The organism is Chitinimonas sp. (assembly GCF_036568685.1).
GTDB lineage: Bacteria > Pseudomonadota > Gammaproteobacteria > Burkholderiales > Chitinimonadaceae > Chitinimonas.
Map to the genome: position 1 here is coordinate 1 of NZ_DATCSC010000071.1, position 55,939 is coordinate 55,939.

Consider the following 55,939-nt stretch of genomic DNA (forward strand, 5'->3'; position numbering starts at 1 on the left):
GTACGCCTCGGAACTGATCTCGGAAGCTGTGGTGGCGATGGAATTCAGCGCATCGTCGGAAGACATCGCGCGTATCGTCCATGCCCATCCTTCGCTGAGCGAAGCGATGCACGAGGCCGCGCTGGCCTGTGATGGCCGTACGATTCACTCCTGAGGTTAGGCCGAGAGTCATGTTTAGGTCCTTGATATTGCTGGCGTTGTTGGCGCTTTCTGGCTGTGCAAGTCTGGCTTCAGCCATCGCTCAGCGACGTGCAGAGGTAGCCGATAGCTTTGAGCGGCAGGACGTACTGCGTGATTTCTCGGTCTACCTAGCTTCGAGCAATTGTGACCCGAAGAAGAGCGTGGCCGAGATGGTATTGCTCGGGAACAAGGTCGACTACGACCGGGCTAGAGGCATGGTGTGCGACTTCTACAATGAGTTTCTCCCCGGCATGCGTGAGCAGACTGGCGCGAGCAACCTTGTCAGCATCGACTACCAGGCCTATGGTCCGGAGTACTCCTTTGCCGATTTGGAAAAGTCGGGTCTGCCGGCCTATCGGGTGATACTGATTCCTGATGGTCGACCCCGCATCGTCGATAGGAATACCGGGCACGTTGAAAGCTCGGCCTCCTCGGAGCTGAAGGCACAGATCATACGGGTCAAGGATGACAAGCTAGTCTGGTCCCGGAAGTATCAGGTTGTTCCCGATAATCCCTCCTATATGGGGTTTCGAGGAGCCACTTATCAGATCGTCAAACAGGTACAGCTGGATCTCGCTGATCTGAGCGCACCTGTCAGTCAGTGCAAAATGCTGCAGAATTCGGGTGTTAACGTAGAGTTTTGCCAGCGTACCGCACAGATGGTCCACGTAAGCGCTGGCGCTACCGAGAAGGCTGCCATCCCCTATCTGGGTAGCGATGCCTATGAGCTTTATGCTTCCGGGAAAGGAAGTATCAAGGGTAGGTGCGAATCAGTCTCCTTGGCCGAAGGGAAGGGCACAGTCCGTTGTAGTGCCACTCTTGAGAAAGCATCGGTCGGTCAAGTTGAATTCCCATAACCTTTCTAAGTTTAGAGAGAGCGAAATATGAACCTCCACGAATATCAAGCGAAAGAACTGCTGGCCAAGTACGGCCTGCCGGTTCAGAAGGGCATCCTGGCCACTACGCCGGAAGAGACCGCCAACGCTTTCCGCTCCATGGGCGGCAAGTTCGCCGTGGTGAAGGCACAGGTCCACGCAGGCGGCCGCGGCAAGGCCGGTGGTGTGAAGGTCGTCAAGAGCGCTGAAGAAGCCGCTGACGTTGCCAAGTCGCTGCTGGGCAAGCGCCTGGTGACCTACCAGACCGACGCCAAGGGTCAACCGGTTGGTTCGCTGCTGGTTTGCGAAGACATGTACCCGGTTCAGCGCGAGCTGTATCTGGGCGCCGTGGTGGACCGCTCCACCCGCAGCATCGTCTTCATGACTTCCACCGAAGGTGGCGTGGAGATTGAAGAAGTCGCCCACAACACCCCGGAAAAGATCATCAAGACCGTGGTTGATCCGCTGGTCGGCCTGCAACCCTACCAAGCGCGCGAAGCTGGCTTCGCGCTGGGTCTGGACGACAAGCAGATCAAGCAGTTCACCAGCCTGATGATGGGTGCTTACAAGGCCTTCGTCGAAAACGACTTCGCCCTGTTCGAAATCAACCCGCTGGCCATCCGTGGCGACGGCACCCTGGCCTGCGTGGATGCCAAGATCGGCATCGACAGCAACGCCGCCTTCCGCCTGCCGGCCATCGTGGCCCTGCGCGACAAGTCGCAAGAGAACGAGCGTGAGCTCAAGGCTTCCGAGTTCGACCTGAACTACGTGGCCCTGGAAGGCAACATCGGTTGCATGGTGAACGGCGCCGGTCTGGCCATGGCCACCATGGACATCATCAAGCTCAAGGGCGGTCAGCCTGCCAACTTCCTGGACGTGGGCGGTGGCGCTACCAAGGAGCGTGTGATCGAAGCCTTCAAGCTGATCCTGGCCGACGAATCGGTCAAGGGCGTGCTGATCAACATCTTCGGCGGCATCGTCCGTTGCGACATGATCGCTGAGGCCATCATCGCCGCCGTGAAGGAAGTGAACGTTACCGTGCCGGTCGTCGTACGTCTGGAAGGTAACAATGCGGAACTGGGCGCCAAGATTCTGGATGAATCCGGCCTCAAGCTGACCTCGGCCCAAGGCCTGAACGACGCTGCCGAGAAGATCGTTGCCGCTGTTGCAGCGCTCGCCTAATCACCGCACTGAATCAGGAGTTAAACAATGAGCGTTCTAGTCAACAAGAACACCAAGGTGCTGGTGCAGGGCTTCACCGGCAAGAATGGTACCTTCCACGCCGAGCAGGCGCTGAAGGTCGGCACCAAGGTTGTCGGTGGCGTGACCCCCGGCAAAGGCGGCAGCGAGCACCTCGGCCTGCCGGTCTTCAACACCATGCGCGACGCCGTGCGTGAGACCCAGGCTGATGCCTCGGTGATCTACGTGCCGGCTCCTTTCGCCAAGGATTCCATCCTGGAAGCCATCGACGCTGGCGTGAAGCTGGTTGTCTGTATCACCGAAGGTGTGCCCACCATCGACATGCTGTACGTCAAGCGTGCCGTGGACGAAGCCGGCATCCGCCTGATCGGCCCGAACTGTCCCGGCGTCATCACCCCGGGCGAGTGCAAGATCGGCATCATGCCCTGGCACATCCACAACCCCGGCCGCATCGGCATCGTGTCGCGTTCCGGCACCCTGACCTACGAAGCCGTGGCACAAACCACCGCCCTGGGCCTGGGTCAATCCACCTGTATCGGTATTGGTGGCGACCCGATCCCTGGCACCAGCCACATCGACTCGCTCAAGCTGTTCCAGGACGATCCGGATACCGACGCCATCATCATGATCGGTGAAATCGGTGGTTCGGCCGAAGAGGAAGCTGCCGAGTTCGCCAAGTCCTACGTGACCAAGCCGGTGGTGGGTTACATCGCTGGTGTGACCGCCCCCAAGGGCAAGCGTATGGGCCACGCCGGCGCCATCATCTCCGGCGGCAAGGGCACGGCCGAAGAGAAGTTCGCCGCCTTCGAGCGTGCAGGCATCGCCTACACCCGCAGCCCGGCCGAAATCGGCAAGACCATGTACGACCTGCTGAAGAGCAAGGGCATGATCAAGTAATTGATCGTCCGGTACTGAACACAACGCCACCTTCGGGTGGCGTTGTTGTTTTAGCGCCTGGGTGTCCTACCATAAAGCCTTGGGGCCGGTGCGCTGGGCGCCTTGCTCCCTCGCTCCTTCCGCCATAATCCAGGCTGGCATGATCGCTGGCAGGCGGAATGGCTGGTGCGGTTCTGCTAGTTCAGATTATGCTAATGAACATGAACCCGATTCCCATCCTGACCTTCCTCGCCCATGAGGGCCGGCCGTGAGCGCCGAGAAGCGCACCGCCAAGCGGGTGCCGGTCGAATGTCCGGCCCGTATCCGTACGCTGGATCTTGGGCCCAGCTACTACGGCACCTGTACCGATCTCTCCGTCACGGGCCTCACCATACTCAGCAATTTCGTTCCCCGGCATGACGAGGAGCTGGAAGTGACCGTGGTACCGCCGCGCAATGGTGGCATCAAGCCCCAGCCCATGACCGCCCGCGTACGGGTACGTCGCTGCCATGAGCTTGAATCCGGCCAGCAATACGAGATCGGCCTGGAGATTGTCCAGATCCTGGCCTGAGCCGGTTTTCGCGCTATTTAATCGGTCCTGAATACCGCCAGCGTGCAATCGAGCTGGCGTGCCATCTCGCCCAACTGCCGCGCCGCCTCGCCCATGGTTTCTGCCTGCTCGCTGTTGGCACGCATGGTGGTATGCAGGTCGGCCAGTACCTGGCGGATCGCCGCTACTGACTGGCTTACGCTTTCGGCGTCACCGGCCGTTTCCCTGACTACGCCACTGGTTTGCCCCATCAGCTCCGCGGTGCTGGCTATAGCGGCATCCACCGTGTGCGAGGCGGTTACCAGTCCGGCGATCTGTTGGGCCTGGCCGTTGACCTGGCCATGAGTGGACTCGATGGTGGCCAGGATGCGGTTCACCAGCGTATTGCTCTGCGCCAGGGTGTTCTGGGTCTGGCCGGCGAGCTTGCGTACCTCATCCGCCACTACCGCAAAGCCGCGGCCCTGCTCGCCGGCCCGGGCCGCCTCAATGGCGGCATTGAGCGCCAGGAGATTGGTCTGGTCGGAAATATCGGCAATGGTCTGCAGGATGCTGGTGATCTCACGCACATTGTCCGCCAACGTTTTGAAAGCCTCGGTGAACTCGCGGTTGGCCTGCGCACCAGCCTCGATCTGGCCAGCCATGGCCTCAATCTGGCCGCGGGCCTCGCCCAACTGCCGCTCAACATGGCTGATTTCCTGCCTGAGCGCGCCAGCCCGCTCCGCAGAGCGATTGGCCACTTCGGCGATCTCGTCAGCGCCACGGGTCACGGTGCCAAAGCCAGTGGTCGCCTCTGCCGTGGCGGCGGAAATCGTGCCGATCTGACTGATGAATTGTTGTGAGAGTTCGGTATTGCTGCCGGCGGCCTGCTTGGCCTCGCCCAGCGCCCCGCGGAAGCTGGCGATCAGTTCGTTGAGGTTACGGGCTATCCGGCCCAGTTCATCGGCCTGGCTCGCATCCACGCTCATGGTCAGGTTCTTGTCGCGTGCCACCAGATCGATGGTCCGGTTGATGCCTTGCACCCGGCTTACGATCAGGCCAACCAGGGAGTAGGCGATGGCCATCCCAATCGCGAAGCCCAGCGCACCCACCCCCAGGGACTGCAGCAGGGTGCGCCGCAGCTCGCTGCTGATCTGGTCGATGCCTATCTCGGCACCGATCAGAAAGACCTTGCCGTTCTCGGTCTTGAGTGGGATCAGCACGGTACGAAAACGCCCCTCCGCATCGGCGTATTCGGCATAACTGTCGCCATTTTTCGCCAGCGCCTGGCTGGCGGCAGCCACGGCGCCCGCGTAGGGACTGAAGTGTTTGTGGTAGTGCTGTTTTTGCTTGTCTTCCTCGCTGAAGGCTTCCGCAAGGTAGGCGAACTTACCCTCGGCAGGGGAGAGGAAGTACAGCCGAGCCAAGCCCACCTTACGGGCCAACTGGGTCAGACGTACACCAGTGCGGGTGTATTCGGTATCAGAGATGCTGCCAGCGCTGCTGCCGCGCTGTACGTAGCTGTCGCCGATCAGGTCGGGGGCTGCATTGGCGGCAGCCACCAGACGGCCATCTATACCGGCGAAGATGGCTTGTGACTTCAGGTAGTAGGCATAAGCGGTATAGAGCCCGCCGGTTACCAGGTTGGCAACCAGAAACATGGCCAACAGCTTGGTCTTGAGCGACCAGTCCTTGAACTCGAGCATTTCTGTCTCCGGGCAGAAGCAGGTGGCTTGCTGGATTCACTATAAGTGAAGCCGGCGCGCGGCGTATACTGCGGCCTCCTTTGCAGGGAGCGTCATACCGTGGTTTTTCTGCCCGCGATCCAGGCCCCGACCCAAGCCACGCCCGAGGGCTGGCACTTTGTTTTCTTCGACGGCAAATTGCTGGTTGCCGAGTCGGGGGGCGATGTCCCGCCGCTAGAGCGTCAAGCCAGCCACCTCTGGGTTGGGCAGATACAAACCCGTCACTACCTGGGCCAGCTCGATGGCCACGACTGTTGGGCCATGACCGTGGCGGCCCTGCCCCTGGGTTGGCAGGCCATCCCCCTGCGTGCCGCCATGATGAAGTTGCCCGAGCAACTCATGATGCTGGCAGCCCGCGCCGCGCAGATCGTGGAATGGGACCGCGCCCATCGCTATTGCGGTGTTTGCGCCGCGCCGACCGAGTTGCAACTGGCCGAGCGGGCAAGGATCTGCCCGGCCTGTAAGCACACCGTCTACCCCCGTCTCAGTCCCGCCATGATGGTCTTGATCCATCGCGGCAAGGAAGTCCTGCTGGCCCGTGCGCCGCACTTCGCCACCGGCATGTACAGCGCGCTGGCTGGCTTTGTGGAGGCCGGCGAGACGCTGGAGGAATGCGTACACCGCGAGGTGATGGAGGAGGTGGGCGTGCGGGTCGCCAATCTGCGTTACTACGGCAGCCAGAGCTGGCCTTTCCCGCACAGCTTGATGGTGGCGTTTACCGCAGAGTGGGTGTCCGGCGAGATCGTGCCACAGCCCGGCGAGATTGAGCACGCCGCTTGGTTCCCGCTTGATGCACTGCCGGGTATCCCGCCGCGCTTCAGCATTGCCGGCCATCTGATCCGCGACACGATAGACGCACTGCAGGCACAGCCTGCTTGATCAGGCCGCTTCCGGACGGTAACCGCGTTGCAGGAGTTCGGCTTCCAGCCAGGCACAAGCCTGTTGGACTGCAGCCGCTTCACCACTGAGCGAGAATTCGATGTGCAGTCCGGCATGGCGGGCGTTGCCGTAGCTGGGCAGGCAGGAAAAGCCCAAGCCGGGGTAGCTGGCCACCAGGGTTTCCATCAGCGGGATCAAATCCCCTTCCTTTGCACCGGGTACCAACAGGCTCTGCCGGGTCTGCGCCACGCCCTTGCCGGCATAGTGTTGATCCAGCACCCAGCGCGCCATGGGCCAGGCCATATCGGGGAATCCAGGCAGAAAATGATGGCGGCCCAGCGTAAAGCCGGCGATCTGGTTGACCGGGTTGGGGATCAGGCTGCAGCCGTCCGGCAACTGGGCCATCCGTATCCGGTTAGGGTAGGCGGCTTCACCAAAGCGCTGTTCGATCAAGGCGGTGGCTGCCGGGTGTTGCACCAGTGCAAGCCCAGCTGCCGTAGCAGCCGCCTGCCGGCTATGGTCGTCCGGAGTGGCTCCGATGCCACCAAAACTGAACACCTCGCAGCCTGAGGCCATGGTCTCGCGGTAGAGCTGGGCCTGGGCGGCGGCATCGTCGCCGACATAGCGTGCCCAACGCAGCGGCAGGCCGCGCTCGGCCAGCAATTGACTGATAAAGGCCAGGTGTTTGTCGCTACGCCGGCCAGAGAGGATCTCGTCGCCGACGATGACGACACCGAAAGCGGGTACCGTTGCGGCGTCTGCCGTCATCGTCGCGCGTCCGAGCCCAACCTAATCGCCAAGATAGGCGTGCTGGACCTTCTCGTTGGCCAGCAGTGCCTCGGCGGTATCGGCGTAGGTGATCAAGCCACTTTCCATCACATAGCCACGGTTGGCGGTCTTGAGCGCCAGCTTGGCGTTCTGCTCCACCAGCAGCATGGTTACGCCCTCGCTGGCGATCTGGCGGATGATCTCGAAGATCTTCTGCACGATGATGGGGGCGAGGCCCATAGAAGGCTCGTCCAGTAGCAGCAGGCGAGGGCGGGAGAGGATGGCACGGCCCATGGCCACCATCTGCTGCTCACCACCGGACAAGGTGCCTGCCAGCTGCTTGTAGCGCTCCTTGAGGCGTGGGAACAAGGTATAGACCCGCGCCAGATCGTTCTGGATCTCCGCCTTGTCGTTGCGGTAGTAGGCACCCATCAAGAGGTTCTCTTCCACTGTCAGGCGGGGGAAGATCCCGCGGCCTTCCGGCACCATGGCCAAACCGCGGGAGACATAGTGGTAGACGGGGATACGGGCGGTATCGTCGCCATCGAAATGGATGCTGCCAGCGGAAGGCTTGACCATGCCAACCAGGGTCTTGAGTGTAGTGGTCTTGCCGGCACCGTTGGCGCCGATCAAGGCCACCAGTTCGCCCTGCTTGATCTCCAGGTCGATGCCCTTGACCGCCTTGATGCCGCCGTAGGCGACCTGCAGTCCTTTGACTTCCAGAAGTTTCTTGTCGTTGCCCATAGCTCGATTGCTTCCCTTACTCTGGCGAGGCGCCGAGGTAGGCCTCGATCACGCGCGGGTCGTTCTTGACTGCCTCAGGCACGCCTTCGGCGATCTTCTTGCCGTAGTCGAGCACGGCGATCCGGTCACACAGGCCCATCATCAGCTTCACATCGTGCTCGATCAGCAGGATGGTGATGCCATCGGCGCGGATCTTTTCCATCAGCCGCTTCAGGTCGTCGGTTTCCTTGCCGTTCATGCCGGCAGCCGGTTCATCCAGCGCCAGCAGCTGCGGATCGGTCGCCAGCGCGCGGGCAATCTCCAGCCGGCGCTGGTCGCCGTAGGAGAGGTTCTTGGCATGTTCCTCGGCATGCTTGCGGATGCCGACGTAGTCCAGGAGCTCCAGTGCACGTGCCTTGATGGCGGCTTCCTCGGCACGGGTCTTGGGGTCGCGGAACACCGCACCCAAGACGCTTGCACGGGTACGCACGTGGCGGCCCACCATCACGTTCTCCAGCGCCGTCATATTGTGGAACAGGCGGATATTCTGGAAGGTCCGGGCGATGCCACTCTCCACCACCACATTGGGCTTCTTGCGGAAGAGGTCGATGCCCTTGAAGGTGAAACGTCCTTCATCCGGCTGGTAAAGGCCGGTCAACACGTTGAAGAGGGTGGTCTTGCCGGCACCGTTGGGGCCGATCAGACCGTAGATCTCACCCTTGTTGATCGACAAGGCCACGTCGCTCAGGGCATGCAGGCCGCCGAAGCGTTTATGGATGCCGGCAATCTCCAGCAGCAGCTCAGCCATGAGCGGTCTCCTTTGCAGCGCCTTCGGCCGCAGCTTCGTCGGCTTCGTGGAATTCGGCCTTGCGGCGCTTGGACGGCCATAGGCCCTCCGGGCGCACCAGCATGACAAAGATCAGGGCAATGCCGAACAGCAGCATGCGCAGGTTTTCCGGGTTCACCACCCGCTCGCCGATCAGCTTGTCCTGCAGCGGGTTGACCACGTCGCGCAGTACTTCCGGGGTGATGAACAGCAAGACTGCGCCAAGGATCACGCCGGGGATATGGCCCATACCGCCAAGCACCACCATGGCTAGTACCACGATGCTCTCCATCAGCACAAAGCTCTCGGGCGAGACAAAGCCCTGGAAACTGGCAAACATGGCACCGGACACGCCGCCGAAGCTGGCGCCCATGGCAAAGGCCAAGAGCTTAACGTTACGAGTGTTGATGCCCATGGCCTGTGCTGCGATCTCATCCTCGCGGATGGCTACCCAGGCGCGACCGATGCGCGAGCTCTGCAGGCGGATGGACACCAGGATGATCAGGAGCGCCAGGGCCAGGAACAGGTAGTAGTAGAGGTGCACATTGCGGAACTCGACTCCGAACAGCGTGATCGACTGTGAGAACTTGTGGCCGAACAACTTGACCGGCTCGATCAGGTTCACGCCCTGCGGGCCATTGGTGATATTGATCGGACGGTCCAGGTTGTTCATGAACAGCCGCACGATCTCGCCAAAGCCCAAGGTCACGATGGCCAGATAGTCGCCGCGCAGCTTGAGGGTGGGGGAGCCCAGCAGTACGCCGAATACCCCGGCCAGCAGGGCGGCGAGCGGCAGTACGACCAGCAGCGGCATATGCAGCACCCACTCGAAACTGGTACCGCTCAGGAGCGGTACCAGGTGCGGTGAGTTGAGCAACGCGTAGGTATAGGCACCCACGGCGTAGAAGGCGATGTAGCCAAGGTCCAAGAGGCCCGCATAGCCCACCACGATATTGAGACCCAGCGCCAGCATGATGTAGAGCATGGCGAGGTCCAGGTTGCGGACCCAGGTATTGCCGAGCCCGGCACCAATGATGAAGGGCAGCATGGCCAGCACGATGGCGAAGATCGCCATGCCGGCGTAGGCCGCGGTTTTCGATTGTTTGAGGGTTTGCATCAGGACTCTCCCGGGATCAGGCGCGTTCAGCCACGCGTTCGCCCAGCAGGCCGCTGGGGCGGAAGACCAGAACCAGGATCAGCACCATGAAGGCGAAGATGTCCTGGTAGTGGCTGCCGAGGATGCCGCCGGTGATGGGACCCAGATAGCCGGCGCCTACGCTCTCGATGATGCCGAGCAGGATACCGCCGGCCACGGCGCCACCCAGGTTGCCAATGCCGCCGAGCACGGCGGCAGTAAAGGCCTTGAGGCCGATCATGAAGCCCATGGTTGGGTAGGCGAGGCCGTAGTTGGCCCCCACCATGACCCCGGCGACGGCGCCAAGACCAGAACCGATCACAAAAGTCATGGAGATGACGTAGTTGATATTGACGCCCATCAGGCCGGCGACTGCCTGGTTCATGGACACGGCGCGCATGGCGCGACCCAGCTTGGTCTTCTCGACCATGATCAAGAGGCCGGCCATGACCAGCACTGCCAGCACAATGATCACGATCTGCAGGTCGGTGATGATGGCGCCAAACAGATTGTGCGGCTCATGTGGCAGCAAATCGGGGAAGGAGCGGGGGTTGTTTTTCCAGATCAGCACCGCAACCTGTTGTAGCACGATGGAGATACCGATAGCGGTGATCAGCGGTGCCAGCCGTGGCGCCTTGCGCAGCGGCCGATAGGCAACACGTTCGATGGTAAAGCCCAGCAGCATGGTCAATGGCATGGCGATCAGCATGCCGGCTATCACCATCAGCGGTCCTGGCAGATGGACGCCTGCGTTGGTGAGCGCGCCTATCGCGGAGATGGTGATCATGGCACCCATCATGACCACTTCGCCGTGAGCGAAGTTGATGAGCTGCAGAATGCCGTAGACCATGGTGTAGCCCAGTGCGATCAGCGCGTAGATGCTGCCGACGACCAGACCGTTGATGATTTGCTGAATGAAAATATCCACGCCTTACTCCTTGAGAAGCGTGCGGGCAAACTGATCGTCACCTTGCAGGTGCCCGACCCCCTAAGCGCATTCCGTTTTATATTATTCGGTGCGTGGTCAGATTGTGACCGTGTGATGAATGGCGTTGTTATTAGGGAAAACCGGAAGTGAAAAGGCGGCGTTTTTCAACGCCGCCTTTTCTCATACTGCTGTTACTTCTTCTCGTCCTTCTTTTCCTCGGCCGGTGCCGCTGCCGGGGCAGCGCCACCGCCGATGGTGGCAGCGGTTTCCCACTTGCCGCCCTTGATCTGGTACACGGTCACCGAACCGCCGACGATGTCACCCTTCTCGTCGAACTTGATCGGGCCGGTCACGCCGGTGTACTCGATCTTGGCCAGTTCAGGCAGATACTTTGCCGGATCAGCCGAGTTGGCCTTCTTCATCGCGGCAACCATGACGCGGGTGGCATCATAGGTGAACGGTGCGTAGATCTGGATGTCGGCGTTGAACTTGGCCTTGTACTTCTTCTCGAAGTCGGCGTAGCCAGGCATCTTGTCCTTGGGCATGCCAGGCTGCGAGGCATACTGGCCTTCGGCGTTGTCGCCAGCCAGCTTGATGTACTCACCGGTCTGGAAGCCGTCGCCACCGATCACCTTGGCGGCGATGCCCAGCTTCTTCAGCTGCTGGGTCAGCGGGCCTGCCTGAGCGTCCATGCCACCGTAGAAGATCACGTCAGGCTTCTTGCCCTTGATCGTGGTCAGGATGGCCATGAAGTCGGTAGCCTGGTTGGTCGTGAATTCACGGCCCACCACGGCTACGCCCTTGGCCTTGGCGGCCTTCTCGAACTCGTCTGCCAGGCCTTGGCCGTAGGCGGTACGGTCGTCGATGATGGCGACCTTCTTGGCCTTCAGGTTGTCGGCGGCGAATACACCCAGCGCGCTACCTTGCGAGGCATCGTTGGCGATCACGCGGAAGGCGGTCTTGAAGCCCTGGGCGGTGTAGGTGACGGCGGTAGCCGACGGGGAAATCTGCGGGATGCCGGCATCGGAGTACAGCTTGGAGGCCGGGATGGTGGTGCCCGAGTTCAGGTGACCGATCACGCCGGCAACCTTGGCATCCACGAAGCGCTGGGCTACGGTGGTGGCGGTCTTCGGGTCGGCTTGGTCGTCTTCCGAGATCATCTCGAACTTGACCTTCTTGCCGTCGAGTTCGACGCCTTCGGAGTTCAGTTCGTCAATGGCCAGACGAACGCCGTTTTCGTTGTCCTTGCCCAGGTGGGCGATGTTGCCAGTCAGCGGAGCTGCGTGGCCGATCTTCACCACGGTTTCGGTTGCGGCTGCCGGTGCAGCCGCCGGGGCCGCTGCTTCAGGCGCCGGAGTTTCCTTCTTGTCGCCGCAGGCGGCGAGCGCCAGCACGGCGGAGGCGATCAGGCTGTAACGAGCCAAGGTCATGAATGTTCCCCTTTTTGACAAACGCGGTATTCCGATGGAAAAGCCACACGCTACGGTGCGGCCCAACTACGAGCCAAAATGCGTGCGGAATATTGCGCCCGAGTTTTTAAGCTTGTCAACGCAGGAGAGGCCTTGTGGCAAAACCGCGAATACCGCTTGCAACAAGGCTTGCAACGGTGCTGCCCAGGGTAGGGGAGGCCCCCTGGCTATTGGGTCACGCTAGACCGTCAGATCCAGTTGCTGGACGGTCCCGGCTTTGCCGTCTTCTTTTAGATATACACCAGAGCGGCGGATCAGGCCGTGCTCGCGGTTGTGCTGGTCAGTCAGCGAGAAAGTTGTCTCGCCACTACCAAGATAGATTGCACCGATACCGCGTGATTTCAGGTCGACCTGCCGGAAGCCGCCACTGGCGTCCCGAGTCCATATCTTGAGCTTGGCCCAGACGGCATCGTTCTCGTCTATCCAACCATTGCCGTCGTCGTCGAACTGCGCGAGGTCAGCAAAGCCGTCGCCACTCTGGGTGCCAAAGAGCTCAGTGCCGTCGTTGATCTTGCCATCGCCATTGCGGTCCAGGGCCAGAAAGCCACTGCCGGGGGCAAGGAAGGAGATATTTTCCTTGGTGCCGTCGCCGTCGAGATCAAAGCTGATCTTGTCGTTGCCCAGTGAGGCGGAATCGGTATCGAAATTGACCACCAGCGGATCGCGACGCTGGCTGGGCGCACCGGTATCGATGCGGGTCTCGCTGACCTCGTGATATTCACGGTGCAGGTTGAGTTCAGCCTTGAAGTCGATCACCTGGCCGTCACTGGTGGTGATCTTGCCAGCCCCGGCGAATTGGGTTTTCTCGATTTCGCTGTATTCCTCGCGGCGACGGTAGTGGGTTTCGACCTGGGTACGAGGCTGAGCAGCGGCAGTATTGGCTTGTTGCGACTTTGCAACTGTTGCTGATTTGCCACGGGTCCAGGAGGCAGCGCCGGGCGGGATGATGTCGTCGACGTCCACGTCCCGACCCGTGAGCTGCTTGATCATCTGCTTGATCACTCGCCACATCGGGTCATCCTCAAGCTGACGCCGAAGGTCGTAAGGTGGGCTGTCGGCCTGTTGTGCCGCCATGGCCTGAGCCGACAAGGTGACTTGCTCCCCGATCTCCTGTGGGCTGCCTGGTCGGGCAATGACGGTTTGTTCCTCCTGCACGCTGTACTCACGCGCAAGCGCATGCTGGCCAGCAAGCTGGACCTGCGAGTGCTGGATTCTCATTATGTTCTCCCGGCCGCCTGTCACGGCCTTTTGTACCCCGCATATCGGCGCGGGCCGGTAGAACTTGATGGTGGTTCGGGCGGGGCTTAACTGCCGTTCGTCAGAAAGTCTCCGCGCTCGGCCAGCGAGACCGTGCCGCGGCGGGTGGCGATGAAATGATCGAGCAGGCGGATATCCAGCAGCGCAAGACTTCGGCGCAGTTGCTCGGTCAAGGCAACGTCGGCCTGGCTGGGTTCGGGGTGGCCGGAGGGGTGGTTATGGGCCACGATGATGGCAGCTGCATTGAGCTCCAGCGCCCGCTTGGCAATCTCGCGTGGGTGCACCGCCGCCTGGTCCAGGGTGCCGTGGAACAGCACCTCAGAGGCGATCAAGCCGTGCTGACTGTCGAGGAACAGGGCGGCAAAGCATTCGCGGGTTTCTCCACCCAGCCAGAGCTGCAGGTAATCCTTGACCAACTGGGGCTTGCTAAATGCCTGCGGCAACCGCAATTCCTCTTTGAGTGCCCGTCGGCTCATCTCCAGGATGGCCTGCAGCTGCGCATATTTGGCCTCACCCATTCCGTTCACGCTGGTCAGCGTGCTTTGGTTGGCTTGAAAGAGACCATTTAGCGAGCCGAAGTGAGCAAGTAGCTCGCGTGCAAGGTCGACCGCGCTCTTACCCGGTAAGCCGGTACGCAGAAAGATCGCCAGCAACTCGGCGTCCGATAGCGCGGTGGCCCCTTGCAATAGCAGCTTCTCGCGGGGTCTCTCGTCGGCGGGCCAGTCGGTGATGGGCATCGGATTAGGGTGGAGTAGGGCGATGCTTTACACTTTCGGGGTGCGCAGACTCATTTGCAAAGGAATTTTGATGTGCGAGGCCAAACCATGAGCCGACCCAGGCGCGTGTTGTTGGGAGTAACCGGCGGCGTGGCCGCCTACAAGGCTGCCGAGCTGACCCGACTGTTCGTCAAGGCGGGGCATGACGTGCAGGTTGTGATGACCGAGGCGGCGACCCGCTTTGTGGCGCCGGCGACCTTCCAGGCCTTGTCCGGCCGACCTGTCTTTACCGACCTCTGGGATAACCGGGTCGACAACCATATGGCCCATATCGATCTTGGCCGCGAGGCGGACGTGATCCTGGTGGCCCCGGCCTCGGCCGACTTTCTGTTCAAGCTGGCGCACGGTGCGACCGACGACCTCTTGTCCACGCTCTGCAGCGCGCGCGACTGCCCGCTGCTGGTTGCGCCGGCCATGAACCGGCAGATGTGGGAGAACCCACCCAATCTGCGCAATGTGACGCAGCTGCGGCAGGATGGGGTGACCATCCTGGGGCCGGATGAAGGCGATCAGGCCTGCGGTGAAGTCGGCTCTGGCCGCATGCTGGAACCCGAGGCGCTGTTCGAGCATATCGATGCGTTGTTCCAGCCCAAGCTGCTCAAGGGCCAAAAGGTGCTGATCACTGCTGGCCCGACCTTTGAGCGTATCGACGCCGTTCGCGGCATTACCAATTCCAGTTCGGGCAAGATGGGCTTTGCCATTGCCAAGGCGGCGGCCGATGCTGGTGCGGCGGTGACTCTGGTGGCCGGCCCAACCTCGCTGGCTACACCGCTTGGTGTGCGTAGAGTGGATGTGGAGAGCAGCAAGGAGATGCTGACGGCGGTCAATGCCGAGGTACCCAAGATCGACATCTTTATCAGTGTCGCTGCCGTAGCCGACTACTATGTGCTCAATCCCTCCGAGCAGAAGATCAAGAAGGATGCCCACATCCTGACACTGGAGCTGGCGCCCAATCCCGACATTCTGGCCAATGTGGCGGGACTGGCCGATCCACCCTTCTGCGTCGGTTTTGCGGCAGAGAGCGAGAACCTGCTCGAATACGGCGAGCAGAAACGTCGCCGCAAGAAGCTGCCGCTCCTGGTGGCCAACCAGGTCCAGTCCGCCATCGGTGCGGACGACAACGAGGTCTTCCTGCTGGACGACCATGGCCAGCACAAATTACCGCGTGCACCCAAGCAGGAAATCGCCCGCGCCATCATTCAACATCTAGCCAAGCTTTATCGCGAGTACCACAAGAAATGACCCGAAACATCGACATACGCCTCCTTGACGAGCGCCTGAAGGCCAACCCACCGGCCTATGCCACCAGTGGTTCGGCCGGTCTTGATCTGCGTGCCTGCCTGGAGCAGCCGATCAGCCTGGCACCGGGTGCCACCACCTTGGTGCCGACCGGCATGGCCATCCACCTTGATGACCCGCAGCTCGCTGCCATGATCTTGCCGCGTTCGGGCCTGGGTCATAAACACGGCATCGTGCTGGGCAACCTTGTGGGCCTGATCGATTCGGACTATCAGGGCCAGATCTATGTCTCGGTCTGGAATCGCGGCAGTGACGTCTTCGTCATCCAGCCACTGGAGCGCATCGCCCAGTTGGTGGTAGTGCCGGTGGTACAGGTCGGCTTCAACATCGTGGACTCCTTCGAGCAGAGCGAGCGCGGCGAGGGCGGCTTCGGCAGTACTGGCAAGCACTGAGCGCCGAGGGCAAAACCAACAAAAAAGCCACCGTGAGGTGGCTTTTTTGTTGAGACGGGGAAGGCGGGCTCAGACGCCGAGCTCTTCTACCCAGGCTAGCGACGAGACATGGGCCCGGTTCAGCATCTCCGGGGTCAGTGCAAGGTTGTCGCACAGGCGTGGCACCTCGGCCATGTCCGGGTCTTCGCAGGCCTCGGCCAGCTCCAGGAAGGGGCCGTATATGCCGCTGCGCTCCAGCAGTGCTTCCGAAACCGGGTCCGGTAACAGCAGGGTTTCCAGGATCTTGTCCATGGGCATGTCGAGCATGACGTCCAGGAGCGAGAACACGCCTACGATAAACAGGTTGTCGCGGTCGGTCCCGTCCAGCATGTGACTGCCCAGCAGTTCGACCAGGCGACCACGGGTGACTGCTGTCTTCATCAGCGCGGGCGGGGTGCCGGCGTCGGAGCTGGCGGTGACCAGAAGCAGGGTCAGCCAACGGTACAGCTTCTGGTAACCCAGGATGGTGACCGCATGACGGAAGGAATGGATCTCGCAGGAGAGGCCAAAACCGGCGGAGTTGATATAGCGCAGCAGCTTGAAGGAGAGTGCGACGTCGCGCTTGAGTGCATTCTCGATCTCGGAGATCTCGGCGTTGTTCCGCAGCATGTTCAGGAGGCTGAGGATGTTGGCGTAGGCCGGGTTGATCACCTTGGCCGACAGCGTCTCCGGGTGGGCGAAGTAATAGCCCTGGAAGCAATCCATGCCGACGTCGAGGCAGAACTTGAACTCGTCCTTGGTTTCGACCTTCTCGGCCACCTGCAGCACCGGGAACTTGCGCAGCTCCTTGGACAGGGTCTTGACGTTGTCGAGGCCCAGCTGCTGGATGTCGAGCTTGACGTAGTTGGCGAACTCCAGGAACGGCGCGGTCTGCGGGGTGTAGGTAAAGTCGTCCAGCGCGATGCCAAAGCCTTGCGCGCGCAATTCCTTGGCGCGGGCCAGGAGTTCCGGCGTGGCGTTGACCGATTCAACGATTTCCAGCACGACACGTTGCGGGTGCAGCAGTTCGAGGAAGTTGCTCTCCAGCATGGAGGTCGCAACGTTCACAAAGGCCAGCTTGTTGCCGACCAGCCAATCCGCGCCCATGTTGGACAGGGTGTTGACCAGGATATTGGTGCCGGCCTGCATATCGCTGGAGAAGTCTGCAGACAGGGAGGATTGGTCGAGCCGGAACAGCAGCTCGTAGCCAATGATCTGTTGCTGGCGGTTCAGGATAGGCTGGCGGCCGATAAAGGCGTTGTTCTGCATAGTGACTCGCGGTGTGCGGAAGCAGTCAGTGGGGCGTAAAAACGGCGGTCTTCATTATGCAGACCGCCGTCATAGTTGGCAATTTGACCTCAAGCCTTATTGGTCAGCATTTCGAGAAATTGCGTGGTCTTGATCGCGGATTGTTCGGACTGATTGTCTTCCAGCAGATCTTCCATATCCAGTACCAGTACCACCGAACCGTCGCCGGACAGCGTTGCACCTGCCACGCCACGTGGCCGGATATTCTGCAGTGGCTTGATCACCACATCGTCGCGGCCGATAAAGCTGTCGATGGCGAGGATAAAACTGTGCTCGCCAGTCTGCATCAGTACGCCGAACTGCGGTGTCTGCGTTTCGGCCCAGCCCAGCAGGCGAGCGAGCGAGCGCACCGACAGAATTTCGTCACGCACGACGATGGTGGCACGGCCGGATACCTCTTGCACCTGCTCCGGACGGATGGGGATGATCTCCCGCACCATGGCCAGCGGCACACCGAAGGGCTGGTCACAGACCTTGACCACCAGCACCGGCAGGATCGCCAGGGTCAGCGGCAGCGAGATCGCGAAGCGGGTACCTTCGCCAATGACCGAATGGATGTCGATACGGCCGTTGAGCTTCTGGATATTGGTCTTGACCACGTCCATGCCTACGCCACGACCGGACACGCTGGAAATCTGGTCCTTGGTCGAGAAACCGGGCAGGAACACCAGTTGCAAGGCCTGCTTGTCGTCCAGGCTGTTGGCTGTCTCGAGGTCGATCAGGCCCTTCTCTACCGCCTTGCGGCGCAGGAAGTCAGGACGCATGCCCTTACCATCATCGATGATCTCGATCAGGATATGGTCACCCACCTGGGTCGCCGAGAGCTGGACTATGCTCTTGGCCGGCTTGCCGGCGGCAATGCGGTCCTCGATGGTCTCTACGCCATGGTCGACGGCGTTGCGCACCAAGTGCACCAGCGGGTCGTTGAGGTCCTCGAGCATGGTCTTGTCGAGCTCGGTCTCCTCGCCACTGATCACCAGCTCCACGTCCTTGCCCAGTTGGCGGGCCAGGTCGCGCGCCAGGCGCGGGTACTTTTGGAACAGGCGGCCAATAGGCTGCATACGGGTCTTCATGACCGCGTTTTGCAGATCACTGACCAGGAGGTCGAGCTGGCCGATAGCCTCGTCGAGCGCCTTCAGGGTCACGCCGTCGGTCTTGCCGTTCAGGATGTCGGTCCTGAGTGTGGTCAGACGGTTCTTGGTCAGGCCAATTTCGCCCGAGAGGTTGAGCACCTGATCCAGCCGGTTGGTATCGATCCGGATGGTGGTTTCCTGTGCGGCCAGTTGCTGGGCCGCAGGCTGCGGCTTATTGGCAGTGGGCGCTACCGGTGCGGGCTTCAGTGCTGCGGCGGGTGCGGCAGCCTGCGCGGCGGCCAGTGGCGCAACGGCGGTGCTGGTCGGTGCCGGAGCGGGGGCAGGCGCGGGCGCTGCTGCCGGAGCCGGGCTGGAAGCCACGGCCGGGGCCTTGCCGGTTACAGCCTGGTAGAGCGCGTTCCAATCCGGCTCATTGCCATGGGCGGGTGCGGCACTCGGCGCTGCGGCGGGGGCCGGTGCATGCGCTGCGGCGGGAGCTGGTGCGGGCGCCGGGGCGGCGCTGCCACCCACTGCACGGCCTTCCAGCGCGTCGTCGAGCAAGGTCAAGAGGGTGGCATCCGCCGGAGCCGGGGTACGGCCCTGGGAGAGTGCTCCGAACATGTCGCGTACCACGCCGGTGGCGGCCAAGATGGCATCCATCAACTCGGGCGTCAGCTTGAGTTCGCTATTGCGCAGCTTGTCAAACAGGTTCTCGGTGCGGTGGCACAGATTGACCAGGGCATCGACATTCAGGAAGCCAGCGCCACCCTTGATGGTGTGAAATCCGCGGAAAATGACGTTCAGCAGATTCTTGTCTTCCGGCCGCTTTTCCAGCTCGACCAGTTTGTTGTCCACGTCGGAGAGCAGCTCCGAGGCTTCCGTGAGGAAGTCCTGGAGCAAGTCTTCCATGCCGGCAAAATCACTCATGGCATCGTCCTATCTAAGGCTGACCGGATCAGAAGCCCAGGCTGGCAAGCAGATCATCCACTTGCTCCTGGTTGGTGACCACGTCAGTACGGCCTTCGGCGTTGTAGACCGGGCCATTCAAGAGGCTGTCGTCCAGATCCGCGGCAGGCTTGTGCGCGGGGCTGCCCGCGGGCGAGAACTGCACCAGGAATTCGAACAGACTGCCTTCCATCTCCTTGGCCATCTCGACGATCTTCTTGATCACCTGCCCGGTCAGGTCCTGGAAGTCCTGCGCCATCATGATCTCCAGCAACTGGGAGTTGGTGGCGCGGGCGTTGTTGGCGCTGGTCTTCAGGTGTTCGCGGGTACGGGCGGCGAGCTGCTTGAATTCCTCGACCGACAGCTGGTTGGCGAACAGCTTGTCCCACTCGGCCGCCAGGGCTTCGGAATCGCTCTCGATCTTGTCCTGCAGCGGCTGGGCCACATCCACGGCGTTCAGCGTGCGGTTGGCGGCCTGCTCGGTCAGGGTGGCCACATAGGACAGCCGGTCACGGGCGTCGGGAATGGCTGCGGCGGCCTTTTCCAGCGACTTGTCGTAACCCATTTCGCGCAGCGCGTCGTGCACCTTGCGGGTCAATTGGCCAATGCTGGCGAACATCGAGCGGGCTGGCTCGTCCATATTCATGGCGGCTGCCGTCACTGCTGCAGCAGGTTCGGCAGACGGGGCGGATGCGGCTCCAGAGGCCGGTGCGGGAGTCGGGGCAGGCGTCTCGGCAGGGCCGCTATTGGCAGCCACAATGCTGTCGAACAGCGCCTGCAGTTCGTCGGAGTCGCCGCTGTTGATGGCTTTATCGCTCACGTTGAACTCCTGCCTTGTTATTTATTGAGGGTTTGGAAGATCTTGCCGAGCTTTTCATCCAGCGTCGCCGCAGTGAAAGGCTTGACGATATAGCCGCTGGCGCCGGCTTGGGCGGCCTCGACGATGTTCTCCTTCTTGGCCTCGGCGGTGATCATCAAAAAGGGCAGGTGCTTGAGCGTCGGATCTCCACGCACGGCCTTGAGCAGTTCGATCCCGGTCATGTTGGGCATGTTCCAGTCGGACACGATGAAGTCGAAGGTAGTCGACTTCAGCTTGTGCAGGGCGACTTGCCCGTCCTCGGCTTCTTCCACATTGCTGAAGCCAAGCTCTTTGAGCAGGTTGCGCACGATGCGGCGCATCGTGGAGAAGTCGTCAACCACCAGGAATCGTATGTTCTTGTCCGTCATGTCTTGCTCCGAGAGTCCCTGTTAGCGGGCTTGCGGTGAACCGCATTAACTGTTTTGGGTTGATGGGGTAGTCAGTTTTGCAGGAACGGCGAAATGGTCTCAGCCAATACGAAAGGATCGAATTTGGCCACGTAGGCGTCAACACCCACGCTGCTGCCCATGGCCCGGTTGGCGTTGGACGAGAGCGAGGAGTGCATGACCACCGGGATGTTCTGGAAGCGGGAGTCGGACTTGATGTGCTTGGTCAGCACATAGCCGTCCATCTCCGGCATCTCGGCATCGACCAGGATCAGCTTGAGGTGCGAACTCAAGGGCTCGCTGTCGTGCTGGTAGCGGGTGGCGATGTTCTGCAGCTTGTCCCACGCCTCGGCACCGTTGTTGGCCTGCTGGTACTTCACGCCCAGTTTGTCGAGCACGCTGACAATCTCCTTGCGGGCGACCATGGAGTCGTCGACGAAGAACATGAACTTCTCCTGGTCCACGCCCACGGCCGGGATGTCCGGAACGAAGCTCTCGCCGATCACGCTCGCCAGGATGGCCTCGACGTCAAGGATGGAGACCAGCTTGCCATCCTCGAGCTCGGTAATGGCGGTGATCAAGGCTTGATTGCCGGCCAGCATAGTCTCCGGTGCACGTACCTTGTTCCAATCGACGCGGATGATGCGGTCTACCGAGCGCACCAGAAAGCCCTGCGTGTGCTTGGAGAACTCAGTGACGATCATCGTCTCTTCGCTGTTGGCGTCGATGTCATTGGGGCAGACGAACTTGGCCAGCGAAATCACCGGAATGATGTTGCCACGCAGGGAGATCACCCCCTCTACGCCTACCGGCATATTGGGGGTCTTGGTGATCTTGGGGGTCTGGGAGACTTCCCTGACCTTGAAGACGTTGATGCCAAAGGTTTCCCGTGTTCCTAGCGAGAACAGCAGGATCTCCATCTTGTTGGAGCCCGCCAGCTTGGTTCGGGCGTCAACACTGTCGAGCAGCGTGGAATTGGCGTTGGACATGGCTTTCCCTTGATCGCGGATCGATGGTGACGGTCTATTTATTGAGCCGCGTTACGCAACATGGTGGTGATGGCCTCGGTCAGCTTGTGAGGCTCGAACTTTGCAACATAAGCATCGACCCCGACAGACTGACCGAGCTTCTGGTTGGACATGCCCGACAGCGAGGAATGCATCAGGATGGGGATGCCGCCGAAGCGGGGGTCGCTCTTGATGACCTTGGTCAGCATATAGCCATCCATTTCCGGCATCTCCACGTCAGTCAGGATCATGTGCACGAATTCCTTCACCGGCTTGCCCACCGCTTCGGCTTGGCTGGCGATACGCTGTAGCTCGTCCCAGGCGCGCTTGCCGTTGATTGCTTCGACATAGTTGAGCTGCAGAGCATCCAGCGTGCGCTGGATCTGTTTGCGGGCGACGGCGGAGTCATCAGCATAGAAGACGGTCTTGCCGACGAGATCGCTCACCGGTTGGATGGCCTTGAACTCGTGGGAGTCGTCAATCTGGTTGGTCTCGGCCAGTACCTTCTCGACATCCAGCATCATCACCAGCTTGCCGGTATCCAGTTCAGTGACCGCAGTCACAAGGCCGCGCAGGTTGTTGTTCAGCATTTCGGGCGGAACGCGCATCTGCGACCAGTCCAGGCGCAAAATGGTATCGACCGCTTCGACCAGGAAGCCCTGGGTATGGCCGTTGTATTCCGACACAATCATGATCTCGGGCTTGCTCTCGGTCTGTACGCCCACATAGCTTGCCAGGTCGATGACCGGGATCAGGTTGCCGCGCAGGCTGACCATGCCCTCCACTGCGGGCGGCATCTCCGGCGCCTGGGTGATCTCGGGCGTACGCATTACTTCCCGCACCTTGAAGACGTTGATGCCGAAGTTCTCCCTGCGGCCGGTACGTTGGTCCATACCCAGCGTGAAAAGCAGGATTTCGAGCTTGTTGGTGCCCGCGAGTTTGGTACGCGCGTCGATTTTCTTGAGCAAGTCGGACACGGTTGCGGCTCCGTGGATGTTTTTAGAAAGTTCGGATGGTTGCCGGGTCTATATGTGGGTTGGCCTTCGGGCAATTATAAGCCAACTCGAATATTCTACCTTAGGCTGAAAATCTCATGCACATCCTTCTGCGCATCGCGCACCCTTTCGGGTTCAGTTCCGTTATCGGTTCCCGCCGGTAAGATAGCAAGCGGGAAGCGCCTTTGCGCGCCATTCAAAGCGATTTTTTATACTCTACACCCAGAGCCCTGAAAAGGAAGTCAATCCGTGGATGCGAAAAACCCGTTGGCGGGCAAACCAACGGACAAGATAGATCGGGCTGAGCTCGAGCAGGCCTTCTCCTTGTTTACCGAGGCGTCGCGGCAACTGGTGGAGTCCTATCAGGAGCTGGAGCAACAGGTTGGCTCGCTCACCCAGGAACTGGCGGTGGCCAATGGCGCCCTGCGGCAGCAGTTCGAAGAAAAGGCGGCGCTTTCCAACCGGCTAGAGACGCTGCTGGCGGCCTTGCCGGGTGGCGTGGTCGAGCTCGATGGCGATGACATTGTGCTAACCAGCAACCCGGCTGCAGTCAATATATTTGGTCGTGAGTTGATTGGGCTCAATTGGTGCGACGCGATTGAACGTGGTTTGTTGCCAACAGCAGTGGCCAATGAATGGACGCTGGAGGGAGGCGACGGGCAGGAGCAGCGGGTCAGCATCGTGACCAGCCGCTTGCCCACGGGCGAGCGCATCCTGCTGATCCATGACGTGAGCGAGAGCTGGCGCTTGCGTAAGCAACTGGAGCAGCACAAGCGCCTGGCCGCCATGGGTGAGATGGCAGCCGGATTGGCACACCAGTTGCGCACACCGCTGGCGACCGCCTTGCTCTATACCGCCAACCTGGCCAAGCCACAGCTTGGAGAGAACGAACGGGTGAAGTTCGGTCAGAAATCATTGACCCGGCTGCGTCACCTGGAGACTCTGATCCAGAACATGCTGCAATTTGTGCGGGGGCAGCAGGCCGAACTGGAGCAGGTCGATTGGGTACAGGTCGCCGAGGATGCGTTGCAGACGGTGCAGCCGCAGGACGTGGACCAGTCGCGCCATTGGGAGGTCGTGCTGCCCGATGGCGAGGCCATGGTGGAAGCCAACCGCAAGGAGTTGACCGGAGCTCTGATCAATCTCTTGGAAAATGCCTTGCAGGCCACGGCCGCGGGCGACGAGATCCGCCTGGAGCTGGCGCGCGAAGCGGGGCAGTGGCGGATGTCCATCCGAGATCAGGGCTGTGGCATGCCTGAATCGGTCCGCGAACGCTTGTTCGAGCCGTTCTTTACCACCCGTAAGGAAGGAACCGGGCTGGGGCTTGCCATCGTCCGTAATCTGGTGACGGCTTACGGTGGCACCATCGATGTGGTTTCCAGCCCCGGGGAAGGGGCGAACTTCACGATCCTGTTGCCAGCCGCCGATTAGCTCCCTATGGTGGAAGGGCATCCGGCCTTGCGGTCGGAGGTAGGGATGCCACTATCTACATTATTCTTCGTACTGTTGAGATTGCTGCTTAATCATGAGTGCTATTGTCGAAGTTGCCGGCCAGACAGGTCGTTTGTTGCTTGCTGGACAGTTTGATTTCAGCGCCCATCGTGAATTTCGCCAAGCTTGCGACGAGATACTCGCCAGCACGGCGGTTCGGGAGGTGCTGGTCGATTTTCAGCAGGTGGATTATCTAGATAGCTCGGCCCTGGGCATGCTGCTGCTTCTCAAGGAGAAGGCTGCATCTTCGGGGCGGGAGTTGGCTTTGGTCAATTGCCGGGATACCGTCCGGCAGGTGTTGGAAATCGCCTGTTTCGGCAAGATATTCACCATACGCTAACTCAGGCCTCGGCTCATGAAAGTCCTGCTTGCCGATGACGCCGAAGTGGTCCGGATGTTGATCGGCCGCTTCGTCGAGTCGCTGGGGCATGAGTTGATATTGGCCGCCGATGGCATTGAGGCTGTCGAGTATTGTCTGGCTGAACGGCCGGACATGGTGCTCATGGACATGATGATGCCGCGCCTCAACGGCCCGGAGGCGGGCCGGCAGATCAAGGCGGCCATGGGAGCACACTGGATCCCCATTGTGCTGATCACAGCGGTAGAAGAGGTCAATAAGCTCGCCGATGCCATGGAGGTTGGCGCAGATGACTATCTGCTCAAGCCGATCAACTTCCGCATTCTTGAGGCCAAGATCAAGGCCATCGAGCGCACGGTCGAACTGAATCGACAGGTGCGCGAGCAGGCCTTCAAGCTGGCCAACTACTACGACCGTGCCGAAGAAGAAAAGCAGGTCGCCCGTCACCTGATGGAGCAGTTGGTCAACCGCGAACGCTTGTCCGATACCCAACTGCATACCTGGATCGCACCGGCGGAAAGCCTGTCCGGCGATCTGATCGCTGCCGCCCGTACGCCCGGTCAGGTTCTGCATCTGGTCCTGGCCGATGGCATAGGCCACGGCCTGACTGCGGCACTCAACGTGTTGCCGCTGACCCAGCCTTTCTATGCTATGACCGAGCGGGGCTTCAGCCTGCCCGACATCCTGATCGAAATGCACCGCAAGGTGCGTCAGGTCTTGCCGGCAGGCCGTTTTGTCGCGCTGGCCTTTGTGGCGGTGGATTTTGCCAAGCGTACGCTGGAAGTCTGGAATGGCGGTATCCCCGAGCTGCGCCTCTACGGCGAATCTGGTGCCTTGCTCAAACGCTGGCCTTCGCGCCATCTGCCATTGGGCATCGTCTCGCAGGATGAACTGGAGCTGGATCTGGAGCGCTATCGCTTCGACGGTCGCGCCAATCTGGTGCTGTGTTCTGATGGGCTCCTGGAGGCGCGCAATGCGGAAGGCGAGCCCTTCGGCGCGGCCCGGCTGGGGCTTGCCTGTGCTGGTTACCCGGCCGGCGAGGCGCTGGCTCGGTCAATCGACGCATTGCAGGATTTTCTGGGCGATGCCGCTTGCCACGATGACGTCTCGCTGGCCATAGTCGATCTGGATCCTGATGCTGCCTTGCCATTGCCGGCGGGGGAGGGGATAGGGAAGTTGCCGGAGATGCTGGGCGAGGTGCGCTGGCGCTACGAACTCTCGCTCGGGGCGGCTGAACTCAAGCACCTGCATACCGTGCCGCTGATCATGGGCTTTATCAGTCAGATTCGCCCGCTGGCGCAGGCGCATGCCGACGTCTTCCTGATCCTGACCGAACTGTTTCTCAACGCACTCGACCATGGCCTGCTGGCCATGTCCTCTGATCTCAAATCCGGCCTCGACGGCATGGAGTACTATCTCCAGGAGCGCGCCCGCCGGCTGGCTGAGCTGAAGCAGGGGCGTATCGATATCGAACTCACCGGTCATGATCTGGGCGAACGTTCCTTGCTGCGTATTCGCGTCTCGGACAGCGGTCCGGGTTTTGATCATCGCTGGTTGCAGGAGCCGGATTCCACCCGGCCCAGCGGCCGTGGCATCGCGCTGGTGGCGGCCTTGTCGGCCTCGCTGCGCTTCTTTGGCAATGGCAATGTGGTGGAGGCCTGTTATCTTACCCGCCCTTCGCACTAGGTCTGGATGAGCGTTGTGGCCAAACCTCCCCGAGCTGTTCCTCTTGAGCCCATGGATATCCCGCCGAGCCTCAGTGCCGATGCGGTGCTGCCGATATCCGATCGGCCAGCGCGCGGTCCGGCCGAGCGGCTGATCATCGTCGGCGCCTCTACCGGCGGTACCGAGGCGCTCAAGCACCTGCTGTTGCCGCTGCCGGCCACGACCCCGGCCGTTCTGATCGCCCAACATATGCCCGAGATGTTCACTGGTCCCTTTGCCGCGCGGCTCGATACGCTGTGCAAGATGCAGGTCAAAGAGGCGGAGCAGGGTGAGCCGGTCAAGGCGGGCTGCGTCTACATCGCGCCCGGACACTCGCATCTGCTGCTTGGGCTGTCCGGTGGGCGCTATGTCTGTGAGCTGTCCCGTGCCGAACCGGTCAACCGGCACCGGCCCTCGGTGGACGTGCTATTCCGCTCGGCGGCCAACAATGCCGGCCGCAACGCGATCGGCGTCATTCTGACCGGCATGGGGCGCGACGGTGCCGTGGGCATGCTGGAGATGAAGCGGGCCGGTGCATACAATTTTGCCCAGGACGAAGCCAGTTGCGTGGTGTTTGGCATGCCCAAGGAGGCCATTGCGCTGGGCGGGGTGGATGATGTCGCCCCGCTGGATGAACTGCCTGGCCGCATCCTGGCGTACCTGCGCGGTACGCTCCCCAAAGCGGGCGACGGCGTGTAAGCTCGCCGCCCAATCGATACTGAATGACAAGAAGCCTGCCATGCCCGCACTCCCCATACTGATTGTTGAAGACGACAACGACCTGCGAGAGGCCCTGATCGATACCCTGGAGCTGGCGGGCTATCAGGTGTTGAGTGCGGAGGACGGTGAATCGGGCCTGGTGGTCCTGGCTGAGCGCAAGGTCGGCATGGTGCTGTCGGACGTGCAGATGCAACCCATGGATGGCGAGACTTTGCTGCGTCGGGTCAAGCTCGAGTATCCCCATATACCGGTCGTGCTGATGACCGCCTATGGCGTGATTGAAAAGGCGGTTGCCGCCCTCCATGCCGGTGCGGCTCACTACCTGCCCAAGCCTTTCGAGCCGGACGATCTCCTGGCGACCGTGGCCAAGTACATGTTGCCGGCTGTGGATGATGACGCGGTGATCGCGGAGGATCCCGGCATGCTGCGCTTGCTCGACATGGCGCAGCGGGTGGCCAATTCCGAGGCGGCAGTAATGATCACCGGCGAGAGCGGCACCGGCAAGGAAGTGCTGGCCCGTTATATACACCGTCATTCACCACGTGCTGCCGGTCCCTTTGTGGCGATCAATTGCGCGGCCATCCCCGAGCAACTGCTGGAGTCGACCCTGTTCGGCCACGAGAAGGGTGCCTTTACCGGCGCCGGCAACCAGCACATCGGTAAATTCGAGCAAGCCGACGGTGGTACGCTGCTGCTGGATGAAATCTCCGAGATGCCGTTGGAACTGCAGGCCAAGCTCTTGCGTGTACTGCAGGAGCGGGAGGTGGAGCGGGTGGGAGGCAAGAAGCCGATCAATATCGACATCCGCGTACTGTCGACTTCCAACCGTGATATGCCACTCGAAGTCACCGAAGGGCGCTTTCGCGAAGACCTCTACTATCGCCTCAATGTATTCCCGCTGATGCTGCCGGCACTGCGGGAACGGCCGGACGATGTCGTGCCCCTGGCACGGGCCATGCTTTCTAGACATGCTAGCTCCAGCAAACGCCGGGTGCCTGCCATCAGCAAAACGGCGGCCCAGGCACTGACCCAGCACCGCTGGGAGGGGAATATTCGCGAACTGGAAAACGTGATGCAGCGGGCGCTGATCCTGGCGCCAGGTGATGAAATCGAGCCCGAGCATCTGTTTTTGCCGGCAGTGCGCCGGCAGGATTTGCCGCAGGCGGCAAAAATTGCCGTCGCCGAGCCTGCCGCCTTGCCGCAGGTGGCGCCCGTGGCGCCGCAGCCGGTCGTGACCGATATTCGCATGTTGGAGCGGCAGCACATCCTGGAAACGCTCAAGCAGGCGGGCGGGGTGCGCAAGCTGGCCGCAGAGCGGCTGGGTATGAGTGAGCGTACGCTGCGCTACAAGCTGCAGCAGTATCGCGAGGAAGGTTGGCAGGAAGAGTAGTCGGTCGATGCGGCGGGTGGCGCGCATAAGTGCGGCGCAGCGCGGGTGAAATTCGCCCTGCAGCGCGCATGCCTTGTGTGGCGCGCTTGTCGGGAGAATTGGCCGCTTGGTAACAAAATGGCTGTTGGCCTGTAGATTGCTTGCTATTGTGCAAGCGAGCCACATACAATTTCACGCAATTCGAGGTGCATCATGAGCGTGCAAGGGATAGACAATCTGCTGGGTGAGTTGAAGGCCATGTCCGCCAAGGCGGCAGGCCAGACTTCGCCTGCTGCAGACGCCCTGCCGGAAGGTGCCGATTTCGCATCGGTATTGAAGTCGTCGCTCGACCAGGTCAACCAGATGCAACTCGATTCGCAGGCCAAGCAAACGGCGTTCGAAGCGGGCGATCCGAATGCCAACCTGCAAGACGTGATGGTCTCGCTGCAGAAGGCGAGCCTGTCTTTTCAGACTATGGTGCAGGTTCGTAACAAGCTGGTCTCCGCATACCAGGAAGTTATGAACATGCAGGTGTGATATCGCCTGATATATGGATGATGCGGTCGTAGCCGTCGACAATCGAGACACGCAACCGGGTGAGCGTCCCAATCTCATCCAGCGCTTCAATCAGCTTCCCAATCCCCGCAAGATTCTCATCATTGCCATTGCCGCTGCCGTGATCGCCGCAGCGGCAATTGCGTTTTTGTGGGCGCGTGATCCTGGCTACAAGATCCTGTTCGCCAATATTTCGGACAAGGATGGTGGCCAGATCGTCCAGTCGCTGCAGCAGCTCAACATTCCCTACAAGCTGGAGCCGGGTGGTGTGATCTCGGTACCGGCCGAGTTCGTGCATAGCGCCCGCTTGCAACTGGCCTCGCAAGGCCTGCCCAAGGGCGGCACGGTAGGTTTCGAGCTGCTCGACAACCAGAAATTCGGGATCAGCCAGTTCGGTGAGCAGGTGAACTACCAGCGCGCCGTTGAAGGCGAGCTGGCCCGCTCCATCGAGTCGCTGTCGGCCGTGGCCTCGGCGCGCGTGCACCTGGCCATGCCCAAGCAAACGGTTTTCCTGCGCGAACAGCAAAAGCCGACCGCCTCGGTACTCTTGACCCTGCATCCGGGGCGTACGCTGGACGGTTCCCAGATCGCGGGCATCATCCACCTTGTCTCCAGCAGCATTCCCGACCTGCCGGTCAAGAACGTGACCGTGGTAGACCAAGACGGCAATCTGCTTTCCAACATGCCCGATCTGCTGAACGGTGGTAACGGCTCGCTCAACCAGCGGCAGCTGGCCCTGGTGCACCAGCAGGAGCAACTGCTGTCCGAGCGCATCCAGAAGATACTTGAGCCCATCGTTGGCAACGACAACGTCAAGGCCGAGGTCACGGTGCAGATGGACTTCTCCGAGGTCGAGCAGGCCATCGAGAGCTTCAAGCCCAATTCGCCCCCCAATGCATCGGCCATCCGCAGCGAACAGACCGCCGAAGGCTCCGGTGGCGGCAGCAACCAGCCCTCGGGCGTGCCGGGTGCGCTGTCCAACCAGCCGCCAGGCGCTGCCAGTGCGCCGGTCACCTTGCCCAACCCGCCTGGAGTGACGGTCAATACCGGTACCGGCGGTACCAGCCATAAGGAAATGACCCGCAATTACGAGGTCGACAAGACGGTCGAACACGTCAAGCAGCAGGTCGGCGTGCTCAAGCGGGTCAATGCTGCCGTGGTGGTCAACTTCAAGCGTGTCCAGCAGAAGGATGGCGGCGTGAAGTCGGTGCCGCTCACCCAGGCCGAGATCAACCAGGTCACCAACCTTGTGCAGGAAGCGATTGGCTACAACAAGGATCGCGGCGACTCGGTCAAAGTGGTCAACGCCGCCTTTGCCGACCGCGTGCTGGATGTGGCAGGCAAGTCCTTCTTCGAGAAGTTGACCGAATACCTGATCGCCCACACTGCCGATATCATCAAGGTCATCCTGATCGCTCTGGTGCTTGCCTACCTGATGTTTGGTGTGGTCCGTCCCATCCTGCGCGATGTGATTCGACCCAAGCAGGACAAGAATGCCATGGGTGGCGAGGAGGGTGGCGTGGCCCTGACTGCCGAGGAGTTGGCACAGTCCGAGGTGGAGGCCGAGGTGGTGGCCGAGGCCGAGGCCAGTGCCCAGCTGGCCGCCTTCAGCGAACTCTTGCAGCGGGCCAAGGAAATGGCCAAGGAAGATCCGCGCATGGTGGCGACCATCATCCGCGAATGGCTGAACGCCGATCCCGCCGACCAGAAGACGACCTGACGTCACGGGGCTGCAAGGCCCTGTCTCGTTTAGCCTCACATAACGTGGCGGGCGGTCAGGGCAAGCCCTGTCCGTACTGCCTGAGCTGAAATGCGGGCTGCAAGCCCTATCGCCAGGAGCCGTCATGGCAACCAATGATGAAGCCATCCGCCGTAGCGCCATCTTGCTGATGAGCCTCGGTGAGGAGGCCGCTGTCGAGGTGTTCAAGTACCTCGGTCCCAAGGAAGTGCAGAAAATCGGCCTTGCCATGGCCAGTATGGACAATGTCACCCGCGAGCAAGTGGAGGAGGTCGTCGGCGACTTCCTCGGTTCGACCATGAACCGCGCCAACTTCGGCGCCGCCGATGAATACATCCGCTCCGTGCTGACCAAGGCGCTCGGTTCGGACAAGGCGGCCAACCTGCTGGACCGCATCCTGCAAGGTGGCGACAACACGGGCATTGAATCCCTCAAGTGGATGGATTCGGTCGCCGTGGCCGAACTGATCAAGAACGAACACCCGCAAATCATTGCCACCATCCTGGTCCACCTCGAACCCGACCAGGTTTCCGAAGTGCTCAACCAGTTTGTTGAGCGGCTGCGCAATGACGTGTTGCTGCGTATTGCCACCCTGGAAGGCGTACAGCCGACCGCACTGCGTGAGCTTAACGATGTGCTCACCCAGCTCCTGTCCGGGGCCGACCGGGTCAAGAAGTCGGCCATGGGTGGCGAGGGCATGGCGGCGGAAATCCTCAATTTCATGGGTGGCGTGGTCGAGGCTTCGGCCATCAATGCCATCCGCGAATACGACCCGGAGCTGGCGCAGCGTATCCAGGACAAGATGTTCACCTTCGAGAACCTGGTGGATATCGACGATCGCGGCATCCAGTTGCTGCTGCGCGAAATCTCTTCCGATTCGCTGATTACCGCCATGAAGGGCACCAGCGAGGTGCTGCGCAACAAGATCTTCAAGAACATGTCGCAACGGGCGGCAGAAATGCTGCGCGACGATTTCGAAGCCAAGGGCGCGGTCAAGGTGTCCGAGGTCGAGGCCGAGCAGCGCGAGATTCTCAAGGTCGTTCGCCGCTTGGCGGACGAGGGTCAGATCGCCGTTGCCAAGGGCGGTGGCGAGGGCTTTGTGGAATAGGGCCTGTAGATGAAAGCCTGGGGTAGCAAGAAGATCATCCGCCGCGAAGATGTGCCGGAATTGACGCCATGGCAGGTCGATCAGTTCAGTGGTGCCTCCATTCAGCGCCCTCACGCGCTGGTGCCGGAAGCGCAAGTGGTCCCGTCAGAGCCTGAGCCGATGGCTGAGGTCGAGCCGATCGAGTCTGCCGTCGAAGAGCCGGCCGCAGAGCTGGTACCTATGGTGGCGGCCGACGAGCTGGAGCGCATCCGCAGCGAGGCGCATGAGGCTGCCTACCGGGCGGGTTACGAAGAGGGCATGCGGCAGGGGCGTGACGATGGCGAGGCCGCAGGCCGCGAGGCGGGTCAGGCTGCAGGTTTCGAAGCGGGGCAGCAGGCTGGCCGGCAAACCGGTATGGACGAAGTCGAGCGCTTCCGTGGGCTGGCAGACCAGCTTGCCGCCGCGGTAGCCGGTTATGAAGCGCGTTTGGCCGAACCGATCCGCGATATAGCCGTCGCGGTCGCGCGGCAAGTATTGCGTAGTAGCTTGAGTGTGGAGCCCGAGCGCGTGCTGTCGGTGATCCGCGAGGCGATCAATAGCCTGCCCGAACTGCATGGCCCCTTGCGGGTCGAGCTGCACCCTGACGATCTGGCACTGGTGAAAAGCTTGCTGGCCGAGGAGGGGGCGGCGGTGCAATGGCGTTTCGAGCCGGTGACCGATATCGAGCGCGGTGGCTGCCGTATTGCCCATGCCACAGTCGAGCTGGATCTGACCCTGCCCACCCGTTGGCGACGCGTGGTTGCGGCCTTGGGTAGCCATGAGCCCTGGCAGGCTGCCGACGATGAACAAGCCTGATCAACACGACACCCTGGCCCGCTGGCAGCACTACGCGGCCGACTGTGTTGCTACCGTCGAGGGAACCAAGCCCTGGTTGCCGCGCGGCAAGCTGACCCGCGTGGCGGGGCTGGTGCTTGAGGCCGTGGGTATCAAGCTGCCGGTTGGCTCCAGCTGCCACATCATTATCCCCACTGGGCACAGCGTCGAGGCAGAAGTGGTCGGCTTCAACGGCGACCGCCTGTTCCTGATGCCGGTGGCGGAGGTCTATGGTCTTGAGCCTGGTGCCTGGGTTGTGGCCTACGAAGATGTCGAGGGCAGGGTGCCGCATCTGGGTGGCAGCTATACACCGCGCCGACGTGTCGAGGATCGTGGCCGCCAGGCTGCCGTGGGGCCGCATCTGCTCGGGCGTGTACTCGATGGTCTGGGGCGTCCTCTGGACAAGCTCGGCCCCCTGCAAGCCGAGACCCATGTACCGCTCTTCTCCCGCCCCTACAATCCGTTGGACCGGGTACCGGTGCATGATGTGCTGGATGTGGGGGTACGCGCGATCAATGCCATGCTGACCGTGGGGCGCGGCCAGCGCTTGGGTCTGTTTGCCGGCTCCGGCGTCGGCAAGAGCGTGCTGCTGGGCATGATGGCTCGCTACACCACGGCAGATATCGTGGTAGTGGGGCTGATTGGCGAACGGGGACGCGAGGTCAAGGACTTCATCGAGAATATTCTGGGTGAGGAGGGTTTGCGGCGCTCCGTGGTAGTCGCAGCGCCTGCCGATACGCCGCCACTCCTGCGCATGCATGGTGCCGCCTACGCGACTGCCATCGCCGAGTATTTCCGAGATCAAGGGCTGAACGTGCTTTTGATCATGGATTCGCTGACCCGCTACGCCATGGCGCAGCGCGAGATTGCCCTGGCGATCGGCGAGCCGCCGGCCACCAAGGGCTACCCGCCGTCGGTCTTTGCCAAGCTGCCGGCCCTGGTCGAGCGCGCCGGCAATGGCCACTCGGGCAGCGGTTCCATCACCGCCTTCTATACTGTATTGAGCGAGGGGGATGACCAGCAGGATCCCATCGCCGATAACGCGCGCGCCATCCTGGATGGGCACATTGTGCTCAGCCGGCAGTTGGCGGACGCGGGCCACTACCCGGCCATCGATATCGAACAGTCCATCAGCCGGGTAATGACCGACATCATCCAGCCAGAGGAGTACAACCTGGTGCGTCGGTTCAAGCAGCTCTATTCCCGTTACCAGCGCAGTCGCGACCTGATCAACGTCGGTGCCTATGTGCGCGGTTCCGACCCGGTGCTGGACGAGGCGATCGCCCTGATGCCTGCGATGGAAGCCTTCCTGCAGCAAGGCATTTACGAGCGCGAAGAGTACGCCGGTGCCCGTGCGCGGCTGGCGGCGCTGTTCCCGCGCTGAATTCCTTTGCATCGCTAGCCGGTACCCGTCATGGCCAAGGCCTTCCAGTTCGCTTTCCTGCTGCAGCTTGCCGAAGACAAACGGGAGGAAGCGGCGCGGGCGATCAGTGCCGCGGTGCTGCGCCTGGAGCAGTCCAAGCAGCAACTGCTACAGATCGAGCAGTACCGACTGGAATATCGCGCCCGTCTGGCCGATACCGCCAGTCGCGGTATGCGCATCCATCAGTGGAACGATTTCCATCTTTTCCTGGCCAAACTCGATAGCGCGGTAGATCAGCAGGTGCTGGACCGAGAGCGCTGCGAAGCGCAGGTGGAGGCTAGCAAGCAGGCTTGGCTGGTGTGCGAGAAAGAGGTCAAGGCCTATGAGATGCTGCAGGCTCGCCACAACGAGCGAGAGAATCAGAAGGAAGCCAAGCGCGAGCAGAAGCTATCCGACGAATGGGCCTCGGTTTCGCAGCGTAGGCGAGAAAATCCGGATAACTGAACCTTTGCTGGCATTGTCCTTGCTACTTTAGTGGCAAAGCCGCTATGGGCTGGCCAGTACAAGGACCGTTGCAATGCCATCCACCAATACCGCCAATAATTCGCTACAGGCCCTGCTGCAGAGCACCACCAAGGCGCCGGCTGCCGGGCGTGGTGACGATGCGAGCGGGCAACTGTTCGAGGCTTCGCTCAGCCAGCGTCTGCAGGTTCACCAGAGTGAGCAGATGGCGCGTGCGGCTGAACCAGCCAAGCAGGAAGTGAGCCCTGCCAAGCCCGCTCAGGCCAATCAAAGCAAGCCTGCCGATGAGCCTGCCAACAAGGCGGAGCAAGCCAAGCCGGCAGAACAGGACAAGGCGCCCGAGCATACCAAGGAAGCCAGCAAGGATGCCGCGGCCGAGGGTAAGTCGGTCAAGGACAAACCCGCCGACAAGGATGCCGAGGGGCAGGACGACGCCCAGCCGATGGATGCTGCTCAACAGGCGGCAGCGGCCATGGCAGCGCTGCTGGCGCAACTGCAGTCGACCCAGCCTGCCGATGTCCCGCCGCCAGCCGAAGCCGCCGCCGCCGCCGCCGCATTGGGTGATGCGCTGCAGTCCGATGGCAAGACCTTCACACTGCCCGAGCTGGCGGCGAAACTTGCCAGCGGCCGGCAAGCGCTGCCGGGTGATGCCGTGGCGGACCTGAAGCAGCTGGCGACCGATGCGGCGGCCGACCCCTTGGCAGGACAGGGCAAGATCGAGCTTGGCAAGGAGCTGCTGGCGACCAGCCAGGCTGCGACCGATAACTTTGCTCAGCTGCTTGACCAGCGCATCCAGAGTGGCGCGGCAGCCGCAGCGGGTCAGCAACTGATGAGCCCGATTGCCCGCACCGATGTCGGGCGAGGGCAGTCGCTGGAAAACGCGAGACCCACCTTCTCGCTTCAGCACCCGGTTGGTGGCGAGGGCTGGGACAAGGCGCTGGGCAACAAAGTGATCATGATGGTGAGCAATCAGAACCAGGAGGTGGAGATGCACCTGAATCCACCCCATCTGGGCCCCATGGAGGTCAAACTGTCGCTGAACCAGGATCAGGCCACGCTGACCTTCGTTGCGGCACAGCAGCCGGTGCGTGATGCCCTGCAGGCCTCGTTGCCCAAACTCAGCGAGATGCTGGCCGAGAGCGGCATCCAGCTGGCGCAGGCCAACGTGCAGTCGCAATCCAGCTCGGGCGGTCAGGAGCGTGACTCCGGCTCGGGCCGACAAGCTGGGCGAGGTAGGGTGGACGGCGTCGAAGAGACGCAGAGCTCGCCCGCTGCCTGGCGTGCCCGAGTGCCGGTGGCGCTGCCCGGAAATGTGAACCTGTTTGTCTAAGGAGACTTGAAAACGGTCCGGAGCGGTTCCTAGGATGCGTGAAACCCGCGCCAATGCTTGTTCCTGTGGCGGGTTTGCTTTATAACTCGGCTGAGCACGCAAGGCTTGTATGCGTGGCTTTCATAACTACCGATATGCAATCCAAAAGGACACCTTCCCATGGCAGAAGCCAAGAAGCCGGCGCCGGCAGCGGAAGCGAGCGATAGCTCGCCCAAAGGCAAGAAGAATACGATCCTGTATATCGTCATCGGCCTCCTGATCCTGGTGATCCTGGCGGGTGGCGCGTTCGGTACCTGGTTGTTTCTGACCATTTCGGCCAACCAGAACTTCGGCGAGCCGGCAGCGACCGCAGAGCAGGCCGCTGACGATCACGGCAGCGATGAAGGCAAGAAGGAAAAGAAGAAGAAGGACAAGAAGAAATCCGAACACGGCGAAGCACCCGTGTTCACCAAGCTGGATACCTTCACCGTCAACCTTGCGACTGGGGCGGTGCTGCAGACGGAAATCCATGTGCAGGTGGCGGACGAGAAGCAGTCGGAAGTGATCAAGAGTTATCTGCCGAGATTGAGCAGCCAGGTGAATCTGCTGCTGAGCTCGAAGAAGCAGGAAGAGATCTCGACCCTGGATGGCAAGGTCAAGCTGATGGAAGAGATCAAGCAGACCCTTAACAAGGTACTGGGCGCAAAGGATGACGAGGACGGCGTGATGAGCGTTGAATTCAAGACCTTCATCGTCCAGTAGGAATAGCAACACGTGCAGGATTGGGGTGCCTAGATGGCTGACGATATTCTCTCCCAGGAAGAGGTGGATGCCCTTCTACGGGGGGTCACCGGTGAAGACGAAGACGCGGACGAAGGTCTCGATACCTCGGCCATCCGTGCCTACGACATTGGCCGGCAGGAGCGTATCGTCCGCGGCCGTATGCCTACGCTCGAGGTTATCAACGAGCGTTTCGCCCGCAATTTGCGCATCGGCCTGTTCAACTTCATGCGCCGCTCGGCCGAGATCTCGGTTGGGCCGGTGCGGGTGCAGAAGTACAGCGAATTCATTCGCAACCTGGTCGTGCCGACCAACCTCAACCTGATCCATATGAAGCCGCTGCGCGGCACTGGGCTGTTCATCTTCGATCCGGACCTCGTGTTCCTGGTGGTCGACAATATGTTTGGCTCGGATGGCCGCTACCATGTGCGCGTCGAAGGCCGTGACTTCACGCCGACCGAGCAGCGCATCATCCAGCGTTTGCTGGAAGTGGTGATGGACGAGTATCGCAAGTCCTGGGAGCCGGTGTTCAAGACCGAATTCACCTATGTGCGCTCGGAAATGAATACCCAGTTTGCCAACATCGCCACGCCTACCGAGGTGGTGGTGGCCTTTACCTTCAAGATCGAGCTCGGCTCGGGCGGTGGCGACTTCCATGTCTGCTTCCCCTACTCGATGATCGAGCCACTGCGGGATATGCTCTATAGCTCCATGCAGGCCGACCGCATGGAATCGGACAATCGCTGGGTCAAGTTGCTCTCGCGCGAAGTGCAGAATTCCGAAGTCGAGCTGATCGCCAACCTCGGCACCGCCAAGATTACCCTGGGCGAGATTCTCGACCTCAAGGTAGGCGATGTGGTCGGTATCGACATCCCCGAGAACATCGTGGCGGAAGTCGATGGTGTGCCGCTGCTGGAAGGACGCTACGGCACCCTGCACGGCCAATATGCACTCAAGGTGGAAAAGGTGCTGACGACGGCCGAGAATCTGATGCTGGACGACGAGCCGCAAGAGGATACAGAACATGAGCAATGAAACCGAAGAGCAAGGCCTGGATGACTGGGCCGCGGCGCTAGCCGAGCAGCAGAGTGCCGAAGCGGCCGCTGAGGAAGCTGCCGCTGCACAGGTGGCATCCACGCCGAGTCAGTCCAACGTCTCGGCCGCGGACATCTTCCAAAGCTTCGACAAGCAGCCCGAGCGTCCTTCCGGTCCGTCCGGCATCGACATGATCATGGACATTCCGGTGGCCATGACCGTGGAGTTGGGCCGTACCAAGATCGCCATCCGCAGCTTGCTGCAGCTGGCCCAGGGTTCCGTTGTGGAGCTCGACGGCCTGGCTGGTGAGCCTATGGACGTGCTGGTCAACGGCACGCTGATCGCCCAGGGCGAAGTGGTGGTGGTGAACGACAAGTTCGGTATCCGCCTCACCGACATCATTACCCCGGCTGAGCGTATACGTCGCCTGCACAAATGACCGCCACGCATCCATGCGAATGACCCTGATCCCCGCCGCCGCCATAATCGCGGCGGCTTCTGTTTGTGTACTGGCTGCCGGCGAGGCCGACAAGGTCCCGGCTCTACCATCCACCGCCACTCCCTCACTGCTCGGCTTTGTCCAGGTCATCCTGGCCTTGATGCTGGTCATTGCGGCCATCCTGGGCACCGCCTGGCTCATGCGCCGGCTGGCGCCGGGGCCACTGGGCGGACCGGCCAGGCTGCGCGTGGTAGGCGGCGCCATGGTCGGCCCCAAGGAGCGGGTGGTGGTGATCGAAGTACGGGATACCTGGCTCGTGCTCGGTGTCACCGCCAGCAGCGTCAGCACGCTGCACAGCCTGCCGCGGCCGGAGGATGCCGAGGCAGCACCGGCAACCGGCCTGCCGTTCGCCGAGCGTCTGGCCGGCATCATCAAGGCCAAGAGTGGTAGCGGGGGCCAGGCATGAGGTGGCGCACGCTGATCTTGCCGGCTGCGCTGCTCCTGGCCTTGCCGGTCATGGCGGCCGATGCCGGCCTGCCGCTGCTGACCAGCCAGCCTAGCGGTGGCGGGGGTCAGAGCTATACCCTGACCCTGCAGACCCTGCTCTTTCTGACGGCCCTGACCTTTTTACCGGCCGTGCTGCTGATGATGACGGCCTTCACGCGTATCGTGATCGTGCTGTCCATGCTCCGCCAGGCCCTGGGTACGCAGCAGTCGCCGCCGAACCAGGTCATCGTCGGGCTGTCGCTGTTCCTCACCGTATTCGTTATGTCGCCGGTGCTCGATAAGATCTGGACCGAGGCTTACCAGCCTTACAGTCAGGAGCAGATTGGCTTTAACGAAGCCCTGGAGCGGGCGAGTAAACCGCTCAAGCAGTTCATGATCAAGCAGACCCGGCAGAAGGACCTGGCCCTGTTCGTTGAACTATCGCAAAGCGCCAAACCCAATGGCCCCGAGGACATCAGCCTCAAGGTGTTGGTGCCGGCCTTCGTGACCAGCGAGCTCAAGACCGCTTTCCAGATCGCCTTTCTGGTCTTCATTCCCTTCCTGATCATCGACATGGTGGTTGCCAGTGTGCTGATGGCGATGGGTATGATGATGGTGAGCCCGGTAACCATTGCCCTGCCTTTCAAGATCATCCTCTTCGTGCTGGTCGATGGTTGGACGCTATTGATCGGCTCGCTGGTGCAGAGCTTTTATACCTAGGGGGTAGACCATGTCTCCGGAAACGGTGATTACCGTCATACAACGCGCCTTCGAGGTCATGATCCTGGTCGGTGGACCCATGCTGATCGCCGGTTTGATCGTCGGCCTCATCATCAGCGTTTTCCAGGCCGCGACCCAGATCAACGAAGCCACGCTGTCTTTCATTCCCAAGCTTCTGGTGACCTTTCTGGTCGCCGTGCTGGCTGGCCCCTGGATGCTGTCCATTCTGATGGACTACACGGTGCGCCTCTACCAGGCGATTCCGACGATGATAGGCTGACGGCACGCGCTCCATGTTCACCGTCACCGATGCCCAGATCCAGGCATGGTTGGGCCTTTTGCTCTGGCCGCTGTTCCGCATCCTGGCCATCTTCGCAACCGACCCGTTCTATTCCAGCCGTGGCATACCGGCGCGGGTGAGGGTGGGGCTGGGGGTGTTGCTGGCCATCCTGATCGCACCCGCCTTGCCGCCTATGCCAACAGTGTCTCCGGTCTCGCCCTTGGGCATCCTGATCCTGGGCCAGCAGATTCTGATCGGCACGGCCATCGGCCTCACCATGCGGTTGGTATTCACCTCGGTCGAGATGGCCGGCCATCTGGCCGGCCTGCAGATGGGCCTGGGCTTTGCGAGCTTCTATGACCCCCAGCACGGCGCCAATACTGCCGTGGTAGCGCAGATCACCAGTCTTTTGACCCTGCTGATATTCCTGGCGCTCAACGGTCACCTGCTGGTGATCGAGACCATGGCGCGCAGCTTCGTGTTACTGCCCATCTCGGCCGACCCGATCAAGGGCATAGGCTTTCGCATGCTGGTGGAGTCTGCCGGGCAGATCTTTACCCTGGCCTTGTTGATGTCCTTGCCGGTCATGGCTGCCCTGCTGATCACCAACCTCTCGATCGGCGTCATGTCGCGCGCCTCGCCCCAGTTCAATGTGTTCGGTGTTGGCTTTCCACTCACCCTAGGTGTTGGTGTGGCAGCGCTTTACTTCTCGCTGCCGCAGTTTGTACCGCATATCCAGCGTCTGATGGACCAGGCCACCCGGCTGGCCTACAAATTGGCCACGGTCTTTGCCGGTACCTGAGCCACCTCGGCATAAGGCATGAAAAAAGCCACCTGAGGGTGGCTTGGTAGTATCGAAACCAATCTCCGTCCATCGTACTAACGAGCGGAGCTAGGCTCCCCGCCTGCGGGCGGGCAGAGGGGGTAATAGGGGAGAGCTGCCGCCTCAGATTTCTTGTGTTCACCCGCGTCTAGCGTAGTGCATTAAGGCAATCAGACTGCGTCGGCGCCGGTTTCGCCGGTCCGGATGCGGACGACCTGCTCCACTGCGGTCACGAAGATCTTGCCATCGCCGATCTTGCCGGTACGAGCGGCCTTCACCACAGCGTCGAGCGCCGGCTCGACTTTCTCTTCGGTGATCACCACCTCGATCTTGACCTTGGGCAGGAAGTCCACCACGTATTCAGCGCCACGGTAGAGCTCGGTATGGCCCTTTTGGCGGCCAAAGCCCTTTACTTCGGTCACGGTCAGGCCGGTCACGCCGACTTCGGCCAAAGCCTCGCGCACTTCATCGAGCTTGAACGGCTTGATGATGGCTTCGATCTTTTTCATACCCATCTCTGTTTTCCTCCTTCTCAAATCCGGCAAGAAGCGACAAAGGGCCTTGCGGCCCTTTGCTTGATACTGAAGCGGTAAGGCTAAGCCTTACTCGACCTTGGCCTTGGCACGCAGGTCAGCGATCACCTTGTTCAGTTCCTGGCCTTGCATCTGTTGCTGGATGCCAGCCTTCACTTCGTCGAAAGCCGGGCCTTGCGGCTGACGCACGTCGTCCAGCTTGATGATGTGGAAGCCGTATTGGGTCTTGACCGGAGCCGGGGTCACTTGGCCCTTGCTCAGCTTGGCCAGCGCATCACCGAATTCCTTGACGAAGTTGGTCGGTACAGCCCAGCCCAGGTCGCCGCCATTGGCCTTGCTGCCCGGATCCTTGGATTTTTCCTTGGCCAGGTCTTCAAACTTCTTGCCCTTCTTGAGAGCGGCGATCACGTCGTTGGCTTCCTTCTCGGTCTCGACCAGAATGTGGCGGGACTTGTACTCCTTCGACGGCATCTGAGCCTTCAGCTTGTCGTACTCGGCGCGCAGGGTCTCGTCAGAAACCACGTTGGTCTTCTGGAAGTTCTGCACGAAGGCCTTGAGCAGCACGTTCTGCTGAGCCATGGTGGCTTCGATCTGGACGTCGGCGTCCTTGCTCAGACCCTTCTTGGCTGCTTCCTGAGCCACCACTTCGTTGGTGATCAGGTCTTCGCGAATCTTCGCGCGCAGCTCAGGGCTGTCCTTGGCGCCACGCTCGGCCAGTTGCTTCAGGATATAGTCCATTTGCGCCTGGGGGATGGCCACGCCATTGACAACGGCCACCGGCTTGTCGGCTGCGAAGGCTGCACCGGCCAGCAGGGCGGCGATCAGAGCAGGGGCGAAAATCTTGGTTTGCATCGAATACGTCCTTCTTAGTCTTGAGAGGGGGTAATAATCGCCAGGCCGCTTGGGCTAGGCATTTTCGCCAGGGGTGCGGGCGTCGATCGCCAGCGCGTGGATATCGCGCCGCATCATCTCGCCCAGTGCTTCATAAACCAATCGGTGGCGTGCCACCGGCGTCAGTCCGCTGAACCGCTCGGACACGATCTTCAGCAGATAGTGCCCACCGCCAGAGGCCGCACCCGCGTGGCCCGCATGCTTGCTGCTGTCGTCACGCAGATCCAGCAACACAGGGTCCAAGCTGGCAAGTTTCTCACGGATTTTATCCATCGTGTTCACGCGGGCAACACCTTCTTGAAGGGGCGCACTTCAACACGGGCATACACGCCAGCCAGCTTGTAGGGGTCCGCCTCGGCCCATTCGGTGGCGGCACCCAGGCTGTCGAACTCGGCCACGATCAGGCTGCCCGAAAAACCGGCGGGGCCAGGGTCAGGGCTGTCAATGGCGGGGAAGGGGCCAGCCAGCAGCAAGCGGCCTTCTGCCTGCAGCGCATGGAGGCGGGCCAGATGGGCCGGGCGGCTCTCCAGGCGCTTGGCGAGGGAGTCTGGCGTGTCGATGCCAGTGATGGCGTAGTACATGGAGTCAACTTTCCTGGCTGTCGGCCGGCGTCTTGGGCATGTGGCGATTAAGCCACAGTCCCTGCGCGATGGCGAAGATGAAGGTGAGGCCCAGCACGCCGAACAGCTTGAATTTGACCCAGAAACTCTCGGAAAAATTGAAGGCGACGAACAGGTTGAGGCCAGCCATCAAGAGGAAGAAGGCCACCCAGCCCCACATCAGCTTGTCCCAGACCGGGCCTGGCAGGTGGAGTTCCTTGCCAAGCAAGAGTTCCATCGGCGGTTTCTTGAGGCCATAGCGTGATACCACCAGGCTGGCCGCCAGGGCGATGTAGAGCGCGGTGGGCTTCCAGAAGATGAAGGTACTGCTGTGGAAGAACAGCGTGGCGCCACCAAGGATCAGAATCAAGGCAAGGCCTATCCACTGCATCATCTCGACCTTCTTGCCCCGCAGCTTCAGCCAGGCGATCTGGCCGATGGAGACAACGATGGCGAGCGCCGTGGCGAATTCGATCGGCTTGTTGAGGCCGTACTCGGGAAAGGCGAGACCGGAAGAGTAGCCAGCAAAGAAGACAATGACTGGCAGCAGGTCGAACAGGAATTTCATGGGCCGCGATTATGCCGGGGGGATGCACGCCGGGCAATCGCTCTTCGACGAGCGGGGTAAAGGCACGGTGTAAAGGTCTCAAGCCGCCTCGGCCGCCTGCATCTGCCAACGTCCCCGCGCATCGTGCCAAACCTCGAGTGGCCAGCCATAGGCCTGGCTCAGGCGCTCGGCCTGCAGTACTGCCTTGGCCGGGCCTTGGGCCAGCAGGCGACCACCTTGCAGCAGCAATACCTCCTGTGACCACTGGGCTGCCAGCGCCAGATCGTGCAGTACCGTGACGACGGTGCGCCCGCGGGCTGCTTCCGCCCGTAAACGGCCAAATAGCAAGGCTTGATACTTGAGGTCGAGGTGATTGGTGGGCTCGTCCAGGAGCCAGATCGGCGCGTCCTGGGCGATCAGCCGTGCCAGCCCGGCTCGCTGCCGCTCACCGCCAGATAATCGTCGCCAGGGCCGGCTCGCCAGTCCGCTGAGGTCAAAAGCGGCCATGGCCGCTCCCACCCGCGCCTGGTCTTCCAGGCTGGGCTGGCCAAAGTGCCCAAGGTAGGGCCTGCGCCCCAGCATCACGTATTCTGCCAGGCTGAGTGGCAGGTCCTCGGCCGAGAACTGCCCCAGCCAGCCTATCGCTTGAGCGCGCTGCAGGCGCGCCAGTTGAAGGATGGGGGCGCCATCCAACAGTATCTGACCTTCGCTGGCGGACAAGAGGCCGCCCAGTAACCTTAACAGCGTGCTCTTGCCGGCGCCGTTCGGGCCGATGATGCTGGTCAGACTGGCGGTGGGGAGATGGCCGCTGATGCGGTTCAGCAAACTACGGCCCCGATGCTGAAAGCTGACCGACTGCATCTGCAGGGTAGGCGTACTCATGCGCTATCTCCCATTTTCCGGCGGAACAGCCAGACAAAGAACATGGGTCCGACAAAGCCGGCCAGAAGGCCGACCGGCACGTTGACCGGATAGGCAATACCACGGGCCAGGGTATCCATCAGCAGCAGAAAGGCCGCGCCGCCCGTTGCCGACAGGGCAATCAAGCGCCGACGCCCGCCACCGGCCAGCAGGGCGCAGGCGTTGGGCACCATCATGCCGACAAAGCCGATGATGCCGGCCACCGATACCGCTGCGCCAATCGCCATGGCAGCGCCAACGGCGGTCAGCAAGCGAGCGCGCTCCACGTGCACGCCCAGTCCCTGTGCCGCTTCGTCACCCAGCAGCAGGCAATCGAGATCCCGGCCCAGGCCCAGCAGCAAGGCGATGCCCGCAATGCCTACCGGTGCAGCCCAGGCCAGTGGGGCGCCGGTCGTACTGCCCAACTGGCCTGATAGCCAGGTCATGGCGCTACGCAATGCCAGATCATCGGAGAGGAAGAGCAGCATGCCGGTCATCGCGGCGCCAAAGCTGCCCAGCATCAGGCCCATCAGCAAGAGCCCGGTGCTGCCGCCGCCCACCAGCCTTACCAGGGCCAGCAGCAGCCAGGTGGCGAGCAGGCTGCCGCCAAAGGCTGCCAGCGGCAAGGGCAGGGCGCGCCAACCAAAAGCCATGATGCAGACCACGGCCAGCGCAGCACCGCTGGAGGTGCCGATCAAGGTCGGATCGGCCATGGGGTTGCGGAATAACGCCTGCAAGGCGGCGCCGGCTGCAGCCAGTGCCGCACCTACCAGGAGGGCGGACAGTATGCGTGGCAGCCGCAGGCTACGGACCAAGGGGTCGGCGAGGTCTGGCCACTGCCAGCCATCGCCCTGGAAGCCCAGCGCAAACACCAGGAGGCTTGCCGTAGCCAGGCCCAAGACCAGCCAGGCGGGCCAACCACCAAGGCGAGGCAGGCTAGGTGTTTGCTGCAGCCAGAAAGCACGTACGGTCGGCATGGTCAGTGATGCTCCCTGTTCGCCATGCAATCAACCCAGCGTACGCAATTTACGGACCGCTGCCGGGCTGCCCAGATTGACGCTGAAGTATTCATGCACCGGTACTTCGTACACGCGACCATTACGGCCAGCCGGTGTGGCGGCGATGTCGGCACGGCGGGTGAATTCGGCCAGTCCGCCATAGACGGCGCGGTTGTGCTCGGCGATCAGGATGATGTCCGGTGCCAGCTTGCTCAGGGCTTCGGCATCCAGCGGCTTGTAGCCATCTATGCCGGCCGCGGCATTGATGCCACCGGCGGCCCGGATCAGCCAATCCGCCGGCGTATCGCGGCCGGCGACCGTCTTGCCTTCGTAGGTCACCAGCACCCTCTTGCCCCACGGCTGGGCAGGCCGCATGGCGTTCTGCCAGTCGTAGGCCAGTTTGCCGGCCTGGGCGTCGGTGCCAATCAGCTTGCCCACGCTGCGGATCGCCTCGGCGTAGTCCGAGCCATCGGTCTTGGCGCTGACCTTGACGGCCTTGAGGCCAAGTCCGTTCAACTGGCTCCAGATGCCTTCTGGCATGGCCAACTGGCTGCCGATCACCAAGGTGGGCTTGAGCCGCAGGATAGGCTCAGCGGAAAGTGAGCGGGACGAACCGATCTCGACCGCTTGGGCGAGCTCGGGTTGCTTGGCCACCCGCTCGCGCCCGACTACCTCACTGCCGTGACCCAGCGCCACGACGATCTCGGCGACGTCGGCGGTCAATACCACGATGCGCTCGGCGGCCTGGCTGGCGGCGGCCAGCAGGCAGGTCGCCAGCAAGACGAGGGATTTCTGCAATGCCAAGGGCCTACGCAGCATCGAGTTGCTCCTCGCGGTCCGGCAGGCTGTGTGCCAGTGTGGCCCAGCCGGCGAGCTCAGGTTTGCCCGGCTTGCGCTCGCCAAAGAACTGCACGATCAGCTTGCCTTCGACGTCGTAGCACTCCAGCGAGGTCACCTCGCCGTCGCGGGTCGGCTTGCGCACAACAAAAGCCCGTCCGAACAGGTCCATACGCAGGTGCAGGTTGAAGCCCGGGTCCAGCACATTGAGCCAGGGGCCCATGGGAACAATCTTCTTGACCGGCCCGGTATGGATCTGCAAACAGCCCTGGTTGCCGGCAAAGACCATGATGGGTAGTTGCGATTCGGCCGCTGCCTTGAGCAGCAGGGCGATGGCGTCGAGCGATACTTCACGCACATAGCCCTGCGGCGCCAGGCGCAGGGCCTGGGTACGGCTGACCTCGTACTTGCGCAGCAAGGGGTAGAAGTCGTGGGTGTCGGCCAGGTTCAGCCAGCCTTGTTGGAAGGCTTTTGCATCGACCGCGGCGTCGGGCTGTTCGGTGGCCGGTTCGCGTGCACGATCCGGTTCCACCACGGCGTGACTGCTGGCGTAGCGGCTGACCAGCTCGTCGTAGGCGGCGGCGTTTGAGGCTTCGGTCAGGAAGACCTTGTGCACCGCGTCGCCATGCCGGTCGAAGAACTGGATGGATGGTCTTTCTCCCCTCAGGGCAAAGCCGTAGCGCCAGCTATGCAGGAAGAAGCGCAGATCAATCTCGGGGTTCAGTGCCAGACCCATCTCGCCATGGATGCTGACGTTGGCGTAGAGCCCGGTCTTTTCATGGACGGCGGCTTCATTGCGGGTCAGCGTCATCACCGTACCCAGTGCCTCCAGCTCGCCCAGGATATCGGCCCAGCGCGGGAATAGCGTGATGGAGAGCGGATCGGCTGCCACCAGCTCGGCTTCGGAAACGCCAAGCCGCGCGGCGGCGTCCCGGGCGCGGATCTTGGGTTCGCTGGCACGCAGATGTTGGTATTGCTGCCAAAGGGTCGATGCATTCATTTTTGAATCTCCTGATGACGATACTCATCGGTGGTACTTGGATCGCGTTGGGGGCGCCGGCTTCCCGGACGGCGCCCCCGCTGCGCGGCCCCTACGGCGGGCCTCTCCTCTTGCTCGGGGGGTTAGAAGTGATAGTCGAGATTGATCGCGGCAGTGCGGCCGGCCTGGGTGTAGCGGTCCAGCACCGTGGCGCTGGCCAACTGGCCCTTCACGTCGGTCCACAGCCAGTACTTGCGGTCAGCCAGGTTGTAGACGCCCACCAGCAGGTCGGCATCGCGGCCGATGGTGCGCGAGATCGACAGATCGACCACGCCATAGCCGGGCGTACGGAACATCGTGCTGCTGCTGACGCGTTCCTTCTTGCTGGCGCCACGGACCTGCAGTGCGCCGTGCCAGGCGTCGAGGTCATACTCGGCAGCAAGGCTGCCATTCAGCGGGTCTACGCTGTCGAGTGGTGTGTTGTCGCTGAGCTTGTCGCCCTTGGCATAGGCCAGGCTGCCGCGCAGGCGGAGGTCCTTGAGGGGCCTCCACAGCGCCTTCAGTTCCAAACCCTGGATGCGTACCCTGGCCACGTTCTGGGCCTGGAATTCCATTGCCACGCCGTTGCCGTTGGTATCGACCGGCGACACCAGCACATTGTCGATAAAGTCGTGGTAGCGGTTGCGGTAGGCGGTGGCCGCGAACTCGAAGCTCGCGCTGCGGTAGCGGGTGCCGATCTCCAGGCTGCTGCTGGTTTCGGACTTGAGGTTGGGATTGGGCAGCACCTCATAGCCTTGCGCCGCATTGGTGAACACCAGCATGGCATCGTCGAAGTTCGGTGCTCGGAAGCCTGTACCCGCCTGCATGAAGCCGGTCCAGCCTTCGGCCAGCGGTAGGCTGAGGGCCAGGCGTGGCGAGACCGAGGAGTCGCTGTACTTGTTGACCGGGTATTTGAACGGGTTGGCCGCGTTGAACAGCGCATCCGGCTTGGGCGTCAGCGTGTAGCGGTCGTAGCGCAACGAGGGGGTCAGGGTGATGCCGGAGCCCAGGGCGATCTCGTCCTGCACAAATACGCCGGTACGCTCGCTGTCGTTGTCGGGGAAGGTTTTCTGCGGGAAGACTTCGCCACCGACCACATTGCTGACGGTGCCGTTGGCATTGAACTGCTGCCGCATACGTGGCCGGCTGGTCTCGGTCTTGCTGTATTCGGCACCCCAGACCAGGGTGTGCAGCAGATCGCCCTGGTCAAAGCGATGTGTCAGTTGCGCACTGGCGCCCCAGGCATCCTGTTCGAAGCCGGAGTCATTGGTACGCAGCACGCCGCCGGCTCGCGATTCCAGCGTGTATTCACGGCTCTCGCCATGCTGCCGGTAGAGGCTGACCTTGGCCCCCACCAGACCGGTGCCGCTACCGGTGTAGTCGTAGTTGAGGCTGGTGCGGTTGCGACGCGATTTGTCTGTGGCAGTTTGCGACAGCACGGTGCTGGTACGACTGCTCAGGAAGTTGCCATCCTGGCTGCGGTTGAATACGTCCTGGGTCAGGCCGATCTCCTGGCCGGGGGCGACCATCCAGCCCAGCTTGGCCAATACGGCGCTGCTGTCCCAGGCTAGCGGGTTGGCCGTGGTACGGGCACTGCTCGCGCTGTCGTTGCTGCCGTGGGTCTCGAGGTTCTCGCCGCGCCGGGCGGTATAGCTCAAGAGGCCGCTCAGATCACCACTGCGCAAGCCCCAGGCGGCGCCCAGCTTCTTGCTGTTGTCGGCACCATAGTAGCCAGCCCGTAGCCGGCCGCCACTGCTGGCGCCCGCTTGCAGCAGGTCCTGCACGTCCAGGGTTCGGTATTCCACCACGCCAGCGATGGCATCGGCGCCATAGAGACCGGAATAGGGGCCTTTGACCACTTCCACCGCGCTCAGCGTATCGAGTTCCACCATATCTCGGCCAGAGATCGCGGCACCGCCGCCGGCATACAGCGAGGGCAGGGTCACACCGTCGATCTGCATCAGCACCCGGTTACCCTCGATGCCGCGGATATTGACTCCGGCATTGCCGCGTCGGGCTGGATCACGATTGACGTTGACGCCCGGCTCGTCGGCGAACAGGGTCTGGATATCGCGTACCCGGCCGGCATTGCTGCCTTCCGGCGACAGCACGGCGGTGTTGGGGGCGACCGTGTCGGCGTCCTTGGCCAGGCGGGTGGCGGTGATTGAAACGGTCGGGAGCGTATCGGCTGCCGCGGCAGCCAGCGGTACCGCTGCGGCGGCGGGCGGCGTGTCGGCGTAGGCAGCGGTAAGCGGCAGGGCGGCCAGCAGGGCCGCGAGCGGGGTAAGGCGTAGGTTGGTGTAGCCGGTCATGGGCAGTCAGAATCCAAAAAAGTCGCCCCGCCTGCTGGCTGGTCGGTACCGGTTGGCGCGAGGCCAGGCGGCGGGAGCGGGAATTTGGCTGGCTGACCGGCAGGCCGGTTGGCTGGCTACATCGTCATGGAGAGGGTGGTGCGTAAACGGTGGTGGCGCTATCTCGCGGCTATTTGGTCAGGATCAGCTTGCCATTGCGGGTGACCCGCAGGCGATAGATCTCTCCGCGGTGGCGGATGGCGATCTCGCTGTGCTTGCCCATCAGCGTGCTGGCCTCAACCACGGCAGGGAGGTTGGCCGGCGCTGCCTGAGGGGGTGTTGGGCTGGTTTGCATGTTCATTTGAAAATGATAATCGTTATCATTAAAATTTTACAAGTACCGCGCCAAAAAAATCCACGTCCGGGATTGAGTGACGTTAACGTCAATCAAATTAACAACAGCAAGGGCCGGTGTTATCGTGTCTGCCAAAACCCTCAGAAGGAGACACCGTCGTGAGTGCACTGCTGCAACTGGAACGTATCGGCCACACCGCCGTCATCACCATCGCCAATCCGCCCGCCAATACCTGGACCGAGGAAAGCCTGCCCGCGCTCAAGGACCTGGTGGCCGAGCTCAATGCCGACCGCGAGATCTATGCTCTGGTACTGACCGGCAGCGGACCGAAGTTCTTCAGCGCCGGTGCGGATCTGAATGTCTTTGCCGGCGGTGACAAGGCCCGTGCGCGGCAGATGATCACCTACTTTGGCCGGGCTTTCGAAGCCCTGGCGCAGTTCCGCGGTGTCAGCATTGCCGCCATCAATGGCTACGCCATGGGTGGTGGGCTGGAGGCCGCTCTGGCCTGCGATATCCGCATTGCCGAAGAACATGCGGTGATGGCGCTGCCCGAGGCCAGCGTGGGTCTCTTGCCCGGCGGCCTGGGCTCGCAGCACCTGCCTTGGCTGGTTGGCGAGGGCTGGGCCAAGCGCATGATCCTGTGTGGCGAGCGGGTGGATGCCCAGACCGCGCTGCGCATTGGCCTGGTCGAAGAGATCGTGCCCAGCGGTGGCGCGCGCCAGAAGGCGCTGGAGCTGGCCGAGAAGGTGGCCAAGCAGAGCCCCTCCTCGGTCAGCGCCTGCAAGCAGCTGATCCAGGCGGCCCGCAAGCAACCCATGTGGAGTGCCTTGCCCATGGAGCGGGAGATGTTTGTCGATCTGTTCGATACTGAAGACCAGAAGGAGGGCGTCAACGCCTTCCTGGAGAAGCGTACGCCGGTCTGGAAGAACCGCTGAACGTCCTGGCGCCGTCCTGTTCTTGCCCGCCGGCGTCAGCCGGTGGGATTGTCATCCGAGGTTGAAGTCCTGTGTCAGATAGCGTCCTGTTTGAACTCCATCCTACCGCTCAGGGCCACCAGATCGCGGTGGCCACGCTCAACGCTGAGAAATCGCTCAATGCGTTGACTCTGCCCATGATCCGCCGACTGGCGCCACAACTGCAGGCCTGGGCAGACGATCCCGCTGTGGTCTGCGTGCTGCTGCAGGGGGCTGGCGAGAAGGCATTCTGTGCCGGTGGTGACGTGGTGACCCTGCACCAAGCCATTCGCGCCGGCGACTTTGCCAGTACCGATGCCTTCTTTCGCGAGGAATACGCACTCGACTACGCCATCCATACCTACCCCAAACCGGTGTTGCTGTGGGGGCACGGCATCGTCATGGGGGGCGGCCTGGGTCTCCTGGTCGGCGCCAGTCACCGGGTGGTGACTGAGCGCTCGCGCATCGCCATGCCTGAGATCACCATCGGCCTCTACCCCGACGTTGGCGGTTCCTGGTTCCTGAGCCGGCTGCCTGGTCGGCTGGGCATCTATCTGGGCCTGACCGGCGCCTCCTTCAATGCGGCCGACGCGCTCTTTACCGGTCTGGCAGATTACGTCCTGCCCAACAGTGCCCGTTCCGGGCTACTGGCGGCGCTGGCCGGCTTGGCTTGGCAAGGGGATGGGGAGGCGGACAAACGTGTGCTTTCGGCTCATCTCCGCGAGCAGAGTCGCACCACTGCGCCGGAGCTGGCGCCCTCGGCCATCCGTGCGCATTACGACGCCATCCAGTCGCTGACCGACTACGACACCATCGCCGAGATGGTCGCCGCCATCACCGCCTATCGCGGTGCCGACGACTGGCTGCGGGCGGGAGCGCAGAAGCTGGCGGCCGGTTCGCCTACCTCCATGCGCTTGGTGGTGGAGGCGCAGCGGCGTGCCAAGCATCTGTCGCTCAAGGAGGTGTTCGCCATGGAGCTCACGCTCTCCGGCCAGTGCTGTCGCCATCCGGATTTCGCCGAGGGCGTGCGCGCCTTGCTGGTGGACAAGGATGGTGCGCCCAACTGGTCACCGGCGACCCTCGCAGAGGTCAACGATGCCTACCTGGCGGAGTTTTTCCGGCCTCTTGCCTGAGGTCGTTAGGGGGCACAAACAAAAGGCCGGCAATGCCGGCCTTTTGCACGCGCTTGTAAGCGCCTCAACCCTTGCTCATCAACTCGCGTAGAACGAAGGGCAGGATGCCGCCGTGCTTGTAGTAGTCGACCTCGATCGGTGTGTCGATCCGACACAGCAGGGTGACTTCCTCGCGGCTGCCATTGGCGCGGGTGATCACCAGCTTGAGGTCCTGCTGCGGCCGCAGGTTGTCGGTCACGCCAACAATATCGAATACCTCGTCACCACGCACGCCCAGCTTCTCATGGCTGTCCTCACCCTTGAATTGCAGTGGCAGCACGCCCATGCCCACCAGGTTGGAGCGGTGGATGCGCTCGAAGCTGCGCGCCACCACTGCCTTGACGCCCAGTAGCTGGGTGCCCTTGGCCGCCCAGTCGCGGCTGGAGCCGGTGCCGTATTCCTCACCGGCGAATACCATGGTCGGTGTGCCGCGCTGGATATAGGCCTGGGCAGCGTCGTAGACCGTGGTCTGCACGCCGTCGAGCAGGGTAAAACCGCCTTCGATGCGGCTGCCGTCCGCCTTGGGTGGCAGCATCAGATTCTTCACCCGCACATTGGCAAAGGTTCCGCGGATCATGATGTCGTGGTTGCCGCGGCGGCTGCCGTAGCTGTTGAAGTCGGCCTTCTGTACACCATGGGCCAGCAGGTATTTGCCTGCCGGAGTGGTGTCCTTGAAGGAGCCGGCCGGGCTGATATGGTCGGTAGTGACCGAGTCGCCCAGGATCAAGAGCGAGCGTGCGCCGTGGATATCGCCGATCTTGCCCGGCTGCATGCTGAAATCTTCAAAGAAGGGTGGCCGGGCGATATAGGTCGAGGTCGGCCAGGTATAGACCTGCCCCTTGGGCGCCGGGATGCCGTTCCATAGGTCATGGTCGCGGGTGAAGTCGCCATACAGGCGACGGAACACTTCGGGGTTCATGGCGTAGTGCATCAGGCCATGGATCTCATCGCTGCTCGGCCAGATATCGCGCAGATAGACCGGCGTACCGCTCGCATCCTTGCCCAGCGGCTGGGTTTCGAGGTCGATATTGACGTTGCCGGCCAGCGCAAAGGCCACCACCAGCGGCGGGCTGGCCAGGAAGTTGGCCTTGATATTGGGATGGATGCGGGCCTCGAAGTTGCGGTTGCCGCTCAGCACCGCCGCCGCGATCAGGTCGTTCTCGACGATGGCTTCGTTGAACTCGGCCGCCAGATCGCCGGCATTGCCGATACAGGTGGTGCAACCGTAGGCCGCGATATTGAATCCCAACTGGTCCAGGTAGGGCTGCAGGCCGGTTTCCTTGAGGTATTCGGTCACCACGCGCGAGCCGGGGCCAAAGCTGGTCTTGACCCGCGGGTGGACCTTGAGCCCCCTCTCGACCGCCTTCTTGGCCAACAGGCCAGCCGCCAGCAGTACGCCCGGGTTGGAGGTATTGGTACAACTGGTGATGGCGGCAATCAGTACATCGCCATGACCGAGGTCGATGCCGTCCTTGCGGCTGGTCACCCGCTCATGCAGCTGTTCCGCCGGCTTGTTGAAGCCGTTTTCGGCAATGGGCTTGCTGAAGAGGTTGCTGAAGGTGCTGCCCATGCGTGGCAGTTCGATGCGGTCCTGCGGTCGCTTGGGGCCGGCCAGGCTGGGGACGATGGTGGCGAGGTCCAGCGACAAGGTCTTGCTATAGGCGATGTCACCGGCACTCGGCATGCCAAAGAGGCCCTGCGCCTTGAAGTAGGCTTCAAAGGCTTCGACCTCTTCCGGCTTGCGGCCGGTACCCTTGAGGTAGGCCACGGTCTTGTCGTCGACCGGGAAGAAGCCCATGGTGGCGCCATACTCTGGCGCCATATTGCCGATGGTGGCACGGTCCACTACCGACAGGCTGGCGGCGCCGGGGCCGAAGAATTCGACGAACTTGCCGACCACCTTTTCCTTGCGCAGCATCTCGGTCACGGTCAGCACCAGATCGGTGGCGGTGATGCCGTCGCGCAGCGCGCCCTTGAGCTCCACGCCGACCACGTCCGGGGTCAGGAAATAGACCGGCTGGCCCAGCATGCCGGCTTCCGCCTCGATGCCGCCCACGCCCCAGCCAACCACGCCCACGCCGTTGATCATGGTGGTATGGCTGTCGGTGCCGACCAGGGTGTCGGGGAAGGCCACGCCATCACGGATCTGCACGCCGCGGAACAGGTATTCCAGGTTCACCTGGTGGACGATACCGATGCCGGGCGGGACGACCTTGAAGGTATCGAAGGCCTGCATCCCCCACTTCATGAACTGGTAGCGCTCGCCATTGCGTTGGAACTCCAACTCCATGTTCTGCCGCAGGGCATTGGGCGTGCCGTAATGGTCGATCATGACCGAGTGGTCCACCACCAGGTCCACTGGCACCAGCGGCTCGATGGTCTTGGGGTTCTTGCCGAGTTTGTCGGCCACGTTGCGCATGGCGGCAAGGTCGGCCAGGAGCGGTACACCGGTGAAGTCCTGCAACACCACGCGAGCCACCACGAAGGGGATTTCGTCTACCCGTGCAGCGGTCGCCCCCCAGTTGGCCAGTTGCCGCACATGCTCCTCGGCTACCTTCTTGCCATCGCAATTGCGCAGCACTGATTCCAGTACCAGCCGGATCGAGACCGGCAGCTTGGAGATCGGGCCCACGCCAGCGGCTTCCAGCGCCGGCAGGCTGTAGTACTGCAGGGCGCGGCCTGAGGGCAGGTTCAGCGTCTTGAGGGTGTCGTGCAGATTGTGCGGCATGGTCTTCTCTCCTGATCGGGACAGGTTATTCGCTGCTCAGATGGCTGCTTAGGATAAGGGCGTGATTCAATCAATCTAGCTGCTTGGGAGCGGCCTTGCCGGGACAAAGTTCACCCTGCCGGCCGCCGCCGGGTAGCCTTGCAACATAGTCCTGCTGCGGGCGGCGGGCAATGCCCCATTCGAGGGATGCGACATCCTGCCAGGGCTTTATTTCAATGCCGCGGCGCGGCCTTCCAGCCAGCGGCAGAAGGCGGCGATGGCCGGGTCATCCATCAGCGCCCGCGGCGTGATCCAGCAATAGCCGCGCACCGGCACGCTGGGGGCCGGCAGTGGTGCCACCAGGGTACCGTCGGCGATCGCTGCCTGCATCATGGGCAGTGGGCCAAGCACCACGCCCAAACCATCCATGGCGGCCTGCAGCGCCAGGTAGAAATGGTCGAACTGCTGGGTGGCGGCCGGTTTGAGCTCGGGCACGCCGGCCAGCGTCAACCAGCGTTGCCAGGCGGTGGGGCGGGTATCGGCATAGAGCAGGGTGTGCCGGGTCAGGTCTGCCGGGCTGGTTATACCGGCCCGTTCCAAGAGTGCGGGGCTGCACAGCGGCAGCTCATGCTCATCAAGGAAAGGCTTGCTGATATAACCCGGCCAGTCACCCGGGCCGCGCCGTATGGCGAGGTCGAATGGCGTATCCAGCCGGCTCACATCGCGGTCGCTGGTCACCAGCCGCAGTTCCACGTCAGGGTGAGCGCGCTGGAAGTCGGTCAGCTGCGGCAGCAGCCAGTGCATGGCCAGCGTCGGAGTGGAGTTGATCACCAGCCGCCGCTGCCGGTCCGGCTGCAGGAGCTGGGCGGTGGCATTGGCAATGATGTCAAAGCCATCCTGCACCTGCACCAGGTAGCGCCAGCCCACCTCGGTCAGCTTGACCCGGCCACCGCTACGCTCGAATAGCCGCACACCCAGCCATTCTTCCAGCTGCTTAATCTGTTTGCTCACAGCACCGTGGGTCACGAAGAGTTCGTTGGCAGCCGCCGAAAAGCTTTCCAGCCGGGCGGCGACCTCGAATGCACGGAGCGCGTTCAAAGGGGGCAGGTTTTGACTCATGCTGTGATAATAACTCACAGCGCCTGTCGCGATTACTCGTTTGTGCGCAGCAGGCCTTACGCGTAACCTCCGCGTCACTTACTTAACAAGCCGCTTCCCGTCGCTCTGCCGCAAATCGGCTGGAGTGCAAGGAAACGGTTGATAATCAGCAAGTTGCAAGACTTGCCCGGCATCCCGGCCGGATGCGGCCCGCCCGCAGCCCATCGCAACCGCAACTGTTTAAAGGTCATCGCCATGCTAGAAGCCTACCGCCAGCACGTCGCCGAACGCGCCGCCCTGGGTATCCCTCCGCTGCCGCTCAACGCGCAACAAGTGGCCGACCTGGTCGAACTCCTGAAGAACCCGCCCAAGGGCGAGGAACAGACCCTGGTTGACCTGATCACCTACCGCGTACCGCCCGGTGTGGATGACGCCGCCAAGGTGAAGGCCTCCTTCCTGGCCGCCGTGGCCGAAGGCACCGTGACCTCGCCGCTGGTGGACCGCGCCCTGGCAACCAAGCTGCTGGGCACCATGCTGGGTGGCTACAACGTCAAGCCGCTGGTGGACCTGCTGGGCGACGCCCAGGTCGGCACCATCGCCGCCGACGCGCTGAAGAAGACCCTCCTGGTGTTCGACTACTTCCACGACGTCAAGGCCCTGGCCGATGGTGGCAACGCCAATGCCAAGGCCGTGCTGCAAAGCTGGGCCGACGCCGAGTGGTTCAAGAGCCGCCCGGAAGTGGCCGAGAAGATCACCGTGACCGTGTTCAAGGTCACCGGCGAAACCAATACCGACGATCTGTCGCCGGCGCCGGATGCCTGGTCGCGCCCCGACATTCCGCTGCATTATCTGGCCATGCTGAAGAACGCCCGTCCCGGCATCACCCCGGAAGAAGACGGCAAGCGCGGTCCGATGCAGTTCATCGAAGACCTGAAGAAGAAGG

Annotated in this window: 57 protein-coding genes and 1 pseudogene (1 of these 58 cut by a window edge); 30 read left to right on the forward strand and 28 right to left on the reverse strand. The window is 62.0% G+C overall.

What is annotated here, in order from left to right; genetic code table 11:
- From VIM95_RS10695 to VIM95_RS10715, 5 genes and pseudogenes are all read left to right on the forward strand, one after another.
- A pseudogene (locus VIM95_RS10695) lies at positions 1-154 on the forward strand (dihydrolipoyl dehydrogenase); the annotation flags it as partial.
- Between the two features lie 16 nt (positions 155-170).
- Entirely contained in the window at positions 171-1,037 is an 867-nt protein-coding gene (locus VIM95_RS10700) for a hypothetical protein (protein ID WP_331985449.1), read from the forward strand.
- A 27-nt stretch (positions 1,038-1,064) separates the two neighbouring features.
- A complete protein-coding gene (gene sucC, locus VIM95_RS10705; protein WP_331985451.1) occupies positions 1,065-2,237 on the forward strand; it encodes an ADP-forming succinate--CoA ligase subunit beta in 1,173 nt (390 codons plus the stop codon).
- Positions 2,238-2,264: 27 nt separating this feature from the next.
- Positions 2,265-3,152, forward strand: coding sequence for a succinate--CoA ligase subunit alpha (sucD, locus tag VIM95_RS10710; protein ID WP_331985453.1), 888 nt, complete (start codon positions 2,265-2,267; stop codon positions 3,150-3,152).
- Positions 3,153-3,399: 247 nt separating this feature from the next.
- The gene (locus VIM95_RS10715; protein WP_331985455.1) at positions 3,400-3,702 is read left to right on the forward strand and encodes a PilZ domain-containing protein; all 303 of its coding nucleotides are present in this window, start codon (positions 3,400-3,402) and stop codon (positions 3,700-3,702) included.
- Positions 3,703-3,719: 17 nt separating this feature from the next.
- On the opposite strand, the gene VIM95_RS10720 is transcribed toward VIM95_RS10715, so the two are convergent.
- A complete protein-coding gene (locus VIM95_RS10720) occupies positions 3,720-5,363 on the reverse strand; it encodes a methyl-accepting chemotaxis protein (RefSeq protein ID WP_331985457.1) in 1,644 nt (547 codons plus the stop codon).
- A gap of 99 nt (positions 5,364-5,462) precedes the next feature.
- On the opposite strand from VIM95_RS10720, the gene nudC reads away from it, so the two are divergent.
- Positions 5,463-6,281 (forward strand): NAD(+) diphosphatase, encoded by an 819-nt coding sequence (gene nudC, locus VIM95_RS10725; RefSeq protein ID WP_331985459.1) that lies wholly within the window; start codon positions 5,463-5,465, stop codon positions 6,279-6,281.
- Here nudC and VIM95_RS10730 read toward each other — a convergent pair whose 3' ends face one another.
- The 8 genes from VIM95_RS10730 to radC form a co-directional block, all read right to left on the reverse strand.
- The gene (locus VIM95_RS10730) at positions 6,282-7,049 is read right to left on the reverse strand and encodes a competence/damage-inducible protein A (RefSeq protein ID WP_331985461.1); all 768 of its coding nucleotides are present in this window, start codon (positions 7,047-7,049) and stop codon (positions 6,282-6,284) included.
- 21 nt (positions 7,050-7,070) lie between these two features.
- Positions 7,071-7,793 carry an ABC transporter ATP-binding protein gene (locus VIM95_RS10735; protein WP_331985463.1) on the reverse strand — a complete coding sequence of 241 codons (723 nt, stop codon included), beginning with the start codon at positions 7,791-7,793 and terminating at the stop codon, positions 7,071-7,073.
- A 16-nt stretch (positions 7,794-7,809) separates the two neighbouring features.
- Positions 7,810-8,580: an ABC transporter ATP-binding protein gene (locus VIM95_RS10740; RefSeq protein ID WP_331985465.1), complete on the reverse strand. Its 771-nt coding sequence runs from the start codon at positions 8,578-8,580 to the stop codon at positions 7,810-7,812.
- A complete protein-coding gene (locus VIM95_RS10745) occupies positions 8,573-9,715 on the reverse strand; it encodes an ABC transporter permease subunit (protein WP_331985467.1) in 1,143 nt (380 codons plus the stop codon). Before VIM95_RS10745 ends, VIM95_RS10740 begins: the two co-directional genes overlap by 8 nt.
- Before the next feature lie 16 nt (positions 9,716-9,731).
- Positions 9,732-10,661: a branched-chain amino acid ABC transporter permease gene (locus VIM95_RS10750; protein WP_331985469.1), complete on the reverse strand. Its 930-nt coding sequence runs from the start codon at positions 10,659-10,661 to the stop codon at positions 9,732-9,734.
- A gap of 191 nt (positions 10,662-10,852) precedes the next feature.
- On the reverse strand, positions 10,853-12,091 hold the full coding sequence (locus tag VIM95_RS10755) for a branched-chain amino acid ABC transporter substrate-binding protein (RefSeq protein WP_331985471.1): 1,239 nt from the start codon (positions 12,089-12,091) through the stop codon (positions 10,853-10,855).
- Positions 12,092-12,310: 219 nt separating this feature from the next.
- The gene (locus VIM95_RS10760) at positions 12,311-13,348 is read right to left on the reverse strand and encodes a hypothetical protein (protein ID WP_331985473.1); all 1,038 of its coding nucleotides are present in this window, start codon (positions 13,346-13,348) and stop codon (positions 12,311-12,313) included.
- Positions 13,349-13,434: 86 nt separating this feature from the next.
- The gene (radC, locus tag VIM95_RS10765; RefSeq protein WP_331985475.1) at positions 13,435-14,124 is read right to left on the reverse strand and encodes a RadC family protein; all 690 of its coding nucleotides are present in this window, start codon (positions 14,122-14,124) and stop codon (positions 13,435-13,437) included.
- A gap of 87 nt (positions 14,125-14,211) precedes the next feature.
- Here radC and coaBC point away from each other — a divergent pair, with 87 nt between their 5' ends.
- On the forward strand, positions 14,212-15,405 hold the full coding sequence (coaBC, locus tag VIM95_RS10770) for a bifunctional phosphopantothenoylcysteine decarboxylase/phosphopantothenate--cysteine ligase CoaBC (RefSeq protein WP_331985477.1): 1,194 nt from the start codon (positions 14,212-14,214) through the stop codon (positions 15,403-15,405).
- Positions 15,402-15,854 (forward strand): dUTP diphosphatase, encoded by a 453-nt coding sequence (dut, locus tag VIM95_RS10775; protein WP_331985479.1) that lies wholly within the window; start codon positions 15,402-15,404, stop codon positions 15,852-15,854. Before coaBC ends, dut begins: the two co-directional genes overlap by 4 nt.
- 69 nt (positions 15,855-15,923) lie before the next feature.
- Here dut and VIM95_RS10780 read toward each other — a convergent pair whose 3' ends face one another.
- From VIM95_RS10780 to VIM95_RS10805, 6 genes are all read right to left on the reverse strand, one after another.
- Positions 15,924-17,141, reverse strand: coding sequence for an EAL and HDOD domain-containing protein (locus VIM95_RS10780; protein WP_331985481.1), 1,218 nt, complete (start codon positions 17,139-17,141; stop codon positions 15,924-15,926).
- 89 nt (positions 17,142-17,230) lie between these two features.
- Positions 17,231-19,180, reverse strand: a complete 1,950-nt coding sequence (locus VIM95_RS10785; protein ID WP_331985483.1) for a chemotaxis protein CheA — start codon at positions 19,178-19,180, stop codon at positions 17,231-17,233.
- 28 nt (positions 19,181-19,208) lie between these two features.
- Entirely contained in the window at positions 19,209-20,018 is an 810-nt protein-coding gene (gene cheZ / locus VIM95_RS10790) for a protein phosphatase CheZ (protein WP_331985485.1), read from the reverse strand.
- 17 nt (positions 20,019-20,035) lie between these two features.
- The gene (gene cheY / locus VIM95_RS10795; protein WP_331985487.1) at positions 20,036-20,425 is read right to left on the reverse strand and encodes a chemotaxis response regulator CheY; all 390 of its coding nucleotides are present in this window, start codon (positions 20,423-20,425) and stop codon (positions 20,036-20,038) included.
- A 71-nt stretch (positions 20,426-20,496) separates the two neighbouring features.
- Positions 20,497-21,432, reverse strand: a complete 936-nt coding sequence (locus VIM95_RS10800) for a chemotaxis protein (RefSeq protein ID WP_331985489.1) — start codon at positions 21,430-21,432, stop codon at positions 20,497-20,499.
- 38 nt (positions 21,433-21,470) lie between these two features.
- On the reverse strand, positions 21,471-22,427 hold the full coding sequence (locus tag VIM95_RS10805; RefSeq protein WP_331985491.1) for a chemotaxis protein: 957 nt from the start codon (positions 22,425-22,427) through the stop codon (positions 21,471-21,473).
- A gap of 267 nt (positions 22,428-22,694) precedes the next feature.
- On the opposite strand from VIM95_RS10805, the gene VIM95_RS10810 reads away from it, so the two are divergent.
- From VIM95_RS10810 to fliR, 19 genes are all read left to right on the forward strand, one after another.
- Positions 22,695-23,876, forward strand: coding sequence for a sensor histidine kinase (locus VIM95_RS10810; protein ID WP_331985493.1), 1,182 nt, complete (start codon positions 22,695-22,697; stop codon positions 23,874-23,876).
- 94 nt (positions 23,877-23,970) lie between these two features.
- Positions 23,971-24,276, forward strand: coding sequence for an STAS domain-containing protein (locus VIM95_RS10815; protein WP_331985495.1), 306 nt, complete (start codon positions 23,971-23,973; stop codon positions 24,274-24,276).
- Between the two features lie 15 nt (positions 24,277-24,291).
- Positions 24,292-25,980: a fused response regulator/phosphatase gene (locus VIM95_RS10820; RefSeq protein WP_331985497.1), complete on the forward strand. Its 1,689-nt coding sequence runs from the start codon at positions 24,292-24,294 to the stop codon at positions 25,978-25,980.
- A 51-nt stretch (positions 25,981-26,031) separates the two neighbouring features.
- Positions 26,032-26,697, forward strand: coding sequence for a chemotaxis protein CheB (locus VIM95_RS10825; RefSeq protein ID WP_331985499.1), 666 nt, complete (start codon positions 26,032-26,034; stop codon positions 26,695-26,697).
- Positions 26,698-26,737: 40 nt separating this feature from the next.
- The gene (locus VIM95_RS10830) at positions 26,738-28,108 is read left to right on the forward strand and encodes a sigma-54 dependent transcriptional regulator (RefSeq protein WP_331985501.1); all 1,371 of its coding nucleotides are present in this window, start codon (positions 26,738-26,740) and stop codon (positions 28,106-28,108) included.
- A 192-nt stretch (positions 28,109-28,300) separates the two neighbouring features.
- Complete coding sequence (gene fliE, locus VIM95_RS10835; RefSeq protein WP_331985503.1) at positions 28,301-28,624, forward strand: flagellar hook-basal body complex protein FliE; 324 nt, start codon at positions 28,301-28,303, stop codon at positions 28,622-28,624.
- 13 nt (positions 28,625-28,637) lie between these two features.
- Positions 28,638-30,362 carry a flagellar basal-body MS-ring/collar protein FliF gene (gene fliF / locus VIM95_RS10840; RefSeq protein ID WP_331985505.1) on the forward strand — a complete coding sequence of 575 codons (1,725 nt, stop codon included), beginning with the start codon at positions 28,638-28,640 and terminating at the stop codon, positions 30,360-30,362.
- A 124-nt stretch (positions 30,363-30,486) separates the two neighbouring features.
- Positions 30,487-31,488 (forward strand): flagellar motor switch protein FliG, encoded by a 1,002-nt coding sequence (fliG, locus tag VIM95_RS10845; RefSeq protein ID WP_331985507.1) that lies wholly within the window; start codon positions 30,487-30,489, stop codon positions 31,486-31,488.
- 9 nt (positions 31,489-31,497) lie between these two features.
- Positions 31,498-32,322, forward strand: coding sequence for a flagellar assembly protein FliH (locus VIM95_RS10850; protein ID WP_331985509.1), 825 nt, complete (start codon positions 31,498-31,500; stop codon positions 32,320-32,322).
- Positions 32,309-33,724: a flagellar protein export ATPase FliI gene (fliI, locus tag VIM95_RS10855; protein WP_331985511.1), complete on the forward strand. Its 1,416-nt coding sequence runs from the start codon at positions 32,309-32,311 to the stop codon at positions 33,722-33,724. The genes VIM95_RS10850 and fliI overlap by 14 nt, the downstream gene beginning before the upstream one ends.
- A gap of 30 nt (positions 33,725-33,754) precedes the next feature.
- Positions 33,755-34,207, forward strand: coding sequence for a flagellar export protein FliJ (gene fliJ / locus VIM95_RS10860; protein ID WP_331985513.1), 453 nt, complete (start codon positions 33,755-33,757; stop codon positions 34,205-34,207).
- A gap of 73 nt (positions 34,208-34,280) precedes the next feature.
- Entirely contained in the window at positions 34,281-35,555 is a 1,275-nt protein-coding gene (locus tag VIM95_RS10865; RefSeq protein ID WP_331985514.1) for a flagellar hook-length control protein FliK, read from the forward strand.
- Positions 35,556-35,714: 159 nt separating this feature from the next.
- Positions 35,715-36,296, forward strand: coding sequence for a flagellar basal body-associated FliL family protein (locus tag VIM95_RS10870; protein ID WP_331985516.1), 582 nt, complete (start codon positions 35,715-35,717; stop codon positions 36,294-36,296).
- A 33-nt stretch (positions 36,297-36,329) separates the two neighbouring features.
- Complete coding sequence (gene fliM / locus VIM95_RS10875) at positions 36,330-37,349, forward strand: flagellar motor switch protein FliM (protein WP_331985518.1); 1,020 nt, start codon at positions 36,330-36,332, stop codon at positions 37,347-37,349.
- The gene (fliN, locus tag VIM95_RS10880; RefSeq protein WP_349258184.1) at positions 37,339-37,788 is read left to right on the forward strand and encodes a flagellar motor switch protein FliN; all 450 of its coding nucleotides are present in this window, start codon (positions 37,339-37,341) and stop codon (positions 37,786-37,788) included. Before fliM ends, fliN begins: the two co-directional genes overlap by 11 nt.
- A gap of 19 nt (positions 37,789-37,807) precedes the next feature.
- Complete coding sequence (gene fliO / locus VIM95_RS10885; RefSeq protein ID WP_331985520.1) at positions 37,808-38,254, forward strand: flagellar biosynthetic protein FliO; 447 nt, start codon at positions 37,808-37,810, stop codon at positions 38,252-38,254.
- Positions 38,251-38,994: a flagellar type III secretion system pore protein FliP gene (gene fliP, locus VIM95_RS10890; protein ID WP_331985522.1), complete on the forward strand. Its 744-nt coding sequence runs from the start codon at positions 38,251-38,253 to the stop codon at positions 38,992-38,994. Before fliO ends, fliP begins: the two co-directional genes overlap by 4 nt.
- 10 nt (positions 38,995-39,004) lie before the next feature.
- On the forward strand, positions 39,005-39,274 hold the full coding sequence (gene fliQ, locus VIM95_RS10895) for a flagellar biosynthesis protein FliQ (RefSeq protein ID WP_331985524.1): 270 nt from the start codon (positions 39,005-39,007) through the stop codon (positions 39,272-39,274).
- A gap of 13 nt (positions 39,275-39,287) precedes the next feature.
- On the forward strand, positions 39,288-40,076 hold the full coding sequence (gene fliR / locus VIM95_RS10900) for a flagellar biosynthetic protein FliR (protein WP_331985526.1): 789 nt from the start codon (positions 39,288-39,290) through the stop codon (positions 40,074-40,076).
- Positions 40,077-40,267: 191 nt separating this feature from the next.
- Here the strand turns inward: fliR and VIM95_RS10905 are convergent, their stop codons facing one another.
- The 11 genes from VIM95_RS10905 to hemP form a co-directional block, all read right to left on the reverse strand.
- The gene (locus VIM95_RS10905) at positions 40,268-40,606 is read right to left on the reverse strand and encodes a P-II family nitrogen regulator (protein ID WP_331985528.1); all 339 of its coding nucleotides are present in this window, start codon (positions 40,604-40,606) and stop codon (positions 40,268-40,270) included.
- 93 nt (positions 40,607-40,699) lie between these two features.
- The gene (locus VIM95_RS10910; RefSeq protein ID WP_331985530.1) at positions 40,700-41,482 is read right to left on the reverse strand and encodes a peptidylprolyl isomerase; all 783 of its coding nucleotides are present in this window, start codon (positions 41,480-41,482) and stop codon (positions 40,700-40,702) included.
- Positions 41,483-41,536: 54 nt separating this feature from the next.
- Complete coding sequence (locus VIM95_RS10915) at positions 41,537-41,794, reverse strand: BolA family protein (protein ID WP_331985693.1); 258 nt, start codon at positions 41,792-41,794, stop codon at positions 41,537-41,539.
- A gap of 5 nt (positions 41,795-41,799) precedes the next feature.
- Entirely contained in the window at positions 41,800-42,102 is a 303-nt protein-coding gene (locus VIM95_RS10920) for a YciI family protein (protein ID WP_331985532.1), read from the reverse strand.
- 4 nt (positions 42,103-42,106) lie between these two features.
- Positions 42,107-42,688, reverse strand: a complete 582-nt coding sequence (locus VIM95_RS10925) for a septation protein A (protein WP_331985534.1) — start codon at positions 42,686-42,688, stop codon at positions 42,107-42,109.
- Between the two features lie 78 nt (positions 42,689-42,766).
- On the reverse strand, positions 42,767-43,549 hold the full coding sequence (locus tag VIM95_RS10930) for an ABC transporter ATP-binding protein (RefSeq protein ID WP_331985536.1): 783 nt from the start codon (positions 43,547-43,549) through the stop codon (positions 42,767-42,769).
- Complete coding sequence (locus tag VIM95_RS10935) at positions 43,546-44,544, reverse strand: iron ABC transporter permease (protein ID WP_331985538.1); 999 nt, start codon at positions 44,542-44,544, stop codon at positions 43,546-43,548. The genes VIM95_RS10930 and VIM95_RS10935 overlap by 4 nt, the downstream gene beginning before the upstream one ends.
- A 30-nt stretch (positions 44,545-44,574) precedes the next feature.
- Positions 44,575-45,384, reverse strand: coding sequence for a heme/hemin ABC transporter substrate-binding protein (locus VIM95_RS10940; RefSeq protein ID WP_331985540.1), 810 nt, complete (start codon positions 45,382-45,384; stop codon positions 44,575-44,577).
- Positions 45,374-46,402, reverse strand: a complete 1,029-nt coding sequence (locus VIM95_RS10945; protein ID WP_331985542.1) for a hemin-degrading factor — start codon at positions 46,400-46,402, stop codon at positions 45,374-45,376. The genes VIM95_RS10940 and VIM95_RS10945 overlap by 11 nt, the downstream gene beginning before the upstream one ends.
- 122 nt (positions 46,403-46,524) lie before the next feature.
- Entirely contained in the window at positions 46,525-48,732 is a 2,208-nt protein-coding gene (locus VIM95_RS10950) for a TonB-dependent hemoglobin/transferrin/lactoferrin family receptor (RefSeq protein WP_331985544.1), read from the reverse strand.
- Positions 48,733-48,901: 169 nt separating this feature from the next.
- Positions 48,902-49,072 (reverse strand): hemin uptake protein HemP, encoded by a 171-nt coding sequence (gene hemP / locus VIM95_RS10955; protein ID WP_331985546.1) that lies wholly within the window; start codon positions 49,070-49,072, stop codon positions 48,902-48,904.
- A gap of 152 nt (positions 49,073-49,224) precedes the next feature.
- On the opposite strand from hemP, the gene VIM95_RS10960 reads away from it, so the two are divergent.
- Positions 49,225-50,001 (forward strand): enoyl-CoA hydratase, encoded by a 777-nt coding sequence (locus VIM95_RS10960; RefSeq protein WP_331985548.1) that lies wholly within the window; start codon positions 49,225-49,227, stop codon positions 49,999-50,001.
- Between the two features lie 71 nt (positions 50,002-50,072).
- Positions 50,073-51,152 carry an enoyl-CoA hydratase/isomerase family protein gene (locus tag VIM95_RS10965; protein ID WP_331985550.1) on the forward strand — a complete coding sequence of 360 codons (1,080 nt, stop codon included), beginning with the start codon at positions 50,073-50,075 and terminating at the stop codon, positions 51,150-51,152.
- A gap of 64 nt (positions 51,153-51,216) precedes the next feature.
- Here VIM95_RS10965 and acnA read toward each other — a convergent pair whose 3' ends face one another.
- The gene (gene acnA, locus VIM95_RS10970) at positions 51,217-53,919 is read right to left on the reverse strand and encodes an aconitate hydratase AcnA (protein ID WP_331985552.1); all 2,703 of its coding nucleotides are present in this window, start codon (positions 53,917-53,919) and stop codon (positions 51,217-51,219) included.
- A 207-nt stretch (positions 53,920-54,126) separates the two neighbouring features.
- Positions 54,127-55,017 carry a transcriptional regulator GcvA gene (gene gcvA, locus VIM95_RS10975; RefSeq protein ID WP_331985554.1) on the reverse strand — a complete coding sequence of 297 codons (891 nt, stop codon included), beginning with the start codon at positions 55,015-55,017 and terminating at the stop codon, positions 54,127-54,129.
- A gap of 234 nt (positions 55,018-55,251) precedes the next feature.
- On the opposite strand from gcvA, the gene acnB reads away from it, so the two are divergent.
- Positions 55,252-55,939, forward strand: the 5' portion of a protein-coding gene (gene acnB, locus VIM95_RS10980) for a bifunctional aconitate hydratase 2/2-methylisocitrate dehydratase (protein WP_331985556.1). Its footprint extends 1,901 nt past the window's final position; 688 of the gene's 2,589 nt are visible here — the first part of the coding sequence; the start codon lies at positions 55,252-55,254; its stop codon lies off the right edge, out of view.

Excerpts from the sequence above, each read along its gene's own strand:
- VIM95_RS10700 (WP_331985449.1), top strand. The coding sequence starts at position 171 with ATGTTTAGGTCCTTGATATTGCTGGCGTTGTTGGCGCTTTCTGGCTGT.
- sucC (WP_331985451.1), top strand. The coding sequence starts at position 1,065 with ATGAACCTCCACGAATATCAAGCGAAAGAACTGCTGGCCAAGTACGGC.
- sucD (WP_331985453.1), top strand. The coding sequence starts at position 2,265 with ATGAGCGTTCTAGTCAACAAGAACACCAAGGTGCTGGTGCAGGGCTTC.
- VIM95_RS10720 (WP_331985457.1), bottom strand. The coding sequence starts at position 5,363 with ATGCTCGAGTTCAAGGACTGGTCGCTCAAGACCAAGCTGTTGGCCATG.
- VIM95_RS10730 (WP_331985461.1), bottom strand. The coding sequence starts at position 7,049 with ATGACGGCAGACGCCGCAACGGTACCCGCTTTCGGTGTCGTCATCGTC.
- VIM95_RS10735 (WP_331985463.1), bottom strand. The coding sequence starts at position 7,793 with ATGGGCAACGACAAGAAACTTCTGGAAGTCAAAGGACTGCAGGTCGCC.
- VIM95_RS10740 (WP_331985465.1), bottom strand. The coding sequence starts at position 8,580 with ATGGCTGAGCTGCTGCTGGAGATTGCCGGCATCCATAAACGCTTCGGC.
- VIM95_RS10745 (WP_331985467.1), bottom strand. The coding sequence starts at position 9,715 with ATGCAAACCCTCAAACAATCGAAAACCGCGGCCTACGCCGGCATGGCG.
- VIM95_RS10755 (WP_331985471.1), bottom strand. The coding sequence starts at position 12,091 with ATGACCTTGGCTCGTTACAGCCTGATCGCCTCCGCCGTGCTGGCGCTC.
- VIM95_RS10760 (WP_331985473.1), bottom strand. The coding sequence starts at position 13,348 with ATGAGAATCCAGCACTCGCAGGTCCAGCTTGCTGGCCAGCATGCGCTT.
- radC (WP_331985475.1), bottom strand. The coding sequence starts at position 14,124 with ATGCCCATCACCGACTGGCCCGCCGACGAGAGACCCCGCGAGAAGCTG.
- coaBC (WP_331985477.1), top strand. The coding sequence starts at position 14,212 with ATGAGCCGACCCAGGCGCGTGTTGTTGGGAGTAACCGGCGGCGTGGCC.
- dut (WP_331985479.1), top strand. The coding sequence starts at position 15,402 with ATGACCCGAAACATCGACATACGCCTCCTTGACGAGCGCCTGAAGGCC.
- VIM95_RS10780 (WP_331985481.1), bottom strand. The coding sequence starts at position 17,141 with ATGCAGAACAACGCCTTTATCGGCCGCCAGCCTATCCTGAACCGCCAG.
- VIM95_RS10785 (WP_331985483.1), bottom strand. The coding sequence starts at position 19,180 with ATGAGTGATTTTGCCGGCATGGAAGACTTGCTCCAGGACTTCCTCACG.
- cheY (WP_331985487.1), bottom strand. The coding sequence starts at position 20,425 with ATGACGGACAAGAACATACGATTCCTGGTGGTTGACGACTTCTCCACG.
- VIM95_RS10800 (WP_331985489.1), bottom strand. The coding sequence starts at position 21,432 with ATGTCCAACGCCAATTCCACGCTGCTCGACAGTGTTGACGCCCGAACC.
- VIM95_RS10815 (WP_331985495.1), top strand. The coding sequence starts at position 23,971 with ATGAGTGCTATTGTCGAAGTTGCCGGCCAGACAGGTCGTTTGTTGCTT.
- VIM95_RS10820 (WP_331985497.1), top strand. The coding sequence starts at position 24,292 with ATGAAAGTCCTGCTTGCCGATGACGCCGAAGTGGTCCGGATGTTGATC.
- VIM95_RS10825 (WP_331985499.1), top strand. The coding sequence starts at position 26,032 with ATGGATATCCCGCCGAGCCTCAGTGCCGATGCGGTGCTGCCGATATCC.
- VIM95_RS10830 (WP_331985501.1), top strand. The coding sequence starts at position 26,738 with ATGCCCGCACTCCCCATACTGATTGTTGAAGACGACAACGACCTGCGA.
- fliE (WP_331985503.1), top strand. The coding sequence starts at position 28,301 with ATGAGCGTGCAAGGGATAGACAATCTGCTGGGTGAGTTGAAGGCCATG.
- fliF (WP_331985505.1), top strand. The coding sequence starts at position 28,638 with ATGGATGATGCGGTCGTAGCCGTCGACAATCGAGACACGCAACCGGGT.
- fliG (WP_331985507.1), top strand. The coding sequence starts at position 30,487 with ATGGCAACCAATGATGAAGCCATCCGCCGTAGCGCCATCTTGCTGATG.
- VIM95_RS10850 (WP_331985509.1), top strand. The coding sequence starts at position 31,498 with ATGAAAGCCTGGGGTAGCAAGAAGATCATCCGCCGCGAAGATGTGCCG.
- fliI (WP_331985511.1), top strand. The coding sequence starts at position 32,309 with ATGAACAAGCCTGATCAACACGACACCCTGGCCCGCTGGCAGCACTAC.
- fliJ (WP_331985513.1), top strand. The coding sequence starts at position 33,755 with ATGGCCAAGGCCTTCCAGTTCGCTTTCCTGCTGCAGCTTGCCGAAGAC.
- VIM95_RS10865 (WP_331985514.1), top strand. The coding sequence starts at position 34,281 with ATGCCATCCACCAATACCGCCAATAATTCGCTACAGGCCCTGCTGCAG.
- VIM95_RS10870 (WP_331985516.1), top strand. The coding sequence starts at position 35,715 with ATGGCAGAAGCCAAGAAGCCGGCGCCGGCAGCGGAAGCGAGCGATAGC.
- fliM (WP_331985518.1), top strand. The coding sequence starts at position 36,330 with ATGGCTGACGATATTCTCTCCCAGGAAGAGGTGGATGCCCTTCTACGG.
- fliN (WP_349258184.1), top strand. The coding sequence starts at position 37,339 with ATGAGCAATGAAACCGAAGAGCAAGGCCTGGATGACTGGGCCGCGGCG.
- fliO (WP_331985520.1), top strand. The coding sequence starts at position 37,808 with ATGACCCTGATCCCCGCCGCCGCCATAATCGCGGCGGCTTCTGTTTGT.
- fliP (WP_331985522.1), top strand. The coding sequence starts at position 38,251 with ATGAGGTGGCGCACGCTGATCTTGCCGGCTGCGCTGCTCCTGGCCTTG.
- fliQ (WP_331985524.1), top strand. The coding sequence starts at position 39,005 with ATGTCTCCGGAAACGGTGATTACCGTCATACAACGCGCCTTCGAGGTC.
- fliR (WP_331985526.1), top strand. The coding sequence starts at position 39,288 with ATGTTCACCGTCACCGATGCCCAGATCCAGGCATGGTTGGGCCTTTTG.
- VIM95_RS10905 (WP_331985528.1), bottom strand. The coding sequence starts at position 40,606 with ATGAAAAAGATCGAAGCCATCATCAAGCCGTTCAAGCTCGATGAAGTG.
- VIM95_RS10910 (WP_331985530.1), bottom strand. The coding sequence starts at position 41,482 with ATGCAAACCAAGATTTTCGCCCCTGCTCTGATCGCCGCCCTGCTGGCC.
- VIM95_RS10915 (WP_331985693.1), bottom strand. The coding sequence starts at position 41,794 with ATGGATAAAATCCGTGAGAAACTTGCCAGCTTGGACCCTGTGTTGCTG.
- VIM95_RS10920 (WP_331985532.1), bottom strand. The coding sequence starts at position 42,102 with ATGTACTACGCCATCACTGGCATCGACACGCCAGACTCCCTCGCCAAG.
- VIM95_RS10925 (WP_331985534.1), bottom strand. The coding sequence starts at position 42,688 with ATGAAATTCCTGTTCGACCTGCTGCCAGTCATTGTCTTCTTTGCTGGC.
- VIM95_RS10930 (WP_331985536.1), bottom strand. The coding sequence starts at position 43,549 with ATGAGTACGCCTACCCTGCAGATGCAGTCGGTCAGCTTTCAGCATCGG.
- VIM95_RS10935 (WP_331985538.1), bottom strand. The coding sequence starts at position 44,544 with ATGCCGACCGTACGTGCTTTCTGGCTGCAGCAAACACCTAGCCTGCCT.
- VIM95_RS10940 (WP_331985540.1), bottom strand. The coding sequence starts at position 45,384 with ATGCTGCGTAGGCCCTTGGCATTGCAGAAATCCCTCGTCTTGCTGGCG.
- VIM95_RS10945 (WP_331985542.1), bottom strand. The coding sequence starts at position 46,402 with ATGAATGCATCGACCCTTTGGCAGCAATACCAACATCTGCGTGCCAGC.
- VIM95_RS10950 (WP_331985544.1), bottom strand. The coding sequence starts at position 48,732 with ATGACCGGCTACACCAACCTACGCCTTACCCCGCTCGCGGCCCTGCTG.
- hemP (WP_331985546.1), bottom strand. The coding sequence starts at position 49,072 with ATGAACATGCAAACCAGCCCAACACCCCCTCAGGCAGCGCCGGCCAAC.
- acnA (WP_331985552.1), bottom strand. The coding sequence starts at position 53,919 with ATGCCGCACAATCTGCACGACACCCTCAAGACGCTGAACCTGCCCTCA.
- gcvA (WP_331985554.1), bottom strand. The coding sequence starts at position 55,017 with ATGAGTCAAAACCTGCCCCCTTTGAACGCGCTCCGTGCATTCGAGGTC.